Source organism: Pseudomonas haemolytica (genome assembly GCF_009659625.1).
Taxonomy (GTDB): Bacteria; Pseudomonadota; Gammaproteobacteria; order Pseudomonadales; family Pseudomonadaceae; genus Aquipseudomonas; species Aquipseudomonas haemolytica.
Window position 1 is genome coordinate 344,605 of sequence record NZ_VOIW01000005.1, and the last position, 55,449, is coordinate 400,053.

Consider the following 55,449-nt stretch of genomic DNA (forward strand, 5'->3'; position numbering starts at 1 on the left):
TTGACCACGATCGACAGGCGACGGCGCACGAAGTCGAACGGCAATTCATCGACCTTGCTGTAGGCAAATGGCACCTGGAACTTGGGGTTCTGTTCCGAGAACTGCACCACGGCCTGGTCCATCAGGTTCTTCATGCCGCTCTGGTGAAAGCTGTTGAGCCAGGCCAGGGACAGCACCGCATCATCGCGCTGGCCGAAGGCGTTGACGTGATGCTCGAGGATGATCTTGTCCTGGGTCAGGGTGCCGGTCTTGTCGGTGCACAGCACGTCCATCGAGCCGAAGTTCTGGATCGCGTTGAGGCGCTTGACCACCACTTTGCGCTTGGCCATGGCCGTGGCGCCCTTGGCCAGGTTGGCGCTGACGATCATCGGCAGCATCTCCGGGGTGAGGCCCACAGCCACCGCCAGGGCAAACAGGAAGGCATCGCCCCAGTCACCTTTGGAGAAGCCATTGAGGAAGAACACGATGGGCACCATCACCAGCATGAAGCGGATCAGCAACCAACTGACGCTGTTCACCCCACGGTCGAAGGCGGTTTGCACCCGCGAGCCGACAATCGCTTTGGCCAGGGAGCCAAAGTACGTGCGCGGCCCGGTGGCGACCACCACGGCCTTGGCACGACCACTGACCACGTTGGTGCCCATGAAGCAGATATTCGGCAGGTCGAGCAGGTTGCCTTGGTCGGCGGCCAGGGCCGAGGCGGATTTTTGCGTGACATCGCCCAGGGTGTCGTACTTCTCCACCGGCAAGGCTTCGCCGGTCAGCACGGCCTGGCTGATAAACAAGTCACGTGACTCGATCAGGCGGATGTCGGCGGGAATCATGTCACCGGCCGACAGTTGCACGATGTCGCCGGCCACCAGCTCGCGCATCGGCACTTCGCGCAGGGTGGGCTGGGCGCCGACCTGTTCGCGGCGCAGCACGGTGGCGGTGGTGCGTACCATGGCCTTGAGGGCTTCGGCGGATTTCGCCGAGCGGTGTTCCTGCCAGAACCGCAGCAGGCTACTGAGCAGGACCATGGTCATGATGATGATGACTTTGGTCAGGTCGACTTCCTCACCGGCCTGCAGCGGCAACCAATAGTCGGTGACAAAGCTGATCCCGCCGAGGGTCAGCAGCACGTAGATGAAGGGGTTGTTCAGTGCCTGCAGGAACTGGACGATGGCGTGTGGCGGCTTGTCATGGGCGACTTCGTTATAGCCTTCCCGTTGCAGACGCGCCGAGGCGTCCAGTTCGGTCAGGCCATCCTGGGTGGCGCGCACATTGGCGAGGGTGGCCGCGAGGCCGTTCTGGGCTTCACGGGCGGCGCGCATCGACAGTTTGGTGTCGGCAGCGGTGCCATTTTTCTTGTGCAGAGGCGTGTTTTTTACGGCGCTCATTGTCTGTACTCCTGTCGCCAATTCTCGACAAAACATACCCGGTACTTACCTGCATACAGGCGAGCGAAAGCATGCCGAGCCGCGGACTTCGCGATCGGTTTAAATAAAGTGTTCAAGTAACTTTTACAGTGCCCGCTAACAGCGCGTTAATTAACGTGCGCGCAGCGGGCTACTACTGGACGTGTTCATAAAGAACTCCAGGGTATTAATAAGAAAGTTGCTGTTTCCAGCCAGGTCAGGCGGCGCGAGCGCTCACGTAAAGACCGAGCATCAAGCTAGCTTGCGCCAGGCTGGAAACCTTGGGTCTCTGCGGGTCTTGAGGGTCGGCGTGATCCCAGTGCTGCACCAGTTGGCCGCTGTCAGGGCAAATACGCCAGTGCGCCAGCGGTGGTGCCGGGCGCACTTGGGGGGAGGGTGCAACAAAGGCCGAGCGAGTGGGCGAAAAGCCCACGGGCGCGCGGCACAGCTTGGCGCGCAAGGCTGCGGCCAGTGTCGGTACATCGGGCAAAGCAATGAATGGGAAGGTCATAACACACCTCGGGACCGGACAGCGACCGGTGAGGCAGTTACGGTGGAGCATCGAGCTCTAGCGCAGCTTACCGGACCTGGAAGGCGAGTCCTGTCATATTCTGGGTTTGGCGCCCGATGCCCGCTGATACGGCGCTCGGACAGCGACTAGATACTGTGTCCATTGGCTTCTTTTGTGAGGTTTAAAAAAGGCCCCAGTTGCGGGCACGGGCAATCTACTCAGGCGGTAACAGAATGTCAACGCATGATTAATTAAATTAACCCGTGTTCAGAGTTCATTCAGATAAGAGGCACTCGGAAGTTGCTGGATATATAACTTCATATACCCTGGGCGGCGAGTATTGCCAGGTAGATCAATACCAAACCGCAGGCCGCATAACTGACACGCTGCCACAGCGGTGATGCGTTCTTGCGCAGCAGGTTCACCAGCGCGGCGATCAGAAAACACGAGAGCACCGACGCCAGCATGAAACCGGCAAAAAACATCAGGGTCTGCCCGTGGCTGGGCGTGGCGCCGACGATGCCGGACAAGGCACTCCCCAGGGCGCCCCAGTACACGATGTTCTTCGGATTGGCCAAGGAGATCGCGGCGCCGACGGCCAACGCATTTTGCCGGGAACTGGCCGGTGCGTCGTCGGTTGCGGGCAACTGCCAGGCATCGATCAGGCTGCGGATGCCCAGCCACGCCAGGTACAGCGCACAGACGATCGTCAATGGCACCCGCACGGCGTCATGCTGGATCAGCAGCGCGATACCGGTGAGGCCAATCACTGCCCAGACGGCGTCGCCCACCAGCGAGCCGAACTGCACCAGCAGCGCCGGTGTGAAACCGTGGAGTAAGCCACGACGCAGCGTTTCTGCCAGCACCGCGCCGGGGGAGAGGCAAAACACAAAACCGAATACCAGTGCGTAGAAAAAGATCGTCAGCATGCCTGCGTCCTTTCAGGAAAGTGCAAAAGCATACGTCAGCGCGGGGTTAGGAAACCATGCAGATTTGAATGGCCCACAGGGTGACCCACATTTCTTTCAGGTTCGACTTGAAAACCGGTCGGTTTCAAGGCTATACGCTCGAGTTCAACCTTCAATTCATCCGAGCTGAGGCTTGCAAAGGGCAGCGCAAAAAACGCCTCGCATCGAGCGGCGATAATGTCGAGGGTGGCTTTGAATGCAGCGTCTACCTGGGCTTCATCACCGCGCATGTGCGAAGGGTCTTGCAGCCCCCAATGCGCCTTCACCGCCAAGCCGAAATACACGGGGCATGCTTCCCCAGCCGCGTTGTCGCACACGGTGATGACTATATCCGGAGGGCTACCTTCAAAGGCGTCATTGCCCTTGCTGTACAAGCGTTCGATGCTGATACCCGCCGCCTGCAGCGTGCTCAGGCTGCGGGGCAAGACCTGGCCTTTAGGGAAGCTGCCCGAGCTGATTGCCTCAAAGCCAGCCGGCGCCAAATGATTGAACATCGCCTCCGACAGGATGCTACGGCAACTGTTGGCGGTACACATGAACAGTACTTTCATTGCCGTCTCCTTTAGACGCTCAGGCGCAGGGCAAGAGCGGCGAGGGTGATCAACAGCACCGGTAAGGTCAGTACGATGCCGACCTTGAAGTAGTAACCCCAGGTGATGGTGATGCCTTTGCGTGCCAGGATATGCAGCCATAGCAAAGTCGCCAGGCTGCCGATAGGAGTGATTTTCGGGCCCAGGTCGCTGCCGATCACGTTGGCGTAGATCATTGCGTCCTTGACCACGCCCACGGCATGGCTGGACTCGATGGACAATGCACCGATCAACACCGTCGGCAGGTTATTCATCGCCGATGAGAGCAGCGCCGTTAGTACGCCAGTGCCCATGGCGGCGCCCCACACACCGTAGGTGGCGAAGGTGTCGAGCCAGGTCGCGAGGTAGTCGGTCAGGCCAGCGTTTCGCAGGCCGTATACCACCAGGTACATGCCCAGTGAAAAGATCACGATCTGCCAGGGCGCTTCCTTGAGGACTTTGCGCGTGGAAATCTTGTGGCCTTTGGCGGCAATCACCAGCAGCAACACGGCACATGCTGCGGAAATCGCACTGATGGGAATGCCCAGCGGCTCCAAGGCAAAACAGCCCACCAGCAAAATGCCGAGTACCCACCAGCCGGCGCGAAAGGTCGCACGGTCATGGATGGCGCTGGCGGGGTCGTCAAGGTCGGCCGGGTCGTAGGTCTGTGGAATATCCCGGCGGAAAAACCACAGCAGCACCGCCAGTGTCGCGGCGACGCTGACCAGGTTCACCGGCACCATCACGGCGGCATATTCGTTGAAGCCGATCTTGAAATAGTCCGCCGAGACGATGTTGACCAGGTTCGACACCACCAGCGGCAGGCTCGCCGTATCGGCGATAAACCCGGCGCCCATGACGAATGCCAGGGTCGCCGCCGGAGAAAAGCGCAAGGCCAGCAGCATCGACATCACGATGGGGGTCAGAATCAGCGCCGCGCCGTCGTTGGCAAACAGCGCCGATACCAGGGCACCGAGCAGCACCATATAGGCAAACAACCGCCGGCCGCGGCCACGCCCCCAACGCGCCACATGCAGGGCGGCCCAGGCGAAGAACCCGGCCTCGTCGAGTAGCAGGCTGATGATGATCAGCGCGACAAAGGTGCCGGTGGCGTTCCAGATGATGTGCCAGACCACCGGAATGTCCGCCAGGCTGATCACCCCGCAGCCCAGGGCCAGGATCGCACCCAGGCTGGCACTCCAACCCACGCCCAGGCCCTTGGGCTGCCAGATGACCAGCACAATGGTGATTAAGAAAATCGCACTTGCGACAAGCATGAATAAACGCTCCGATGGCTCAGCAGCAGGTGCTGGTCCGTTGTGGTCTGTCGCCCATTGCATCCAGACGCAGCGCGTCGTTCTGCAACCATGGCTGGTTGGCTTGCAGGGTGGTGTCCAGCACCTGTTTGACCCAGGTGGGCAGGGCCGGATTGATGCGGTAGTAGATCCATTGCCCTTGGCGACGGTCCAGCAGCAGCCCGCAACTGCGCAATTGCGCCAGGTGGCGGGAGACTTTTGGCTGGCTGTCGTCCAGAGCATGGATCAGTTCACACACGCAAAGTTCGCCTTCGCGCAAGATCAACAGGGTCAGCCGTGCGCGGGTGGCATCGGCCAGGCATTTGAACAAGGAGGGAGGGCAGAGAAGATCCGACATGGCCAAGGCCTATATATATGTTTATCCGAATATACGTATTTCCATATATTTCAGTCAAACCTTGTTTCATTTGATATGGATCAAATGCCCTGGAAACAGCCACAACTGTTTGAAATTAAACTGAAACACAAATGTCCTAAAGTGCCCGCCCATTGCTGAAGAAGGAAGAACCTGCGTGACCCGTGCCACTCGCAACCTGCGCAAGACCCTGGATTCCGTCGCGGAAAATAACGAAACCGCGGCGTTCGACCTGATGCGTGCCGTCGAAAAACTCAGCGATGAAGTGCTGCGTCAACGCCTGCTCAACACCATCCACCGGCTGAACCAGGATGCCTACGAACTGCGCGAAGCGCGGGATTCGGTGGAGCAGGTCTCGGTAAAGCTCGCCTGAGCAAGATCGTTCAAGACAAGCGCTTTATGGTGCTGGCATGCTTGTCGACTGTCTGTCGATGAGCCGTTTCCATGCCCACTGCATTACCTCATTACGCCTTCACACGCGGCGCCATCGCCGTCATTCCCTTGTCCCTGGCCTGCGCGCCCTGGGGATTGCTCGCCGGGTCCATGGCCATCGACGCGCAATTTACCCCGCTGCAAGCCCAAGGCTTGTCCGCCATTGTGTTTGCCGGTGCGGCGCAGTTGGTGGCAATCGGCATGGTCAAGAGCGGCGCCAGCCTGATTTCCATTGTGCTGACCACTTTGTTGCTGACCTCCCAGCATCTGCTGTATGGCATGCACATGCGGCCCACGTTGTCTTCGCTCAATACCCGCTGGCGCATGAGCCTGGGTTTTCTGCTGACCGATGAGTTCTTCGCGCTGGTCAACCACTATGACCGCGAGACCTTCAATCGTTGGTATGCCCTGGGCGTCGGCCTGACGTTTTATATCATCTGGAACCTCTTCACTCTGGCTGGCATTGTGCTGGGCAAAAGCATTCCCGGGCTGGACCAGTTGGGGCTGGAGTTCTCGATTGCCGCGACCTTTATCGCCTTGATCACGCCAGTGGTACGCGATGTGCCCACGGTGGTGTGCGTCGCCGTTTCGCTGCTGTGCTCGGTATGGTTGAGTTACCTGCACTGGGAATCGGCGGTGGTGGTTTCGGGGGTGTTGGGGATGAGCGCAGGGTTTGCCTGCAAGCGCCTGGGAGTGGGGCAGCGATGATCTACTTGATGATTGTGGCCATGGGCCTGGTGGTGTTTTTCAACCGCTATGTGTTTCTCGAACCGCGCCTGCCGGTGCGGCTCAATCGCGGCGCCCGTGAGTTCCTGGGTTTCGCCGTGCCGGGCATGCTCACGGCGATCTGCGGGCCGATTATTTTTCTGGCTGACCATCAGCTCAACCTGAGCCCGACCAACCCTTACTTGCTGGCCGGTATCTGCGCCGTGGCGTTGATGTTCTGGACGCGCAGCGTGTTGATCACCGTGTTGCTGAGCATGGCGCTGTTCTATCTGTTTCGTTGGTGGCTCTGACACCCAGGCAAAAAAAAGCCCGCGGGAGGGCGGGCAGAAGGGACGCTTCTTGAAAATGAGCTTGGCCACTATAGGCGGCAAGTTTGCCCTTCACAGTGAAACAAAGTTCATGGGCGCGTCAGTTGGCGCCAGCACAATGGTAGAGTCACGGTTTTTCCAAGGAAGCAATGGCATGCACAAGGTGGTAATTGGCGCATTGGTACTGGCAGCACTGGCCGGTTGCGCGGGCTCGAAGATGAAAGAGGCACGCGCCGGCAGCCCCTACAAAACTTTGGCATCGGACAAGACCACCCTGGTGGTTGCCCAATGCATCCAGTTCGGCTGGCAGGATGAAAGCGTGTTTGGCGTTGACGCCGGCGGTTTCAAGGAGCCCACCGAGGCTGGTGGTTTCACGGTCTACACCACGGGTGGCGACTACTTTGCCGATGTACAAAGCACTGGGGCGGGTTCTACCGTCAAGTACTATGCAGCCGAAGACAATATGCCAGCCAAACGCCGCTTGGCTGCCCTCGCCACTTGTCTGTAATACGTTGCCTTAGTCATATTCCGAAACGCCTGGCAGGACAGCCGCCGGGCATTGTCTTATGATTCACTCGCTCGCTCGACGCGATGGCTCTTTACCGGTACACGGATGTCGAGGCTTAAACGTCGGGCGAGCACCTCTTTGTTTCGCCTCAGCGTGGCATGAAACCCAGTTGCCAGCGGCGCGGAATCATCAGTGTCACCAGCCCCAGTAATCCCGCCAATGCACCACTGACCCACAGTGCGCGCAAGCCCATCTGCTGCTCCAGCAGTGCCCCGATCACCGCGCCGATAAACATTCCGGCCCAGGGAATCAATTGCACGCGCCAGCCATTGCGGCGTTCGCCCAATAGCCAGCGCCCCAGCCCGCGACCAAAGCGTGATAGCGCGCCGGTGACGTAGGTGAGCCCCACTGGCAAACCGTTCACTTCCTCGACGGCCGCGTTGAGCATGCCCATGGCGATAATCGCCGCCAGCAAAGCGGGCAAGGTCTCTGTCGATGGCCACAGCGCCGCGCCGCAGAGCAAGGCACCGATGCACAGCAACAGTGGCAACGCGTGGCGCTTGCTGAAACGGCTGACCACCACGCCCAATGCGTTGCCGACCACAAAGGTGGCGACCAGCAGCACCAGGCGCCCGGTGAGCCCGAGGTCGCCGGCGCTGATGGCCACCGCCAGGCGCGTGGTGTTACCACTCATGAACGAGACAAAATCGCCGCTGGCCATAAAGCCGATGGCATCGGTCATGCCCGCCAGCACTGACAGGCAAGCCACCAGCATCATGCCCACCCGTCCACGCCAGCGCTGTCGATGGGCGAGCGTGACATTGGTGTAAGGCTTGCGGGACGAAGGCAGCATGGGGCCGGTTTCCTCGATGAGATTATCCGGCCACTACCGTAGGACGCTTTGCGTGGGCGCGCAATGACCTCAGGCATGCTCCAGTTGCCAGCCAGTGCTGTACCACGTCAAAAGATGAGTCGGCTCGAGCGCCTGTAGAAACGCCTCGTCGTGGGAAACCGCCAGCATTGCGCCGCTGAAGCCTTTCAATGCCTGTTCAAAGGCGAGCACCGATTCCAGGTCCAGGTGATTGGTGGGTTCATCCAACAGCAGTAACTGCGCGGGTATCTTCCGCCAAAGGGCAACGGCCATCGCCGCTTTCAGACGCTCGCCGCCGCTGAGTTGCCCCATCGGTTGTGTGACCCGCAAGGCGTCCAGTTGCAGCAAGGCCAGGCGCGTACGCAGTTCGGCTTCGGCCAGCGGGGTGTCGAGCCGGTTGAGTTGCACGATGATGCTATGCCGGTCGTCCAGCAGCGCCAGGTGCTGATCGAGATAGGCGCCGGGCACCGCCACCGTGCACCCGCCACTCACGGCCTGCCATTGACCTGCGAGCAACTTGAGCAAGGTGGACTTACCGCAGCCGTTGGGCCCGCGCACGGCGACACGCGCAGGCCCCGCCAGGTTGATCGTCAGATAGCTTGCGGGCGCCAGCGGATCGAGCCAGGGCAGTTGCGCACGCTCCAGGGCCAGTACTTGCCGGCCATTGGGTACTGCCGAGGCTGGCAAGGCGAGCAGGGTGGGCGTCTCATCCACCACGCGCTCGTAGGCCTGGCGCACCTTTGCATCGAGTTGGTGTTTGTGCTCGTGATGCGCACTGCGCACCGTGCTGACGATCTCCGTAGCGGCGCCTTTCCAGCGCGCTTTGGTAAAGCGGTCGACGTTGGCAGTCTCGGCGTGTTTGCGCGAGCGTGCGGCGTTGCGCTGCAGGCTGTCATGGTGTTTTTGCAGGCGCCGACGCTCACGGCTACGTGTCTGGCGCGCATGTTCCCAGGCCGCGATGGCGGCCTGCTGTTGCGTCTCCCGTTGCTGGCGATAGGCGTCGTAGTTGCCGCCGTAGACCTCTACGCCAAGAGGCGACAATTCGATGATGCGCCCCATGGCATTGAGTAACTGCCGATCATGGCTGACCATCACCAGGCCGCCGCGCCAATCGCCCAGCACACGTAGCAGCCAAGCGCGCCCGGCACTGTCGAGGTGGTTGCTGGGTTCGTCCAGAATCAGCAACTGCGGCGCCGCCAGCAACGCACCGATCACTGCGACCCTGGCCAATTGGCCGCCGCTGAGTTGATCGGCCTGCGTGCTGGCGTTGACAGTTGGCAAACCCGCCGCATCCAGTGCCAGGCGCAAGCGCTCGGCCAGGTCCCAGCGATCGCCGATCAGCTCCATATCACAGACCTGCGCTTCACCTCGAGCCATACGCTCGAGCGCGGCCAAGGCGGGGGCGGTTGCGGTGATATGGGCAACCGTTTCTCCCGCTTGGACCCTCAACGCCTGGGGCACATAGGCGACGTTGGCGGGTGTTTTCAAGGTGCCGGAGGAGGGCAGCAGTAGTCCGGCCATCAATTTCGCCAGGATACTTTTGCCACGCCCATTGCGCCCGACAATGCCGGTGGGGGTGTGATCAATGGACAGGTTCAGGTCCTCCAGCAAGGTTTCGCCATTGGCGAACTGGAAAGACACGTGTTGCAGGGAAACAAGCGCGGGCAGCCGGTTGACGTCAGTCATCAGCACCTCCAAAAAAATGTCGAACAGGCCAACAAGCGCGCCAGGCGGCTCGTTGCAGATACATTTTGGAAGGCTTAGTTGTTCACGTCGGCGGTCATCCCGTGAGTCAGAAGGGACGCAGAGGCTAACCCACCTTGGCTTTATGCGGCAAGTCTTCGGCCAATTTTTCCAGGAACATCGCCAGGGCCACTTCCTCGGCCTTCAGGCCTTTGCGCACCCGCGGCTTGGGCAGCTTCGACAACTCACCGAGGCTGAAATGCTCAAGCACCGCAGGGTGGATATAGCACTTGCGACACACAGCCGGCGTATTGCCCAACTGCCGGGAGACGTCCTTGACCATCGCCACCACATGCCGCTTGGCGTCAGACTCCGGCTGCCACGCCAACTCACGCAATACCGCCAACGCCATTGCAGTGCCGGCCCAGGTGCGGTAGTCCTTGGCGGTAAAGTCTTCGCCGGTCAGCTCGTGCAGGTAGGCGTTGACGTCGTGGGAACTGACGGTATGCCGCTCGCCATCTTCATCCAGGTACTGGAACAGGTTCTGCCCAGGCAGCTCCATGCAGCGCTTGACCACCCTGGCCAGGCGTCGATCCTTGACGCTGATTTGATGCTCGACCCCGCTCTTCCCACGGAACTGGAACTGGATTTCGCTGCCCTTGATGTCCACATGTCGATTGCGCAGGGTGGTCAGACCGTAGGATTTATTCTCGCGGGCGTACTGGGTATTGCCGACGCGGATCAGGGTGGCGTCGAGTAACATCACCACGGTCGCCAGCACCTTTTCGCGAGTAAACCCCGGCTCGGCGATTTGCGCTTCCAGCTGTTTGCGCAATTTGGGCAAGGCAGTGCCGAAGGCCTGCAACCGCGAGTACTTGTCGCTGTCACGTACTTCGCGCCAGCGTGAGTGGTAGCGGTATTGCTTGCGGCCACGGGCATCGCGGCCGGTGGCTTGCAGATGGCCGCGAGGGTCGGCGCAGATCCACACATCGGTGTAGGCGGGCGGCACCGCCAGGGCGTTCAGGCGTTTGATTTCATCGGCATCGGTGATGCGTTCACCTTTTGCATCCAGGTACTGGAACTTGCCCCGCAGCTTTTTGCGGCGGATGCCAGGCTGGGTATCGTCAACGTAATGCAGGTCGCGGGGCAGGTCGGCGGGCAGCGAAGAGTCAGGCATGGTGCGGGTTCCTAGGCAACAAATCAGGCCGGTATGTCTGATTGACCGCAGCCTCTGGCGGTCGTGCCAATTGGTTACGCCAGCACCGCCACCGCCTTGATTTGCGCCCACAACGCTTGGCCCGGATGCACGTGCAACTGGTCCCGGGAGAAACGTGTGATGCGTGCCAGCAATGGCGTGCCGCCTGCGTCCAGGCGCACCAGCACATGGGCACTGTTGTCCGCGGCAATGTCCTGGGTGACGATCACCGGCAGCCGATTGAGGATGCTGCTGTGTTCCTCCGCCTGCTGGCTGAGGCTTACATCCCGTGCCTGGACCTTGACCCGCAGCTGTTTGCCCACCGCCAGCGGCGCATGGGCCACGCGGATCTGCAACGGGCAGTCGGGTAGTTGCAAGGTCAGCAACTGATAGTGCGCGTCATAGGCAATCACGCTGCCGGTGATGACCACGCCGGCATCGTCGCCGAGGGCCAGTGGCAGGTCGAGGCGCGCCAGAGTTTCGCCGATGGGCCCGCTGGCCAGCGCCTTGCCGTCGCTGAGCAAGACGATATGGTCGGCCAGGCGCGCGACCTCATCCTGGGCATGGCTGACGTACAGCACCGGGATATCCAGTTCGTCGTGCAGCCGTTCCAGGTAAGGCAGGATCTCGCTTTTACGTTTGCTGTCCAGGGCCGCCAGCGGTTCATCCATCAACAGCAACCTGGGGCTGGTGAGCAGTGCACGGGCGATGCCGATGCGTTGGCGTTCGCCACCGGACAGGTGTTGCGGGTGACGCTCAAGCAGGTGGCCGATGCCCAGCAGCTCGGTGGCCTGGGCCATGTCCACACGCCGTTGCTGACGTGGAATGCGCTTGAGGCCGAACTCCAGATTGGCACGCACCGACAGATGGGGAAACAGGCTGGCCTCCTGGAACACATAACCCAAGGCGCGTTTATGCGCTGGCACAAACAGCCCTTTCTGGCTGTCTTGCCAGACCTCATCGTTGATTTGCACAAAACCCTCTTCGGCGCGCTCCAAACCGGCGATACAACGCAGGCAGGTGGTCTTGCCGGAGCCGGAATGCCCGTAGAGAGCGGTCACGCCACGGCCGGGCAATTGCAGGTCTACATCCAGCGCGAAGGCGGCGTACTTCAGGTGCAGGCGTACATCCATCATCGCGATCAGCTCCAGCCCATCTTGGTTTTACGGCTGGAATACAGTGCCAGCAACACGAGGAACGCGAACACCACCATGGAGCCGGCCAGCCAATGGGCCTGGGCATATTCCATGGCTTCGACGTGGTCATAGATCTGCACTGAGACCACACGGGTCTTGTCCGGGATATTGCCGCCGATCATCAGCACCACGCCGAACTCGCCGACGGTATGGGCAAAGCCAAGAATCGACGCGGTGATAAACCCCGGGCGCGCCAGGGGCAGGATCACCGTGAAAAACGTGTCCCAAGGGTTGGCGCGCAAAGTCGCGGCCACCTCCAGCGGGCGTGTGCCGATGGCGCAGAAGGCATTCTGCAACGGCTGCACCACGAACGGCATGGAGTAGATCACCGAGCCGATCACCAGCCCGGCGAAACTGAAGGTCAGGGTGCCCAGGCCCAGCCACTGGGTGAACTGGCCGAAGTAACCGTTGGGCCCCATGGTCAACAGCAAGTAGAAACCTATGACCGTTGGCGGCAGCACCAACGGTAATGCGACCACTGCACCAATGGGGCCGCGCCACCACGAGGTGGTGCGCGACAGCCACAGGGCAATCGGAGTGCCGATGATCAACAGGATCACGGTGGTCAGTGACGCCAGCTTGATGGTCAACCAGATCGCGGAAAAATCAGCACTCGATAGGGGCATTTACAACTCGTAACCGTAGGATTTGATAACCGCAGCAGCTTTCGGCCCTTTCAGGTAGTCAACCAGGGCCTTGGCGGCGGCGCTGTCTTTGCCCTTATTGAGGATCACGGCGTCCTGTTTGATCGGGTCATGCATCGATGCTGGAACAATCCACGCCGAACCGCTGGTGACTTTGCCGTCTTTATAGATCTGCGACAAGGCAACAAAGCCCAACTCGGCATTGCCGGTGGACACGAACTGATAGGCCTGGGTGATGTTCTGCCCCTCGACGAGCTTGTCCTTGACCTGCTCGGTCAAACCTTCCTTGGCCAGCACTTGGGTGGCGGCCAGGCCGTAGGGCGCGGCTTTGGGGTTGGCGATAGACAGGTGCTTGAACTGGTTTTGCTTCAGCACGTCACCGTTGGCGTCCACGTAGCCTTCCTTCGCTGACCACAGCGCCAGGGTGCCGACCGCATAGGTAAAGCGCGAACCCTTGACGGTAGCGCCTTCGGCTTCGAGCTTTTGCGGGGTGGTGTCGTCTGCGCTGAGGAACACTTCGAACGGCGCACCGTTCTTGATCTGGGTGTAGAACTGCCCGGTTGCGCCATACGCTGCAACCAGCTTGTGGCCGGTGTCTTTTTCGAAGTCGGCGGCAATCGCCTGGATCGGTGCGGTGAAGTTGGCGGCTACAGCCACCTGCACTTCATCAGCCTGGGCCGAACCCAAGGCGAAGACGGCAAGCAGGGGGGCCAGGCGTGAAGCGCGAATCATCATGAAGAAACTCCTTGGGTGTGTACGGCTTGTTATAGGTGGAAGGCTCAACCGCTATGTATAGGAATATATAGCGGTTGGCCATTGCCGGTACAGTGCAAAGTTGTCCCTGACGTCAGTTGCGCGTCAGCCTGTCCAATGCCTGCTCGGCCAATTCGCGGGTCAGCGCATAAGTGGACGAGTCTTTGCCCAGGCCCAGAGCCTGGCCAGCCCACAGGTTGCTGAAGCCTGCTTCATCCTTGGCCTTGAGCGGTATCAATGCACCACCGGCTGTGGGGAACGCCGGGGCGGCCAGGTTGATCGCGCCGAGCTCAAGCATCACGCGGTTGACGATGCCCCGGGCCGGGCGCCCGGTGAACAGGTTGGTCAGTGCGGTTTCGCTCGCCTGGGCATGGCGCAGCGCGTGGTGATGGGCGGCGGTCACGCTGGCTTCGGGAGTGAACAGGTACGCCGTGCCAATCTGCACCGCCGAGGCGCCCAGGGCCATGGCCGCGACGATACCGCGCGCATCGCCGATGCCGCCTGCGGCAATCACCGGCACGCTGACCGCATCGACAATCTGCGGCACCAGGGCCATCAAACCGATCTGGCTGTTGAGGTCGTCGCTGAGAAACAGGCCTCGGTGCCCACCGGCTTCAATGCCCATGGCGATAATCGCGTCGCAGCCGTGCTCTTCCAGCCAGAGCGCTTCCTCGACAGTGGTGGCCGATGACAGCACCTTGGCGCCGGTGGCTTTTACCCGGTCCAGCAAGGATTTTTCCGGCAGGCCGAAGTGAAAGCTCACGACCTCCGGACGAAATTCTTCAACCACTTGGCAAGCTGCGTCGTTGAACGGTGCGCGATTCGACACAGGCGTCGGCGCGTCAAAATCGGCACCCAGTTCACGGTAGTAGGGTTGCAGCAAATCCTTCCAGCGGCGGTCCCGTTCTTCATCGGCTTCGGGCGGCTGATGACAGAAGAAGTTCACATTCAGGGGCCGTGTACTGGCCTGGCGGATTAAAGACAAGGCATCGCGCAGTTGCTCGATACTCAACGCGGCGGCAGGCATTGAGCCGAGTGCGCCGGCCTGATGGGCGGCGATGACCATGGCGGTGGTCGTCGCGCCGGCCATCGGGGCCTGGATGATCGGCACATCAATGCCCAACAGGTCGAGAATACGGGTGTCTGGCCAGGTGCTCATGGGGTGCGTCTCCAGCGTTAGTAAGGCATTTCGCTGTTTTAGCAGGGCCCTTGGCAGCCGGCCAGTCTGTTTTATTCACTGGACGAAAGCGGTGTTTTGTGGGGCTCGGGTTTCAACGCGGTGTTTCGCGCTCCAGCAACTGACGCTTGCGCTCGACCCCCCAACGGTAACCCGACAGCTCGCCATTGCTGCGCACCACGCGATGGCAGGGAATCGCCACCGCCAGGTGATTGGCTCCACAGGCCTGGGCCACGGCGCGAAAGGATTTGGGTGCACCGATACGCTCGGCTATCTGCGCATAGCTGGCGGTGCTGCCCACCGGGATTTCGCGCAATGCCTGCCACACTCGCTCTTGAAAGGCCGTGCCGCGCAGGTCTAAGGGCAAATCCAGGCCCAGGGCGGGAGCTTCGACACACCCTACAACTTGGGCGACCAACTGCTCGAAACCCTGGTCCGCGCCAACCAGTTCGGCCTTGGGGAACTGATCTTGCAGGTCGCGCACCAGTGTGTCCGGATCATCCCCGAGCAAGATTGCACACACGCCAGTTTGGCTCTGCGCCACCAGGATCGCTCCCAGCGAACATTGGCCCACAGCAAATCGAATGGTGTTATTGGCGCCGCCGCCTTTGTAATCACGGGGCTTCATGCCGAGCAATTGATCAGCGGCTTCATAGAAGCGGCTGTTGGAGTTGAAGCCGGCGTCATACAGCGTGTCGGTCACCGAATGCTGGCCCTTGAGGCCATCGCGGACTTTGCGCGAACGCAGGGCACTGGCGTAACCCTTGGGCGTCAGGCCGGTGCTGGCTTTGAACACGCGATGGAAGTGGAATGGACTCAACCCCGCCTGGCGGGCTAGCGCTTGCAGGCTCGGTGGCGTTTCGGCCAGTTCGATCTGCCGGCAGGCGTCGGCGACTAACTGCGCATGCTGGGCAGCCAGTTGGGTCTGGTCGCCGGCCGCACGTTTGCTGGGACGATAACCTGCGGCCTCCGCTTGCGCCGGGGTGTCGAAGAATTCGATATTTTCCGGGCGCGGTAAACGCGAGGCGCTGCTGGGCCGGCAATACACGCCAGTGGTTTTCACGCCATAGACAAACAGCGCGTCTGCCTTGGCATCGCGGGTGATGATGGCGGCCCAGCGCGGATCGTGTTCATTGTTCATGGCCTGCACTCTTGACGGTTCACGGGCAGATTAACCGCGCCGGTCACGTACAACACTCCGAAGCTTGCGGTCAAATTAGCCAGCCGTGCGAAAGGTCAGATTGATGCGTTGCGGGCCCATGACGGGATGCACGCCGTCCTTGATCGGCATCACCCCATGAAAACGCAGGCGATCAACGCCGCCCCAGACCACCACATCGCCATGGAACAGCGAGACCTTTTGCGTTTTGTCACTGCGCTCATGGCCACCGAACAGGAAAACCGCCGGCAGGCCCAGGGACACCGAGACCACGGGCGCGCTGTAGCAGCGCTCGTTCTTGTCCTGGTGCAGGGACATCTTTGCCCCCGGCACATAACGGTTGATCAGGCAGGCGTCGGGCGAAAAGCCGCTGAAGCCGGCCTCGGTTGCCGCCGCCACGGCCAGTTGGCGCAACGTGTCGGGCATGGCCGGCCAGGGTTGCTGGTTGCGTGGGTCGAGAGGGCTGTAGCGATAGCCGCGGCTGTCGGTGGTCCAGCCCAACTCGCCGCAACTGCTGAGCGCTGCCGACATGGTGAAGCCACCGGGCGTGACCATCTGCCGAAACGGTGATTGGGCCAGGATACGCCGCAACTCGGGCAGCAAGCGCTCAATCCAGGGCAGGGCGTAGCCCCTTAGCACGTAGGACTCTTCACCAATCTGCTCGCGCCCGGCCGGCTGTTGCAGGGCATCCTCGGCGAACAGATCGGCGGTAGGCCCTGACATGGCTTACAGCGCCTTGCTCACGTTGATGTCGGTGATTTCGTCACTGGCATCATGAATTTTCGCCAACGCTTGCTTGGCTTCTTCGACGCTGTTGGTTTCCAGCTGGGCAAATTCAAAGCGGCGTTCGCCGTTGAGTTTGTACTTGATGACGTATTTGGTCGTAGGGGTCACTGCTTTTTTCCTGTCAGGTGTTCGGGTCAGCTCAGCTTGGTGCTGGTGCGACGAACGATGCGGATCTTGTGGGACAGCGCCGGCTTGCGCGTCACGCTGATAGCGCGACGGGTCACCACATCCAGGGTGATGTTCCAGAACCCGGTGCTGGGTGCGGTGATCTTGGCCGGGAATTGATCGAATGCGCCACCGTGGTAGGTATGGCGGCCGCCATTTTTGAAGCTGCGAAAGTTCGCATCGCTCATCAGGCGAATGTTGCAGGTTTGCGAGCACTCGATGACAACAATGTCGCCCTCGTTGAGGTGCTCACGCTGGTGGATGAATTTCATGGGGGTGTCTCCAGAAGGGCTTTTTCTGAAAAATCAGAACGATACGTAGGTTAATATGGAGTTTATCAGCCCCAGCGCGTTTATTATCGGGCCGTCGTCGACGACTTCGACAATTTAAAACAGTTATTTACCGTGTTATCAGAGATAAATCCTACGTTGGTGGGAGAAAATTACCATCCCCGCTGTCGTAGGGTCTTTATCGGAGGTTTTAGTATGAAGTGGAGTGTGTTGGTGCTGGCCTTGGCAATAGGTGGGTGTGCTTCGGTTGCAGATATCAAGCAGACCCCGCCAACATTGGTGGTCATCTCAGGGAAGAAGCCGCAGGAATATGCGGCGTGTGTTGTGCGCAAATTGGAGGCAACCCGTCGGCCGCCGCAGATCGAGCCCCATAAAGACGGTTTTCAGGTGATTGTGCCGCAGAAATTCTCGGCAGACCCGTCGGCGATCTTCGAAATCGAAGACCGCTCCAGCGGTAGTAGCATCAAGCTCTATGAGAGCATGTCCAATGTGCCGATCCGGCCCGGTGACGTGAAGAAAGCCGGGGAAGACTGCATTTCCGGCTGAGCCCAGGTTCGTCCCACGCACTGCCCCGATAAAAAAGCCCCCATCCTGGATGGATGGGGGCTTTTTTGGTTGTGTGTTCGTGCTGAACGGGCAGGGCATCCGTTAAACTGTCGGGCATTCACTGCAAAGATGCCGCTCAAACCTAGGGTTCGAGCGGCATTTGTCCTTTCTGGAAAGCCCGTTATGAAACGAGAACACGTCAAAGCCCGTCATGCTGAAGGTCAGATTTCGGCGACCCATGTCATCCAGAACCCCGCGGATCTGGGCGAATGGATCGTTTTTTTCAAGAAAAGCGGTGGGCGCAGTTACTTCCTGGTCGATGATCAGGATGAGGTCGAATCATTCCCGCGCCTGGATGACCTGATAGAGATCCTGCGGGGCCTGGGCATCAAGTTTGCCGAAGTACACCTGTAGCGCCACGGCTTACTTGCACACCACCACCACGCTGCGACCTTTGAAGTTGCCCACATCCTGGCCCAGGGTCTTGTCGCTTTCCTTGAGGGCAGGCGTGCCATTGGTACCGACGATGCGGTAACCGGTGCCCGCGCAGGAGGCATCGGCTTTTTCGTAGCAACTGGCCCATGAATTGGCCTCGCCCGAACAGTCGATGGTCAAGCCCTGCTCGCCATTTTTCAGGAAGGTGTCGGAGGTAGTGGTGCAGCCAGCCAGCGCCAGTACGGCAGTCAGTGCCATGAGTTTGTTCATGTTAGGGTCGTCGTCAAGGGTATTGGAGGGGCACGCTGACACTGTCGTGGGGCGTTTGTTGAAGATTATAGCGAACTGCCATCTAGGTACAGGCAAACACAAAAAAGCCCCTTGTATCGGGGCTTCATGCGCAGGGCCATGTGCCTTACTTGCCCTTGGGCCGTTTGCTCGACGCATGGCCCGCTTCATCTACAAAAACCTCGGCTACCGCGATCGCCAATTGCTCGGTTGGGAATGTCCCGGCGACGCTGTCGCCGTGGAAGTTGATCAGGTGCCAGCCGTCTGCTCGTTGCGTGATCAGGTAGCCGTTTACGCCTTTTGGTTCTGACATCTATTAACAATCTCGTGGTCTGGTTCAAGCCGTCAATGATAGCGCCAAATGGTACTGGGGCGTGCAAGTTGTTGCAGGTTAGTGCCGGACTCGGAAAAGCGTGCTAAAACGGTTTGGACCCTTTTAAACAAGGTATCAAGCTTTGTATCGGTTGGCCGTCGGTGCCGCCCTTTGTAGGATCAGCGGAACTTACGCCGACATTTTTTCTCTATGTTGCTATCGCAACGCCAGCAGGACCCATTGTAAGGTGACTGCGGCCTGATTAGACTGCGCCGAATTCCGTACGCACAGCCCTTTGTAAGGACTCATATGATCAAGAAATGCTTGTTCCCAGCAGCCGGTTACGGCACTCGCTTCTTGCCAGCGACCAAAGCCATGCCCAAAGAGATGCTGCCGGTGGTGAACAAGCCACTGATCCAGTACGGCGTCGAAGAGGCCCTGGATGCCGGCTTGAACGAGATCTCCATCGTGACCGGTCGTGGTAAGCGCGCGCTGGAAGACCACTTCGACATCAGCTACGAGCTGGAAAACCAGATCAAGGGCACCGACAAGGAAAAGTACCTGGTCGGCATCCGTAAATTGCTCGACGAGTGCTCGTTCTCCTACACCCGTCAGACCCAGATGAAAGGCCTCGGTCATGCCATCCTCACCGGGCGCCCGCTGATCGGTGACGAGCCGTTCGCTGTAGTCCTGGCCGATGACTTGTGTGTGAATCTGGAAGGCGACGGCGTACTGACCCAGATGGTCAAGCTTTACCAGAAATACCGCTGCACCATCGTTGCAGTCATGGAAGTCAACCCAACCGAAACCAATAAGTACGGTGTCATCGCCGGTGACGATATTGGCGACGGCCTGATCCGCGTACGCGACATGGTCGAGAAGCCAGCGCCGGAAGACGCGCCGTCGAACCTGGCGATCATCGGTCGCTACATCCTGACCCCGGACATCTTCAAGCTGATCGAAGAAACCGAGCCAGGCAAGGGCGGTGAAATCCAGATCACCGACGCCCTGTTGAAGCAGGCCAAAGACGGTTGCGTGATTGCCTACAAGTTCAAAGGCCAGCGTTTTGACTGTGGTGGCGCCGAAGGCTACATCGAGGCAACCAACTTCTGCTACGAGCACTTCTACAAGACTGGCAAGGCTTACTGATTCACGCTTGCCTGCCTGTTTCAAGAGAAAGCCACCTCCGGGTGGCTTTTTCGTTTTTCAGCCCCATGTAAGTCGGTATGCTGGCGTCCTGCCGAGGAGAATGAAATGGCCTACGATTTTGACCTGTATGTAATTGGCGCCGGTTCCGGCGGCGTTCGCGCGGCGCGCTTTGCCGCGGGCTTTGGTGCCAAGGTGGCCGTGGCGGAGAGCCGCTATCTGGGCGGCACCTGTGTGAACGTCGGCTGCGTGCCGAAGAAGCTGTTGGTGTACGGCGCGCATTTTGCCGAGGATTTCGAACAGGCCAGCGGTTTCGGCTGGTCCTTGGGTAAGGCGAACTTTGATTGGGCGACCCTGATTGCCAACAAGGACCGCGAGATCAATCGCCTCAATGGCATCTATCGCAACCTGCTGGTCAACAGCGGCGTAACCCTGCATGAGGGGCATGCACGTCTGGTTGACGCGCATCAGGTAGAGATCAACGGTGAGCGTTTTACCGCCAGGCACATCCTGATCGCCACGGGTGGCTGGCCGCAGATTCCTGAAATTCCAGGACGTGAGCACGCCATTGGTTCCAATGAGGCGTTCTTCCTGAAAGAGCTGCCTAAACGTGTACTGGTGGTGGGTGGTGGTTACATTGCAGTTGAGTTTGCCGGCATCTTCCACGGCCTGGGTGCGCAGACTTCCCTGCTATATCGCGGCGATTTGTTCTTGCGCGGGTTTGATGGCTCGGTGCGCAAACATTTACAGGAAGAACTGACCAAGCGCGGCCTGGACCTGCAGTTCAATGCCGACATCGAGCGTATCGACAAGCAGGCCGATGGCAGCCTCAAGGCAACCTTGAAGGATGGTCGCGTGCTGGAAGCCGACTGCGTGTTCTATGCCACTGGCCGGCGCCCGATGCTGGATAACCTGGGCCTGGAAAACACTGGCGTCGAACTGGATGAGCGCGGTTTTGTCGCGGTAGATGATCTTTACCAGACCGCCGAGCCCTCAATCCTGGCGATTGGCGATGTGATTGGTCGTGTGCAACTGACGCCGGTTGCCCTGGCTGAAGGCGTGGCCGTGGCGCGGCGCCTGTTCAAACCCGAGCAATACCGTGCGGTGGATTACACCAACATCGCGACGGCGGTATTCAGCCTGCCGAATATCGGCACGGTTGGCTTGACGGAAGAAGAGGCGCGCAAGAAAGGGCACAACGTGCAGATTTTTGAAAGCCGTTTCCGGCCGATGAAGCTGACCCTGACCGACTGTCAGGAAAAGACCCTGATGAAGCTGGTGGTTGATGCCGACACTGACAAAGTGCTGGGTTGCCATATGGTCGGCCCAGACGCCGGTGAAATCGTGCAAGGCCTGGCGATCGCGCTCAAGGCGGGCGCGACCAAGCAGCATTTCGACGAGACTATTGGCGTGCATCCTACGGCGGCGGAAGAATTCGTCACCATGCGCACGCCTGTGGCCGACTGATCAGGCCTGCTCCGTTGCCTCTGGCGCCGTTGCAACGACGGCTGCCAGGCGCAACGCTTCGATACTGCTCTGGGCCTTGGCCAGTTCCAGTTCAAGCGCCTTGTTGTGCTGCTGGTGTTCAAGTAATGCCTCCTGACGTGACTGGCTGTCCTGGACGGCCACCCGCAGGCGCTCCTGGAGCAAGGTGCGCTCACTGTCGATCCGACTGAACTGTTCGTTCAGCTTGAGTTGTGCGGCCTGATCCTTGCGGACCTGTTCTTGCAGCGCATTCAGTTCCTTGGCCGTGACTCGCTGCTCAATCAACAGGCGTTCATTATCCCGATGCAGCTGGGTGATCTCATCCTGGCGTACCAATGCGCTTTGCTGGGCCTGGCGCAGCTCAGCCTGCACCTGTTGCAGCTGGCCTTCATGGCGTCGCTGTTCCTGCTCACGCTGCTCCTTGATTGCATTGCGGTAATGCTCAAGGGCATCGCGGGCGTGCAAGTGCTTTTCTTCCAGGGAGCGAATCTGCTCGTCCTTGTCGCTGATCCTCAGCTCGTAATCGCTGCACGCCTGGCTTAGCCCGGCGTTACGGGTTTGCTCAGTCTGCAGGCTGGTGCTGGCGGTTTGCAGGGCGGCACTTTCATCTGCGAGGGCGGCGGCCTGGATATCAAATTGCTGCTTGAGTTGGTGGTGCGCCTCTTCAAGGGCTTCAACCTGGGCGAGCAGGGCGGCTTTGTGTTGCTCGAACTGCGCCAGTGCCAGATCAATGGGCTCCTGGGCTTTCTCTTTCAGGCGCTGGGCCAGGCGTGCGACCAGTTCGCCAAGCTCGTCATCAATCGGCGCTTGAGTGATCGTCAACCGGGTTTCGCTCTCGTCCAGCTCCTTTAAGTAGCGATGAATCGTGGTTTTCGAGCCGGTATTGCCCATTTCGATGCGCACGGCATCGATGCTGGGGTTTTCGCCACGAGCGAGGATCGCCAGGCGTGCCGTTTGGACTACTGCTTTGTTTATGCCGCCGCGAGCCATGGGGTCTCCGTCGATTTAGTACTGTGGTACATGGTATGTATATACGTACTATATCACGGATAAAAAATCGTTGAAATTCATGATTTAACAGATGGGATATTGGCGTATTATCCCGTGTCATAGCGGTTTTCAGCGCCAATCCAACTATCAGCGGTACGAAAAGCCCCCATGAGCGACCTGGATCGATATCTCAACGCCGCCACCCGCGACAACACGCGCCGCAGCTACCGTGCGGCCATCGAGCACTTCGAAGTGAGTTGGGGAGGGTTCCTGCCTGCGACCAGCGACAGCGTTGCGCGTTACCTGGTGGCACATGCCGGGGTGTTGGCAGTGAACACGTTGAAGCTACGGCTCTCGGCCCTGGCGCAGTGGCATACCAGCCAAGGGTTTGCCGACCCGACCAAGGCGCCGGTGGTGCGCAAGGTGCTCAAGGGCATTCGTGCCGTACACCCGGTACGTGAAAAGCAAGCCGAACCCTTGCAGCTCAAGCAATTGGAACAGGTGATCAGCGCTCTTGAGGTTGAAGCAAAACACGCCATCGAGCACCAGGACCAGCCCCGATTGCTGCGCGCCAAGCGCGACACTGCGCTGATCCTGCTGGGCTTCTGGCGAGGGTTTCGCAGTGATGAACTTTGCCGATTAAGTATCGAGCATGTCCAAGCCGTGCCCGGGGCGGGCATCAGCCTGTATTTGCCGAGTAGCAAAAGTGACCGGGACAACCTCGGCAAGACCTACCAGACGCCGGCACTGCTGCGCCTGTGCCCGGTGCAGGCCTACAGCGAATGGCTCAGCGCCTCGGCCCTGGTGCGCGGCCCGGTCTTCCGCGGGATCGACCGCTGGGGCAACCTGGGCGAGGAGGGGTTGCACCCCAATAGCGTGATTCCGTTATTGCGCCAGGCCCTTGAGCGCGCAGGCATCCCCGCCGAGCTATACACCAGCCATTCCCTGCGTCGAGGTTTCGCCACCTGGGCTCATCGCAGTGGCTGGGATTTGAAGTCGCTGATGAGTTACGTCGGCTGGAGCGACATGAAATCCGCCATGCGCTATGTTGAAGCAACGCCGTTTCTCGGCATGACCCTGGCGACCCAACCGCTGATTTGAGATTTCTTCTATTAATACAGTCACCTGATAGGGAAAACCAATCGTCAGCATCAGGTTTGCCAATGAGCCATCGACCGAGAGAGCCGGTAGGATTCACCCCATCAACTTCTTAACCCCTGACGGAGAGTCAACGATGCCTATCATCAACAGCCAAGTAAAACCGTTTAAAGCGACCGCTTTCAAAAACGGCAGCTTCGTCGATGTGTCCGACGCTGACCTGAAAGGCAAGTGGTCGGTCGTGTTTTTCTACCCAGCCGACTTCACCTTCGTTTGCCCAACCGAACTGGAAGACCTGGCTGACAACTACGCCGAATTCCAGAAACTGGGCGTCGAAATCTACAGCGTTTCCACCGACACCCATTTCGCCCACGCTGCCTGGCACAACACTTCGCCAGCCATCGGCAAAATCCAGTACACCATGATTGGCGACCCAACCCTGACCATCTCCCGCAACTTCGACGTGCTGATCGAAGAAGCTGGCCTGGCAGACCGCGGTACTTTCGTGATCAACCCAGAAGGTCAGATCAAGATCGTTGAACTGAACGACGGTGGTGTTGGCCGTGACGCTTCCGAGCTGCTGCGCAAGATCAAGGCCGCTCAGTACGTCGCTGCCCACCCAGGCGAAGTGTGCCCAGCCAAGTGGAAAGAAGGCGAGGCCACCCTGGCTCCGTCCCTGGACCTGGTCGGCAAGATCTAAGTCTGTGAAGACCTATCAAGGGCGGGAATCCGCACTTAAGTAAGCTGCATCCGCCCTCAAAACGCCCGGGCGAGATTCGCTCGGGCGTTTTTTTGTCTGCAATAAACCGAATGAATAGGAAATCGCCCGTATGTTGGACGCCAATCTTAAAGCTCAGTTGAAGTCATACCTGGAACGGGTCACCCAGCCGATCGAGATCGTCGCCTCCCTCGACGACGGCGCGAAATCCCAGGAAATGCTCGCCCTTTTGCAGGACGTAACCAGCCTCACCACGCTGATTACCCTGAAAACCGATGGCGATGATGCGCGCAGGCCATCGTTCTCCATCAACCGCCCGGGTGCCGATATCAGCTTGCGTTTCGCCGGCATCCCTATGGGCCATGAATTCACTTCGTTGGTGTTGGCCCTGCTGCAAGTCGGTGGCCACCCCTCGAAGGCCAGTGTCGAAGTGATTGAACAGATTCGCGCCCTCAAAGGCGAGTTCAGCTTCGAGACGTATTTTTCGCTGTCATGCCAGAACTGCCCGGACGTGGTCCAGGCGCTGAACCTGATGGCTGTGCTGAACCCGAACATCCGCCACGTCGCCATCGACGGCGCTCTGTTCCAGGCCGAAGTCGACGAGCGCCAGGTCATGGCCGTGCCGAGTGTCTACTTGAACGGCGTGAACTTCGGCCAGGGCCGCATGGGCCTGGAAGAAATCCTCGCCAAGCTCGACACCAGCGGTAGCGAGAAAGCTGCCGAAAAAATCAGTGCCAAAGAGGCGTTCGACGTATTGGTTGTCGGCGGCGGCCCAGCCGGTTCTTCGGCTGCCATCTACGCAGCCCGTAAAGGTATCCGTACCGGTGTGGCGGCTGAACGTTTTGGTGGCCAGGTGCTTGATACCATGTCCATCGAGAACTTTATCTCGGTACAGGAAACCGAAGGGCCGAAACTGGCCAGCGCGCTGGAAGCGCATGTGCGCCAGTACGACGTGGACATCATGAACCTGCAGCGCGCCAGTAGCCTGATCCCGGCGAAAAACCCCGGTGAATTGCACGAGATTCGCTTCGAAAGCGGTGCGACCCTCAAGTCCAAGACCGTGATCCTGGCCACTGGCGCCCGCTGGAGAGAGATGGGCGTACCCGGTGAGCAGGAATACAAGGCCAAGGGCGTGTGCTTCTGCCCGCACTGCGATGGCCCGTTGTTCAAGGGCAAGCGTGTGGCGGTGATCGGCGGCGGTAACTCCGGCGTGGAAGCGGCCATCGACCTGGCCGGCATCGTCAGTCACGTCACCTTGCTCGAGTTCGACAGCAAGTTGCGCGCCGATGCGGTATTGCAGCGCAAGCTCTACAGCCTGCCGAACGTGGATGTGATTACCAGCGCGCTGACCAGCGAAGTCAAAGGTGATGGCCAGAAAGTCACCGGCCTTGCTTACAAAGACCGCGACAGTGGCGAGTTCAAGACCATCGAGCTGGAAGGTATCTTTGTTCAGATCGGTTTGCTGCCCAACACCGATTGGCTCAAAGGCACGGTAGAGTTGGCCCCGCGCGGCGAGATTATCGTCGATGCCCGTGGCGAGACCTCATTGCCAGGCGTGTTTGCTGCCGGTGACGTCACTACTGTGCCGTATAAGCAGATTGTGATTGCGGTGGGTGAGGGCGCAAAAGCCTCGCTGAGTGCCTTTGATCACCTGATTCGTACTTCGGCTCCGGCATAACCTGGCCGCTGGAAACCCAAAAGCCCCGTGAATGATCATGGGGCTTTTTTCGTTCTTGCTGTGCGCTTACATCGGTGCTGGCTGGATGATCTCGACCCAGTAAGCATCCGGATCCTTGATGAAGGCCAGGCTCTTCATGCGGCCATCCGTCAGGCGCTTCTGGAAATCACAGCCCAAGGCTTCGAAACGCTCGCACGCAGCGACAATATCCGGCACCGAGATGCAGATATGACCAAAGCCACGCGGGTCGGTGTTGCCATTGTGGTAGGCAAAGTCGGCATCGTTTTCGGTGCCATGGTTGTGGGTCAGTTCCAGAATGCCCGGGATCGACTTCATCCACTGGGTGCGCTCGGCGGCGTCGGCCGGGATCTGGGCCTTGTCCACCAGGGCCAGGAAGTACAGGCTGAATTCGGCTTCCGGGAAGTCGCGTTTTTCAACCAGGGAGAAGCCCAGGACGCGGGTGTAGAAATCCAGCGACTTGGTGATGTCCTTGACCCGCAGCATGGTGTGGTTGAACACGAAGTTCGAGGTTGCGGTGTCAGGTTGGGCAGTGACGCCCGGGAAGGTGTTCAGTTCGTGCAGGCTCATGGGCCCTCCAGAAAAAATGGGGCAAAGCGGTCCCTTGGCGTGCGGCAGCCTCCTTGCAGCCGAGCCATGATACGCAAGGCCCGCCGCCTGCGCCAAATGAAAAAGCGCACAAGGCCCTTGCGAGCGTCAGGGGCTGGGCTGCAAACTTTGGCGCTTGAGCCTTGGGTATTTTTCGCAATGATCGAGTTTCGTAAACCGCTGTTGAGCGCCGTGTGTGTGTTGTTGTCCAGCCCGTTCGTGCTGGCCGCCGAGCCTGAGGTCCACTGGCCGAGCGGCTGGCAGGTCGAGGAGATCGTGCCTGACGGCGAAACGCCCGCAAAACCGCAAGCGGTGTCGCGCCAGCGAGCGATCAAAAATGATGAAAATGGCGCAACCTTGATGGTGATGGAGTTAACCGGCACACCGATTGAAGCTGGACATAAAGTTAATCTTCCCGGCGTACTGCTGGAAATGCGCAAATCCATCCAGAAAGACTTTGCCCAAGGCGGTTATCAAAGTGTGTGCAGCAAGATGCACCCCACCACATTGAGCCGTCTTGACGCACTGGAAACTACATGTGTGATTACCGAGAATGGGCGGCATGTGCTGTCGCAAACATTAGTGGGGGCGGTGGATGTCGATAAAGCCTATGTATTTTCATACGCAGGCCAGGCGCAAGCTTACGAGGCGAGCAAGGATGAAGTCAGCTCGGTGCGCAACAGCCTGAAATTATAAGCGGATTAAGTTGAGCGAATCTGAACAAAATGAACTATTAGTTAAGTTCGCTTGCGAACCTGCAAACAAAAAGAGCCCCGCGATTGCGGGGCTCTTTTTGTTTGCGTGTAGATCAGCCGCGCAGCCAGGAGTCTACAGTGGCGGCGCCATACTCTTCTTTCCAGGCTTTCAGGCCGCGGTGGTTGCCGCCTTTGGTTTCGATCAGTTCGCCGGTGTGCGGGTTGTGGTAAACCTTGACCACACGTGCACGCCGCTGTTTAGGTGCTGCAGCGATCGGGGCGCCCGCTTTATGTGGCTTCGGATCTAGAATGGAGATGACGTCGCGAAGGCTCTTGCCGTAGCTGTCCATCAGCTTCTTGAGTTTTTCTTCGAATTCGATTTCTTTCTTCAGGCCTGCGTCGTTCTTCAAGGATTCCAGCTGGGCAAGCTGCTCTTGAAGGGCTTTTTCTGCTGCACGAAATTCGGCGAGTCTGGACAAAATCTTTACTCCAATAGTGTAGTTGCTGATATCAACTGCAGACAAAGCTATGAGCCAAGAGCGTGAAGGCTACTCAACAAAAATACCGCTCTGCGAGTTCTGCACAGGCAGGAAAAATTGTAGTAGTTAATGCATCTCGAGTAAATCATGTCTTCTGCCGGGAGTGCAATCTCTCATCCAAAGCAGTCGCGGCTATTCAACGGCTGCCCAGTGATTTAATGAATTCATCGCAGGGTAACGGTCGGCCGAACAGATAGCCTTGCAAGAAATCCACGCCTTGGGCTACGAGGTATTCACACTGTTCGGCTGTTTCTACACCTTCTGCAACAATGCCAAGGTCCAGTTTGGCCGACAATTCTATGATGCTGTCAAGAATATGCCGTGACAACGCATCAACACCGATCATGGCGACAAAGCTTTGATCAATCTTCAAGTAGTCGACATTGAAGTTGCGCAAGTAACCCAGGCTGGAGTGGCCGGTACCGAAGTCATCAATCGCGATCATCACGCCCAGTTGATGCAGCGCGTCGAACAGGCTTCGGGTGGTCTCGGTGGGCTCGATCAGCTCGCGCTCAGTCAACTCCAGCACCAGAGTGACATGGCCTGGCGGGAAGGCGGCGAGGAATTCCCGGCAATCGGTCACCAGTTCGAGGTCCTGGCAGTGGCGTGCGGTGATATTCACGCCGATATGAAAGCCAGGGCTGAAGCGCTCGGTATGGGGCGCCAGTTGCGCGGCGGTCTGGCGCAGCAGGGCTCGGGTCATCGGCACAATCAAGCCAGAGTCTTCGGCCAGGGGAATAAACAGATCTGGCCGCACCAGGCCTTCTTTTGGATGTTTCCAGCGCATCAGCACTTCACAGCCGGCCCATTGGCGGGTGTCGCCACGCACTACAGGTTGAAAATACGGGATGAATTCGTTGGCACTCAACGCACGTTGCAACTCCTGGGTGGGCGCCGATGAGCGCTTTTGCAGCCAATGAGCCAGGACGCCGGCCAGCACACCAAAGAACACCACCAGGCTGAAGAGTGCTGGATAACGGGCCTGCATATACCGCCAGGTTTCACCCTCTGGCATGCCGGCGTCGACGCTGTAGTGATAACGCCCGGACGCCAGGTGATGATGGGCCACGGCAAATACTGGCACGGCGTTGTCATGCACTTTGCCGTTGGCATCCAGCCAGTTAGGCCCCACTTGCAGTATCAGATGGGCGTAACGACTGATCAGGCGCAAGGCATTGGTCAGGTGGTAGCTGTCAACCGAGGCAAACGCGCCTTGGTCTCCCTCTACCAGGCGATACACCAGCAGTGCGGTATCCGGCGTGACGGGGTTGCCGTTCATCAACCACAGCGACCCGTCCACATAGTCATCCGGGTTGACCGGTGACTGGTAGTTACCACCAAACAGCGAACTGCAATAAATGTTTTTCTGCCAGGACAGCGTAGTGGCGCGCACGAAAGGGCGGCGCGTGACCTGTTCGCGCAGCGCCAACTGCACCGCGTTATCACAGGGCTGGCCAGCCAGCGGCAGCAAGGCCCGGGCGGCGAGGGCAGTGTTGTCGAGCATCAAGTCAAACTGGCGCACCGCTTCCTGAGCTGTCTGCGCAGTGCTTTGTTCAAGGGTGCGCAGGGCTTGCCAATACAGAATCACAACCCCCAGTAAGACGGGCAGCATGCCGCTGATTGCACTGATGAAATAGCGTGCAACTCGGCTTCGTGGGCCTTTGGAGGTCAGGGGCATGGGCGCAGTCAATCGCAAAAAAGAGTGGGGTATGCCGATGATAGATGGCATTGCACGGGGGCGCTCACTTGTTTGAAGCGGATTGACCTAGCCGTTCGGTCAGTTGTGGCGGGCATTTCAACTTGGCAACATAAACTTCGTTGCAAGAAGTAAGAGACTCAGGCGCACTCATCCTACAGCCTCTTTCACAGCCACTGAGCCCAATTTTGGCGGGACGGTTAAGTCTCGTCTTTCGATCAGTGAATGCTGGCTTGTAATTTTTTAATGATCTAACGAGGAAATATCAGCAATGAACAAAATCGCACTGGCCGTTGTATTTCTGGCGGCTACCGGCGTTGTCGCGCTACCCGCTTTTGCGGTAGACGGCACAATTACCGTGAGCGGCGAAATCAGCGGCACAACCTGCAGCATCAGCGGCGGCTCGGGCTCGACGCCTGGGGCCAGCCCGGACTTTGCGGTTCCACTGAGCAAGGTCCAGGTCAGCGCGCTCAAGTCAGCAGGCCAGACGGCCGGCGCAAAGCCCTTCTTCATCCAAGTGGGCGCTTGCCCGAAGGATACTGTCGTAGCCGTGTTGTATGAGAGCAGCAGCCCTGCAATCAACCCGGCTACCGGTAACTTGATCAACCGGGCACCGGCGACGCCGAAACCGGCCTCCTTCGTTGAAGTACAGATTGTGGACGGCGCCACCAACAAACCGATGGACCTTCGCCTGGGCCTGAATTCGAGCTCCGCCACCGTTCCCGCCAGCGGTGCGGTGACGTTGCCGTTTGCCGCCCAATACATCGCGACGGGAACCGCCACTCCAGGCCCGGTGAGTACGCAAGTGCTGTATTCCGTGACGTTCCCCTGATCGAGGCCAAGTGCCTGGCTGTTCGCTGGGCGCAGGACAACGCCTCGAAGGATAGGCCCATGCTCGCCCGAACAATGCTTTTGCCCCCCCTGCTAAGTGCGATGTTGAGCGGTATCGGGTTGTCATCCGCTGCCGTCGCCGGGGTTGTGATCGACGGCACGCGGCACATCTATCCGCAACAGCGCCGTGAAATCACGCTACGCCTGACCAATGATGACCCGCGTGTTCCGCGGCTGGTCCAGGTGTGGTTGGACCAGGGCACCCCGGCGCAAGATCCGTCGCACAGCGATGTGCCTTTCAGCCTGGCACCGCCGGTGTTTCGCCTGGACCCAGGTAAAAGCCAGGTGGTGCGGTTGGTCTATACCCAGGACCCACTGCCGACCGATCGGGAGTCGTTGTTCTGGCTTAACGCCCTGGAGATTCCTCCCAAGGTCGATGCGGCGCCATACGGCTCGCAAGAGCACCAGTCGAATCACCTGCAGTTCGCCTTTCGTATCCGCACCAAGGTGTTCTTTCGCCCGGCCCAATTGCCGGGCACGGCGGACGAGGCACCTACCCAATTACGCTGGACCCTGCACCGGAGTGCCCAGGGGCCTTTACTGGAAGTGCATAACCCCTCGGCCTACCACGTGACGTTCAATGAGGTGGCGCTGGCCATGGGCCCGCAACCCGATGCGCGGCTGTTGCCGGCGGAAGCGGGCATGGTGCCCCCCGGTGGCAACTTGAAGCTGCCCGTGCGCGACATCGTGCAAGCGATCCCGGCGGACGCCCAGGTACATTTCAAATACATCAACGATTACGGCGCATTTTCCGTGCCGCAGCGTGCTCCCCTGAAGTACTGACCATGTTTGCCTTACTGCAATTATCGCTTCATCGCTTCACTGCCAGGCGGGCTTCCCATTCCAGGTTTGCATTACTGCTAGGCCTGCTCGGTTCGCTATTGATCTCGGCTGAGGCCGCCCCTTTGCTGTTTGACCTGGAAGCCTTTGCCAGCGGCCTATCCACGTCCGCGGATATTTCGCGGTTCAATGTCAGCAATGTGTTGGCGCCTGGCATCTATCGTGTCGATGTCATGCTCAATGGGCAATCGATGGGGCGCCGCGAAATCAACTTCGTCGCCCGAGATCAACAGGACGATGCACAGCCTTGCTTGAACACGGCAGAGCTTGCCCGGCTCGGGGTCGCACTGCCTACCGTCGAACACGACGCCGATACCACTTGCCGCGAGATCACCCAATGGATCCCCTTGGCCAGCAGCCACATGGAGATCGAGTCCCTGACGCTGAACGTCAGCATCCCGCAGGTCTATATCACGCGCTCCGTACGCGGCTATGTTGATCCTGCCCAGTGGGACAACGGCATTGACGCCGCGCTGCTCAATTACAACCTCAGTGCCGCGGCGGCAACGTCAGGGTCAGGGGAAGACCGCAGTTACCTGGGCCTTAATGGTGGCTTCAATCTGGGCAACTGGCGACTGCGTCATCAAGGAGGGTTAGCCTGGACATCCCGGCAAGGCGTGTCGGCGTATCAACACACTGCCACCTACCTGCAGCGCCCCCTTGCCGACTGGCGCTCACAATTGACTATCGGCGACAGTTTCAGCAGCGGCCAGATCCTTGATGGCGTGCGTGTGCGCGGCATTACCCTGGCAACCGATGACCGCATGCTTGCCCAGTCGCAGCAGGGCTATGCGCCGCAGGTGCGCGGTATCGCCGACAGCAACGCCACGGTGACGGTGCGCCAGAACGGCTACACCATCTATGAAACCACCGTGGCCCCAGGGCCGTTTGTCATCGACGACCTGTACCCCACCGGCTACGGGGGCGATCTCAACGTCAGCGTCATCGAAGTGGGTGGGCGACGCACCACCTTCATCGTGCCCTACTCAGTAGCGCCGTACCTGCTGCGTGACGGCGCCAGCCACTACCGCGCGACCTTGGGGCAAGTCCAGCAACGTGGGGTGAGTAGCGCCAGCCCTGGAGTATTTCAAGGCACGCTCCAGCTTGGCCTTACCGATCGCCTCACAAGCTACGGTGGCGCCACCTTTTCCCAGGGCTACGCGCAGGGCAAGGCCGGCCTGGCAATGAGCACTCCCATGGGCGCGTTTGCCCTGGACAGCACCCATTCGCGCACACAGATGCAGGGCTTGGGCGTGGTGGACGGACAAAGCTGGGGCTTGGCCTATAACAAGAACGTGCCGTTTTCGGGAACGCATTTTGCGTTGGGCGCCTATCGTTTTTCTACCGCTGGCTACCTGAGCCTGCCTGACGCGCTGAACGTGCGGGAACTGGGGCACCGGGGCGGAAACATTGACCATTACGCCCGGCAGAAAAGCCGCGTTGACCTGACGATCAGTCAGCAGTTGGGAAAAGGGACGTTAAGCGTGTACGGCAGTTCCATTGACTACTGGGCCGGTCAACAAGGGCGCCAGACCTCATTCACCGTCAGTTATGGGTCCAGCTGGAGAAAGCTCAACTGGAACCTATCGGCGCAGCGCTCCAGAGTCAGTGAAACCCACCAGTTGAGTGAACGCGAACGCAGTGACGAAATCTTCTTCGGCCGCTCAATGCACATGGGGCGTTTGGATAATCGCCTGGTGCTGACCCTGTCCGTGCCGTTGGGCGAAGGCGTGCGAGCACCGAACCTGAGCAGTTCAATGTCCCGAGAAACCGGTGAGTCACGCGGCAGCCAGCAACAAGTCGGCATCAATGGCTTGCTGGGCGACTCAGCCCAAACCCACTACGGCCTGGTTGGCAGTCGGGGCACGGGCAGTCAGGACGGTGCAAGCTTGAATGCCTACGCCGGTTATCGCGACAGCGCCGCCAACCTGCGCGCCGGCTATGGCCAGAGCCGCGACAGTTCGCAAGTGTCCATGAGTGCCGACGGAGGGCTTATTGCCCATCGGCGTGGTGTCACATTCTCGCAAAACCTCGGTGAGGCCTCGGGCCTGGTGTATGCGCCTGATGCCCAAGGCGCGCAGCTTGGTGGTTCCGGGGCTCGTATCGACAAACATGGGTATGGGGTGCTGCCTTCCCTCAGGGCCTACCAGCGCAATGAAGTGGATATCGATCCGGAAGGCATGCCCATGGACGTGGAACTCAAAGAGTCAAACCAGTCCGTGGTGCCGACGCTGGGTGCGGTGTCGCTGATCAGGTTTGAGACCGTCAGCGGCCGGGCAGTGGTGATCAAGGCTACTCATCTGGACGGCAGGCCGCTGCCGTTTGCCGCCCAGGTATTCGACGAGCACGGCAGCGAGGTCGGGGTGGTCGGGCAGGCCGGCAAGGCGTTTGTCCGCGGGGTGGCCGACCAGGGGCGGCTGACCGTCCAGTGGGCGCAAACGCCAGCTGACCGTTGTTATATCCATTACCGCCTGCCACCCCGGGAGCCTGGCCAACGTCAGGAGGCTGCGGACCAATTAGTCAGCCAGTGCACGGCCGACACACCGGCGCACGAGGAGAACAGTTGATGAAACGAACGCACGCCCTGCGCCGGGCGCTCCTTGTTGTCTTGACCTGTTCTGCCATTCTGGTCGTAGAGCGTGTTCAGGCCAAGGCCACCTGTACACCCGCAGCACCCACGGTGCTTTCGGTGCCGCGTATAACGGTACCCACCAATCCGGTGGTCGGCCAGGTGTTGGGCAGCCCGGACGGTTATCCCATCGAGGTGACACATGGGCTGAGTTGCACTTACGACCCCCATGTCATTATTGAGTACTGGTCGTCCATCGGCATCTCCAGGGATATTCCTTGGTCCGGTCACTATTTCGGTCATTCCGGGCTTGCCATGCCGGTCTATCTCACTGGCGTGCCGGGCGTCGGTTTTGCGTTTATGGCCGAAGATCGTGACAGCGGGCCGATGAAGATCGTGACCACCGGCGTGACGGTGTTGCACGGGCCGGTGTACCCCGGGCTGCCCACATGGGGGGCACGCGGTCGGGTGTTTTTTGTGGTGATCGGAGCGGTTTCGGGAGGCACCGTCATACCTCGTACCTTCTCAGGCCTGAACCTGTACACCAATGCCACCTTCCATGCCATCAACTTCGGCAGCATTGAAATAGGCCCGCCGAGCAAGCCCACCTGCACCGTGTCGACACCCTCGGTGGCTATACCGCTTGGCACCGTGGAGAGCCGGGCGTTCACCGGCATCAACAGCGTGGCGGGCAATGCCACAGGCACTATCACTTTGCAATGCGCCGGGGGCAGCGGAGGGCGCCTGGATGTCCTGGTGGCCTTGACCGACCAGACCCAACCGAGCAATCGCAGTGACCGGTTGACACTCACAGCCACCTCGAAGGCCAGGGGCGTGGCCCTGCAGCTGCTTTTCGGTGACCGAGTGATCAGCTACGGCCCCGATTCCGCGACGGTCGGCGCGCCCCATCAATGGTTGGCAGGCAGTACCGACAATGGCACTTTCCAGATTCCGTTGACGGCTCGTTTTATACAGACGAGCAAGAGTATCCATCCCGGCCCGGCCAATGGCCTGGCGACGTTTACACTGACCTATCGGTGAGCCACATGAGAGCCAGCGGCGTGTTGAGGGCGGTGCTCAGCCTGATCGTGGCGGTTCAGGTATTGCCGGCCAACGGGGAAATTGTCATTGATCGAACCCGTATCATCTACGCGGCCGCCGCTTCGGGGGTGACGGTCAACCTGCGCAACGAGGCGGACGGCCCGCGCCTGGTGCAGGTATGGATCGATGAAGGCGACCCGCAGGCCCCACCGGAGTTGAGCGATGTGCCATTTACGGTAACTCCACCCATCCTCAAATTGGAGGCAGGCAAGGCCAAGGCGCTGCGGGTGGTTTACCACGCCGCGCAACGGCCAGCGATGACGCCTTCCCAGGAGTCGGTTTACTGGCTGAATGTCTTGGGTATCCGGCCCAGTGCTGAAACGAACAATCATCTGCAATTTGCTTTTCGCACGCGCATCAAACTGTTCCTGCGACCCGACGGCCTGCCGGGACGTGTGGAAGACGCCGTGCAAGCGCTACAGTGGCGGCTGGATAACGACAAGCCGGTACTGCTGGTGCGCAACCCTGGCGCCTATCATGTGACGCTGTCCAGCATCGTACTGCTCCATGAGGGCAGCGAATATCGCAGCGAAGACCCACCGATGCTTTTGCCACAGACTGCGGTGGCCATTGCAATGCCCGGCAGGGAAACCCCGTGGCAAGGCCCTGCCACGTTGCGCTTCACCACCTTGGATGACCATGGCACCACGCGTGAGCATGGTGTGGCCTTAAGCCCAATGCGATGAAGGCCAGGGTGGCGGGCGGTGCGCTCGTCCCGCCAGGTCGCTACCTGTGCAACAAACCCCTTGCGCAGGGCAGGGCAATGGGGATTTGATAAGAGTACGGACAAACCTGGTTACGCTGTGTAGAATCGGTTTACGCATACAAGAATATGGACTTGCGCTCACGCAAGCCTCGGCCGTCAGAGACTGATGACACCATGAAGCTACTCGGCTCCCCCCTCATCTTTGGTGACTTCCTCGCCCGCAGCGTGCGGGGTCTTTCCTGTGCGCCACCCTCCGGCCTCATCCTTGCTCGCAACTAAACAATTGCTACCAACAAGAATGATGAGGCACCGAACATGACCGACCAATACGAAAACCCAATGGGCCTGATGGGCTTTGAATTTATCGAATTCGCATCGCCGACCCCAGGCACCCTGGAGCCGATCTTCGAGATCATGGGCTTCACCAAGGTGGCGACCCACCGTTCCAAGAATGTGCACCTGTATCGCCAGGGCGAGATCAACCTGATCCTCAACAACGAACCGGGCAGCCTGGCTGCCTACTTCGCGGCCGAACACGGCCCGTCGGTGTGCGGCATGGGCTTTCGCGTCAAGGATTCGCAGCAGGCCTACAACCGTGCCCTGGAACTGGGTGCCCAGCCGATACACATCGAAACCGGCCCGATGGAGCTGAACCTGCCGGCGATCAAAGGTATTGGCGGTTCGCCGTTGTACCTGATCGACCGTTTCGGCGAAGGCAGCTCGATCTATGACATCGACTTTGTCTACCTCGAAGGTGTCGACCGCAACCCGGTAGGTGCCGGCCTCAAGGTTATCGACCATCTGACCCACAACGTCTATCGCGGCCGCATGATCTACTGGGCCAACTTCTACGAAAAACTGTTCAACTTCCGTGAAGCGCGTTACTTCGATATCAAGGGCGAATACACCGGCCTGACTTCCAAGGCCATGAGCGCGCCGGACGGCAAGATCCGTATCCCGTTGAACGAAGAATCATCCAAGGGCGCCGGGCAGATCGAAGAGTTCCTGATGCAGTTCAACGGCGAGGGCATCCAGCACGTGGCATTCCTTACCGACGACTTGATCAAGACCTGGGACGCGCTGAAGAAGATCGGTATGCGCTTCATGACCGCGCCGCCGGACACTTACTACGAAATGCTTGAAGGCCGCCTGCCGAACCACGGTGAACCGGTGGATCAACTGCAATCGCGTGGCATCCTGCTGGATGGTTCGTCGGTTGCAGGCGACAAGCGACTGCTGTTGCAGATCTTCTCGGAAACCCTGATGGGCCCGGTGTTCTTCGAGTTCATCCAGCGCAAGGGTGACGATGGATTTGGCGAGGGCAACTTCAAGGCGCTGTTCGAGTCGATCGAGCGAGACCAGGTGCGTCGTGGTGTCTTGACCGCCGAGTGATTCACTGGATAACGAAAAAGCCCGGTTTTTACCGGGCTTTTTTGTGCGTTTTACATCGTGTCGTAATTAGCGTTCGGCTCACTTGGAACAGTTGTTTCGCCAGATATCACTTAGGGAGTTGGACGCAGGAAAAGTCCTGCGCCTCAATCATTAAGAGGCCTACATTATGACTGTGAATTTTCCCGCCACTCAACCACAGATCGGCGCATCGGTATCATCGAACCATGCAGGCCCAATCCGTAATATCCGCTCAACCGCTGAAGGGGATCCAATCGATCAGGCGCGCCAACGCTTTCTCGACGAGGGTGAAGAACAGTTCGGCAGTGGTGAATTAAGCCCCAAGGGGCATGAGCTGGTGAAGGCGGTGGTGAACCCTGGTAAACCGGGGGCGCCTGGCGTACAGGTGTCTACCTTTGCTGTCGATGGTGTTCAATCCAAAGACATGCTGGTCATCAAGCGAGTGCCGCCCACGGCCGACGGGCCCAATTTTCTCGTGTATATGCCGGAAGAAAAAGTATTGTCGTTTCATGAGTTCAACACCGCGCAAGAGATAACTGAATGGGTAAAGGATGTGGCCAAAGACCCGGCCGAACGAGCACGCTTTGCAGATCACTTTTCCAATCCCGACGCGCCTAAACAGATGGCGCGGGTGAGTGATAAATTGGGCGCGTTTGCCGATGGCGACATCAATGCCGTGGTGGGAAGTTTCGGTTACGAAAAGGGCGATATTTTCGCGCGTTTGGACAAAGGTGCCAGCGTCCCGCCCGCACCCGTCAATGGGTTGGTTCGCACGCAACTTTTCAAGTTGGAGCCTGATGGTAGGGCGACCTATATCGGGTATCGGGAGGATGGGCAGAAAGTGCTGTATAGCTATGACGCTTATGGAAACATGCACGGCAGCAGCGGCAAGGATTGGTACTTCGTTCAAAACGGGCTGAACGAAAACAAGCCGCTTGAACCGATGACGCTCCATCAATACACCCGCAAAGTCACCAGCGTTTCCCTGGCCAATGTGGGCGCCAACGATATGCGCGGGCTTCTGGACGAATTCCTGAAACAACTCCGGAACCCGGGACACGGCCTGGGGACGGCGCTGAAAGCGCTGGGCGTTCCTGACGATATAGCCAACTCCATCGAAGAGGTCCTCAAAAACCCGGTCACAGGAACGCTGCTTGAACTGAACCACGATAATCGGCTTGGCAAGCTGTTTGGTATTGATAAGGAGACGATGGATAACTACATCACAACGATAGGCGGTGCAGCCCAGAGCAGTATTCCCATCTATGGCACATGGAGGGATAGATTGAACACCGTGGCCGACACCATTGAGCATGCGGCCGGCGCGCCCGAAGAGCCGACGACCGAGGTGAGGGTCTGAATCAGCCCACGCTGTAGCAAAGAGGGGTATGGATGCCCCCGCCACCGACATCCATCCCGGCCTGCCACTCAGGCCCGTCGCTGACGCACCAGATGCTTGAATCCCTCATACACCAGCACCATCACGGCCAGCCAGATTGGAATGTAAGTCAACCATTGGCCGCCCTTGATCCCTTCTCCCAGCAATAGCGCTACCGCCAGCAACAACACCGGTTCCACGTAGCTGAGCAGCCCGAACAGGCTGAAGGCGAGCAAGCGGCTGGCGATAATGTAGCTCACCAGCGCCGATGCGCTGATCAACCCCAGCATCGGAATCAGTGCGTACAGCTTGGGGTATACATCGAGCACGGCAAAACCCTGCTCGCCGCTCTGCACAAACCACCACGCCACCGGCAGCATCAGTGCCATGTCCAGCCACAAACCGCCCAGATGATCGGTGGTCAGGTACTTACGGACCACGAAATAGACCGGGTAGCCGATGATCACCACCAGCGTCGCCCAGGAAAAACCACCGGCCTGATACAACTCGTTAAGAACCCCGAGGACGGCGAAAAACACCGCGATCTGTTGCAGGCGCGACAACCGCTCGCCATACACCAGGCGCCCCGTCAGCACCATGGTCAGCGGCAACAGGAAATACCCCACCGACACATCCAGGCTGCGCCCGTTCAGCGGGGCCCACATGAACAGCCACAACTGCACGCCAAGCAAGGCAGAAGACACCAGCACACCGCCGATCAGGCGTGGCTTGGACGCGAGCATGCGCAGCAATTCCCACACACGACGCCATTCTCCGCTGACGATCATGAACACTGTCATACAGGGCACGGTCAGCAGCATGCGCCAACCAAAAATCTCCAGGCCGCTCAGAGGGGTGAGCAACGACGTGAAGTAATACATCACGGCAAACAACACCGAGGCCAATACCGATAACACAACACCTTTAGACACGCTGTCCTCGCGAAAACCGACTGATACACAAAGAGGGAAACTTCAGCAGGGGATTATGGTGCTTTTAGCGCAAAAGTTTTTCGGTTTCGTCGCATCATGTGGCGAGGGAGCTTGCTTGCTCGCTCGCCACTAAGTGCGTGCCACGCGGCCCGAGACGAAATGACCGACATCATTGAATCCCGGCGTGGACGAATGCCCCGGTGTGACCAACGAATCAATAAAGGCCTCATCCTCTGGCGTAATCCTCACCGCCAGGGCGCCCGTATACGCATCCCACTGCGCCTCGGTACGCGGCCCGACAATCGCCGAACTCACCGCCGCGTTGTTCAGCACCCAGGCAATCGCGAATTCCACGATCCCAACGCCGCGCCCCTGGGTGTATTGCTGGATCTGCTGGGCGATACGCAGCGACTCCATCCGCCATTCGGTTTCCAGGATGCGCTTGTCCTGGCGCGCGGCGCGGCTGCCAGGCTCGGGTGTGACATCAGGCGCGTACTTGCCGCTGAGCACCCCACGGGCCAGCGGGCTATAAGGCACTACGCCCAACCCATAGGCCGCCGCTGCAGTGATCTGCTCCGTCTCGGCCTGACGGTTGACGATGTTGTACAGCGGCTGGCTGATGATCGGTTTATCCACCCCCAGACGCTCGGCCACGCGAATCACCTCAGCAATGCGCCAGCCCCGGTAGTTGGACAGGCCCCAGTAGCGGATCTTGCCTTGGCGGATCAGGTCACCGATGGCCGACACCGTCACTTCCAACGGGGTGTCGTGGTCTTCACGGTGCAGGTAGTAGATGTCCAGATAATCGGTATCCAGGCGCGCAAGGCTGGCCTCCAGCGCATTGAAGACGCGCTTGCGGCTCAAACCACTGCGGTTGGGCAAGCCATCGGCAGGGCCGAAGCCGACTTTGCTGGCCAGTACCCAATCCTGGCGATTGCGCGCAATGGCTTCGCCGACGATCTCTTCGGAGCGCCCGGCAGTGTAGACGTCAGCCGTGTCGATAAAATTGATGCCCTGATCCCAGGCCTTGTCGATGATCCGCAGCGAGTCTTCGGTGCTGGTCTGTTCGCCAAACATCATGGTGCCAAGGGTCAGTGCGCTGACCCTCAACCCGGACTGGCCCAATGTGCGGTAAATCATGCAAAGCTCCTCATGGCAGGTAAACATGAGTGATGCAATACCAGACCCGACCGCTCTGGAACAAGCCCGCGGCGCATTTATTCATGCGCGCAGCAAAGTCTGGCAGCGTTGTTGTAGAAAACGATGCAACACTTTCACGCGCTCCGACACTTGCAGGCGGTGAGGGCACATCAAGTTGAACGGGGTTGGCTCGCCTTGCCAGTCGGGCAACAGGGCCACCAGCCGGCCGGCCTGGAGATCACGTGCGATGTCCAGGTTGGCTTTATAGGCGATGCCGTGGCCCGTCAAAGCCCAACGCCGCACAATTTCGCCGTCATCGCTGAGGTAGTCACCGCTGACTTCGACTTCCTGGAGCAGTGCGCCTTGGCGAAAATACCAGGTGTTATTCGCCTGCCCCCGACGCATGTAACGCAACGTGCTGTGTCGTGCCAAGTCTGCTGGCGTACGTGGCGTGCCATGGCGCGCCAGGTATTCGGGGCTGGCGCAAGGAATGCGCCGGTGGTCGGGCACCACCGGCAGCGCCACCAGGCTCGAATCCCTCGGTACGCCAAACCGCAAGGCAATGTCGACGGTGTCGCGAAACAAATCGGCATTGGTGTCGTTGAGCAACAGTTGCAGGCGGATATTCGGGTGTTCGAGCTTGAACTCGTCCAGCCAGCCCAGCAGCATATTGCGGCCAAAATCCGAGGGCGCCGCCAACTGCAATAGGCCGCTGAGGCTTTGGCCGTGTTGCTTGATGGCGTGTTCGCCTTCCGACAAGGCTTCCAGTGCCACCCGCACGCTGTCCAGATATCGCCGGCCTTCTTCGGTCAGGCGCATGCTCCGCGTGGAGCGGGCGAGCAAGCGCATGCCTAGCCGGGTTTCAAGGCGCTTGAGCGCAATACTGGCCGCCGCCGGGGTCAGGCCAAGCCCACGGGCGGCGGCCGTCAAGCTGCCGGTGTCGGCGCTGCGCACGAAGACTTCAAGGTCGAGGATCGAACTCATTAATAAAAATCCTTTAAAGATCTTGTCGTTTTACCGGGATTTTTCGCTGATTGCCAAGCTGGGAAGATGAACACTCACTTTCTCACCCAGGTAGTTAGCCCATGACATCTTCCCTCAACGGTAAAACCGTCATCGTGATTGGCGGCAGCAGCGGTATAGGCGCCGCCGTAGCCCTGGCCGCCATCGCTCGTGGTGCGCAGGTGGTGCTGGCCGGGCGTCGCTTGATGCCCGGTATCGACAACGGCGTACGCAGCGAACCAGTGGACGTCACTGACAGCGCCTCCCTGCAGAGATTGTTCGAAACGGTGGGGCACTTTGACCATCTGGTCTACACCTCGGGCCCTTCGGTGCGGGCCAAGACCTTGATCGAAACCGACCTGGACGAAGCCCAGGACAACTTCAACGTGAAACTTTGGGGGGCGCTACGTGCGATTCAACAAGCGCTGCCGTTTCTGCATGAACACGGCAGTATCATCCTGACCTCGGGCCAGCTGGGGCGCAAATTGGCTGCGGGGCAGTTCATCAAGACCGTCATCAATGCAGCGACCGAAGCGCTGGGCAAGCAACTGGCCAAAGAGCTGGCACCGCGTCGGGTCAATGTCATCAGCCCCGGCGTGATTGATACACCGGCCTATGCAGGGCTTTGCGAGGAGCAGCGTTTGGCGATGTTTGCCAAGGCTGGTGGAGCCTTGCCGGTTGGCCGGGTAGGGCAGGCTGAAGAAGTGGCGGTGGGTTATGTATTGGCCATGGAAAATGGCTTTATGACCGGCGCTGTGATCGATATCGACGGCGGTGGTCAGCTGTAGACACTGGGCAAAATGTGGGAGCGGGCTTGCTCCCACACGTGTTGTTATACCTTCAAGGTACGCGTCATACGCAAAGCCAACACACTACCAGCAACAATCACCGCCGCCAGCAGATACAGCGCCACATCCGTAGACCCGGTGGCATCCTTCACAAACCCCACGATATACGGGCTGAGAAAGCCCGCCATCTGCCCCATGGAGTTGATCAACGCCAACCCTCCCGCCGCGGCGCCCGCGCTGAGCATCGCGGTTGGCACCGGCCAGAACATCGGCAAGCCGGTGAGGGCGCCCATGGTGGCGATGGTCAAGCCGAGAATGGCAATGGCCGGTGTGGTAGCGAAATTCACCGCGATCACCAGGCCGACTGCCCCCATCAACATCGGCACCACCAGGTGCCAGCGACGCTCCTTGCGCATGTCAGCGGAGCGCCCCACCAGCAACATGAACACCGCCGCCAGCAGATACGGGATCGCGCTGAGCCAACCAATCACCAGGTTATCGCTGAAACCCAGGTTCTTGATGATCGACGGCAGCCAGAAATTGATCGCATATACGCCACTCTGGATGCAGAAGTAGATCAGCCCGAATGCCCAGATCGCCGGGTTCTTGAACACTTCGGCCAGGGAGTCGGTGGTGGTTCGGGGCTTGTTCGCCAGGTCCGTGGCCTGGTCGGCTTCCAGCACCGCACGCTCATGGGGCTTGAGCCACGTGGCGTTGGCGAAGCTGTCACTGAGCAGGAAGTAGGCGAGGGCGCCGAGGATCACGGTCGGGATGCCTTGCAGCAGGAACATCCACTGCCAGCCCGCCAAACCACCTTGACCGGCGGCAAAGTGATTGAGGATCCAGCCGGAAAACGGGCTGCCGAGCAAGCCGGACACCGGGATTGCCGACATGAACAGTGCCATGATCCGACCACGTCGGAAGGTCGGGAACCACTGCGAGAGATACAGCACCACACCGGGGAAGAAGCCGGCTTCCGCAGCACCGGTAAACAGGCGCAACGTGTAGAAATGCGTGGGCGTGGTCACAAACAGCAGGCACGTGGACAGCGTGCCCCACACAATCATCATCAATGCGATCCAGCGCCGTGGGCCGAACCTGGTCAGCGCCAGGTTGCTCGGCACGCCACACAGCACGTAGCCGATAAAGAAGATCCCGGCACCCAGGCCGTACACGGTTTCGCTGAACTTCAACGCATCGAGCATCTGCAACTTGGCAAAGCCAACGTTCACCCGGTCCAGATAGTTGAACAGGTAGCAGATAAAGATGAAGGGGATCAGGCGCAGGGTGATGCGCTTATAGATGGCGTTTTTATCGTCATCGCTAGCCAGTGCGGCAGTGGCGCTCTGTGACATAGGAATCTCTCTTTATTATGATTTTTCGCGGTGCGAGGGTAACGTTGACCGCCCCAACAGTCTCGGTGACGTGATGGGCGACTGTCTTTGTGCTGGCGCACAGTGAAGCAGGCTTTGCGCTGTGCCGGTGAACAACCCGTTTTTTAGGAAATTAGCCCCATGTTCGAGCTTGATCATGACTTGGCGCAGGAGATTGTCGATCGCACCATGGCAATCCTGCCCTATAACGTCAACGTCATGGACAGCCAGGGCCTGATCCTCGGCAGCGGCGAGCCGGAGCGTATCAATACCCGCCACGAAGGTGCGCAACTGGTCTTGGCCAACGGCCGTGTGGTGGAAATCGACGGGCAGACCGCCAAGCACCTCAAGGGCGTGCAACCGGGCATTAACCTGCCGCTGCTGCATGATCAACGCCTGATCGGCGTGCTCGGTATCACTGGCGAACCGGATGGGCTGCGCACCTATGCCGAACTGGTGCGCATGACCGCTGAAATGCTGGTCAGCCACCGCCACCAGCAAGCCGAGCAACAATGGCGACGCCAGCGCTGCGATGACCTGCTGGCCTTGCTGCTGGCTGAGGGTGGCGACTCACCGCGCCTGGTGGACGAAGCCCAGCAACTGGGGCTCAAGCCGCAGCTGGCGCGCACGCCGTATCTGTTCGAGCTGGGTGCGGGCCAATCAGCGGAGGCCCTGAGCGCCTGGCTCACCAGCCGTTACCCGGACAGTTGGTGTGTCAGCTGCGCGCAGTTTTCCCTGCTGTGGTGCCGACCCGCTGTGGTGCAGGTCGACAACCCTCGCTTGCTGGAAAAGCTCGACGGCCTGGGCTGGAACATTCTGCGCGTTGCCGTCGGCGGGCAAGCGGAGGGCTTGGCCGGGCTACGCCGGTGTTATCGCCGGGTGGGTGATCTACTCGCTTATGGTCGCGATATCCTCCCGCAATCGCGGCTGTTGACCCTCAACCGCTATCGGCTGCCGGTCATGCTCTGGCGCCACCGCAACGACGACGCGCTGGACGAATTGCTCAACCCATTGCGCAAGGTGCTGGCCAAAGACAGCAACGGGCAACTGTTGGCCACCTTGCGCAGTTGGTGCGAACACGACGGGCAAAGCCAGGCCTGTGCCGATGCGTTGGGCATTCATCGCAATAGCTTGCGTTACCGCATGGAACGGATTGCCGAACTCAGCGGCGTTGACCCGCTGACCCTCGACGGCATGCTGGCCTTGTACCTGGGTGTGCAGTTGTTGCCCCAGGCTTTGTAGCAATGAACAACAAACCTCACCCACACTTGTGCATCGGACCGGCGTCATTACCCAAGCCAACTGGCAGCATGGGCGTTATAAAAACCGGAGAAACCCCATGAAAATCATCATCGCCCCCGACTCGTTCAAGGATAGCCTGAGTGCCGCAGGTGTCGCCCAGGCGATTGCCGCGGGGTTGGCGCAGGTCTGGCCGGATGCACACTTGGTTCAGTGCCCGGTGGCCGATGGCGGGGAGGGGACGGTGGATGCGGTGCTCGCCGCGTGTAATGGCGAGCTGCGCCGGCAAACTGTCCGAGGGCCATTGGGCGGCACCGTTGAGGCGCGCTGGGGTTGGTTGGCTGACAGCCATACCGCGATCATTGAGATGGCCGAGGCCAGCGGCTTGCAACTGGTCGCGCCGGGGCAACGTGACGCGTGTTCCAGTACGACCTACGGCACCGGCGAATTGATCCGCGCCGCGCTGGATGCTGGGGCGCAGCGCATCATCCTGGCGATTGGCGGCAGTGCCACCAACGACGGCGGGGCGGGTGCGATGCAGGCCCTTGGCGTGCAACTTCTCGATGGCGAAAGTCAGCCACTGCCCCCTGGCGGCCTGGCGTTGGCGCGCCTGTCGCGTATCAGCCTTGAAACGCTCGACCCGCGCCTGGCACAGGTGCGCTTTGAAATTGCCGCCGACGTCGACAATCCGCTGTGTGGCCCCCACGGCGCCTCAGCGATTTTCGGCCCGCAAAAAGGCGCGAGCCCCGAGCAAGTGGCACAACTGGACGCCGCCCTCGGCCACTTCGCTGACCACTGCGCCCAGGTGTTGCCCAACGATGTGCGCGACCAACCCGGCAGCGGCGCCGCCGGTGGCCTTGGCTTTGCCGCCAAGGCATTTCTCGGTGCGCAATTTCGCCCGGGGGTGGAGGTGGTCGCCGAACTGGTCGGCCTCGATGAGGCGGTGCGCGGTGCCGACCTGGTGATCACCGGCGAAGGCCGCTTCGACGCCCAGACCCTGCGCGGCAAAACCCCGTTTGGCGTGGCGCGCATCGCCCAGCGGCATGGCGTACCGGTCATTGTGATCGCGGGCACATTGGGCGACGGTTACGAGCAGATGTACGCCCACGGGGTGGACGCAGCATTTGCCTTGCCATCGGGGCCGATGAGCCTGGAGCAGGCCTGCCGCGAGGCACCGCGGCTGTTGCGCGAGCGGGCTGCGGATATCGCGCGGGTGTGGCGTCTTGCATCTAATCGCTAACCCCACGCGCCAACCGCTCCACCCACTGCTCCTGAAACCTCAGCAGCGCCGCACCGGGCTGCTGCAACTGCACAAACTCCAGCATCGGGTCGTCTACCGCCGTGCGCACGCCGCTCAATTCCTCCAGGGTCGCCAACCCGCAAAACGGCACATAGGCTTCGCTGTAGCCACCTTCGTGCACCAGCACCAGGCGCCCCTGACACAAGCGTTCGGCAGCCAGGCACAGGGTGCGGGTCATCAGCCGGAACGACTCACTGTGCAGTAGCATGCGCGCCAGCGGGTCGACGGCGTTGGCGTCATAACCGCAGGCGACGATGATCAGCTCTGGTTCGAAACGCTCAAGGGCTGGCACTACGATGCGTTCCATCGCCTGCAAATAGGTAGCGTGACCACTGCCCGGCGGCAGGGGAATGTTGATGTTCGCGCCCAGGCCGGCACCGCGGCCTCGGTCCTGCTCGCCGCTGTAGCCGGGCGGGTAGCATGCATCCTGGTGCAGTGACACCGTCAACACATCAGCGCGCTCCTCGAAGATCGATTGCGTGCCATTACCGTGGTGCACATCCCAGTCGATCACGGCGACTTTGCCGAGCCCGTTATGGGCCTTGGCCGCTTCGATGGCGATGGCAATGTTGGCGAGAAAGCAGAAGCCCATGGCGCTGTCTGCCAGGCAGTGGTGCCCCGGTGGCCGGGACAGCGAATAGGCATTGTGCGCCTGGCCCTTGAGCACGGCGTCCACGGCGGCGAGGGTCAGGCCGGCGGAGAGTCGGGCGATCTCGTAGCTGCCCGGCCCAATCGGCGCCTGAGGGCCAAGCTCGCCGCCGCCGGCATCGCTCAGGGCCTTGAAGCGTTGCAGGTAGGCGCTGGTGTGGACTCGCAGCAAGTCCTCTTCTGTGGCTGACGGTGCGCTGCGCAGGTGCAGGTGGCGGCTTAACCCGGACACGTCCAACAAGCTCTTCAAACGGCGCTTGGTCTCGGGTGATTCGGCATGCCCGCTGCCGGCCGGCGGCTGTACCCAGCCGCCCACGGGCAAGGTCAGCGCGTGGGCGCCGGCGCTGTGCCAAAGGCTCATTTCATCGAAAAAAAATGCGGTGGTTCGGTTCATACCGGCTCCAGTTCAGCAGGGTAATTGGGACGGCTGGCGAGGATCATCACCAGGGACAGCAGCGTAATAACGGCAGCGCCAAGCAGCAGCAGGGTGAACCCACCGCTGGCCTCGATCAGGCGGCCGGCAATGGCGGGGCCGATAGCCAGGCCGCCGCCGATCACCAGGTTCGAAGCGTTCATCAGCTTGCCGCTGTGATCGAGGTCGGCCAGGCAGGCCAGGACCAGCGGCAGGATGAAGGTCCAGGTGAACTTGAACAGCAGCGCTGCCAGTGCAAACCGCAGCAGAGCGGGCTGGCCGAGTAAAAGCAGGACAGCGGCAGCCATCAGCGCATAGCCCACAAATAACAGCACTCCACGTGGCAGGCGCGCGCCGATCAACGAGGCACTTGCGGCACCGGCAATCCCCATTGCCGTGGCGATGGCGAGTACTTCGCCGCTGTGCTGCGCAGAGATCCCGACACTGGCGCCCAAGGCACCGATAAAGGTCCAGACGCCACCGAGGCTGATGTAAAAGGCCAGCACCGCGCCGATTCCCAGCGCGGCTTTCCAGCGTGAACGGGGCAATGGAGAGCCGTCGCTTGCCTGTGTCGCAGAGCTGCCGACGGGAAACGCCCGGGCCAGGGGCAACAGCAAGGTCATCAACCCCGCCAGGAGCAGGTAACAGGCATTCAACCCAAACCGTTCGAACAACCCAGGCAACACGACAAGGCCGAGGGCGCCGACGATCAGTTGGCCCATTACCCACAACCCATACACCCGACTGGGGTTGGCGGTAGTGGCGGCACTGGCCAGGCAGAGGATCATCAATGAACCGCCGGCCAAGGCGCTGGCAAAGCGCAGCATCAGTAAAACCGCGTAGGTGTCGGCGAGCATCGACAACAGGTTGGCCGCGATAAACAGCAGCGCAGCGACCAGGGCCGCAACTCGCCAGTCAACGCGTTTGAGCCACCACCAGGCGGGCAACGTGGCCAGGCTCATCGCGCCCAGCTCGACGGAAAACAAATCGCCAATGCGCGCCGGGCTCAGTTGCCACTGGCTGGCCAACTGCGCGGCCACGGCGGGAGCGGTCATCAGGATGGTCGGGGTGATCGCGGCAAACAACACGATCGCCGCCAGCCGTGCCTTTGCCGCATAAGATTGAGTGAGCATCTTCAAGCTCCAGGAGTGGGGGTCAGAACACGTGGACCAGACGCAACAACGCCTCGGTCCCGGCATAGCCATTGGAGGCCGCGACGTTCTGCGAAAGGCTGACCATCAATTGGTTCTGCGGGTCGAGCCAGTGCCCGAGTTCGAAGCCGACCTGGGTGTAGCGCTTGTGGGTGTCGTCAATGCGGCGATTATTGATGCGCAGCGCACCGCCGTCGGCCTGGATCAGGCGCAGTGCCCCGTACGTGGCGGCGCTGAAGTCATAAGAGGCAAAGGCTTGCAGGCGATACAGCGGAGCTTGCTTGAGTTCACTGCCAAAGTAGTCGCCATTGCTGGCATAGAGCTGGGCTTCGAGGTTGGCTTCGAGCACCCATTTTTCGCCGATGCCCTGGGTATAGTTGTAAACAAAGGTGGCACCCCAGCGATTGGCACCGGGGGACACATCCGGCTTTTGACTGTGGTATTCGCCCACCGGTACGGTGATCAGGCTTAGCAGGCCACTGTAGGTGCGCGAGGCCGGATCATTGATGAAAAACACCGTGCCGCCTACCTGTGGGTCGCCCATGCCACGTTCGCGGCTACGTTGTTCGGCGCCGGGCAAGCGCGCGGTGATGTCGGCAAAGGGCAAGATGAATTGCGGCGTACACAAAGTGCCGCAGGCATCGGTGAAATACACCTGGCGGTAGGCCACAGCGTTGACCTTCAGATCGGCCTTGCCGGTGCTGTCAGCCGGGCCATGAAAATCCCCGGCACGGGTGGCGGGCAGGTAAAGCACACCCAGGCTGGTGCCCGGTGGGGCGCCAAAAAAGTCCCGGGCGTTGAGGTCGGCAGCCTGGCTGTCGAGGCTGAGCAGGGTGCCGCCGAGCAGCACCGTCAGTTTACATAGGCGTGTGCGAGTCATAGTGAGGCGTCTCTTGTAATAGGCAGCCAAAAACTGGGCAACAGCAGCCCGTGACCGTGAAAACGATCGGGGCAGAACCGCGAGATCAGGGGCGGGATCAGTCGGGCGGGGCGTGTACCAGGTGCGCTATGCGCGCCTTGTCCTTGACCCCGAGCTTGGTGTAGATGGCGCGAAGATGATGGCGCACGGTATTGGGCGAGAGGCCAAGGTCGCGGGCCACCTCTTTATAGGTTTTGCCCTCGCCAAACCCTTGGGCCACGTCGTTCTCCCGTGGGCTGAGCTGGGGCAGGGTGCGGTTGATGCGCGCCGCCAACAGCCATTGGTCGCCCACTGCCGAGGCCTGGATCTGGATGTGTTTGCCCTCATGGCCGCGCTCATCGAGGGGCACCGGCAGGGTGGGGCCGTTCCAGCGTGGCCATTCACTGAGCAGCAAATCGATAAAGCCGCGCTCGGCGCATTGCAAGACGCCTCGCGGGTCACACACCGCCAGGGCCAGACTGCGCGGGCTGGTGAGGGTTTCACGCATGGCCACCAAGGTGCGAATCTGGTTCGCCGAGACCGCCGCCACCAGGTGCAGCATCAGGTTGTTGAGTAACAGGCAGTCATGGGCGCTGAACCGGGGCGCACCGGGTTTGCGGTACAGCGTCAGGTGGTCGCTGAGGTGGGTTTGCGGGTCGATATGGATCACGCACAACAATTCGCCCAAGCCGTGGCGTTGCCCCAGCCAATTCAAGGCGCTGCCGTTGTCGGGGTCGCGCATGTCGACGATCACCGCCTGGCCTGGCGTTGCATGTACACGGCCGACGGTCACGTCCAGATGGCGGATCGACTGCCAGTCCGCTAGATAGCCAGGCGGCAAATGGTAGAGGCAACTGCTGTGCTCTTGCGGCAGGCCCTCGATCACCGCGGAGCGTCCCCACCAGGCGCTGTCGAATGCGAGCAACTGGCTGAGGCGCGCCAGGGCAGGGTGTTGAAAATGTTCGATTTCCTGGTGCTGGGCAAGGCGTTGCAGATCCAGGGTCAACGTGCTGAAGGCTTGCAACAGGCCCGGGGGATCAAGGTGGCTCATGGGTATTCCTCTGTGGGACTTTTTTGTTGTTTTCGTCACAGGGTGAAGGCCGGAACCTTGGGTTGAGGTGGCAGGGCCTGGGTTGAGTATCAACGCAGCCCGGCCTGATCGCCATCGTTCAGATGCAGGATGGCGCCGGTTCAATTGTGGGAAAACGCCGGGCTCGTCAGGCTGGCGACTTTGCCTCTACACTGGCCGGCCACTTGTCTTTCATAGGATGAAACGCAATGCACACACCTGAACCCCATATCGTGATCCAGCGCTTTACCGAGGCCCACCTCGAGGGCGTCGCCGCGCTCTACAACGAACCGGCCGTCTGCCGTCAGGTGCTGCAAATGCCTTTCCAGTCAGTTGAAGCCTGGCGCAAACGCTTGGTCATGGATAACGAGCGGCGCCTGCAACTGGTGGCGGTGCATGGAGGAGAGGTAATTGGTCAACTGGGACTGGAGCAGTACCTGCGCGTACGCCAGAGCCACGTCGGTTCGTTCGGCATGGGCGTGGCGACCGCCTGGCAAGGCAAGGGCGTAGGCTCGCGGCTGTTGACGGCCGCGCTGGATGTGGCCGACAACTGGATGAACCTGCACCGTGTAGAACTGACGGTCTACGCCGACAACGAAGCCGCACATAACCTGTATCGCAAGTTCGGCTTCGAAGTGGAAGGGCGGTTGCGCGATTACGCCCTGCGCGATGGTGTGTTCGTCGACACCTTGAGCATGGCGCGCCTGCGCAAGTCAGTTTAATCCGCTAGAGCAAACGCCACCGCAGCCTGCGCATGCAGCGCGGTGGTGTCCAGCAAGGGCAGCTCGCTGTGTTCGGGCTGGATCAGCAGGCAGATTTCCGTGCAGCCCAGGATGATCGCCTGGGCGCCGCGTGCGGCGAGCGTCTGGATCACCCGCTGGTATACCTGGCGAGAGGCGTCGCTGATGAGCCCCACGCACAACTCCTCATAGATGATTCGGTGCACATCCCTGCGCTCGTCCGCGTCAGGCACCAGCACGGTCAGGCCCTGGGCGGCGAGGCGGGATTTAAGGAAGTCCTGTTCCATGGTGAACGCGGTACCGAGCAAGCCCACCGTCAAGGTGCCCGCCTCAAGGGCCGCGGCTGCCGTAGCATCCGCAATATGCAGGAAGGGAATCGAAACTGCCGCCTCAATCCGCGGCGCCACAAGGTGCATGGTGTTGGTACACAGCACCACGCACTCGGCGCCACCCGCCTGCAAACGGCGCGCGGCGTCTTCCAGGATCAGCGCGGCATCGTCCCAGCGCCCGGCATGCTGGGCCTGTTCCACCGGGCCGAAATCCACGCTGTACAGCAAGACTTGCGCCGAGCGCAGCGGACCGAGCTGGTCGCGCACGCGCTGGTTGATGAGGCGGTAATACTCGGCGCTGGACTCCCAGCTCATGCCGCCGATAAGGCCGATGGTGCGCATGCGATGCTCCGGAAAAGGGAATGTCGCTTCACCTTACCCATCGAAGCTTGATTAGTCATACGCAGTTGCCAGCCAAATCACCGGAGCAGTTCAAACAACGTTGATTACCCGCTCCGGCTTCGCGTTCTGTTGAGACAGCTTCAGATATTTCCCACACCCTGGACTGTTAATTTTCGAATACCGTCAGGCGCTTAAAAAACTGACTCAAGAGCATCAACATGCCACCTGCCCATCGCGAAGGCGATCCTGGAACCCGCCACAACGGTGATTTACCGCCGACACCGCTCATCATTCCCGAGATCCGGCTTCCTTTCGCCAGTTCGCCCCCGCGCTGCGACAGTGAGCGGTTGCGCGCCCATGCGCTCGCTTGGGCACAGCGCTATGGCTTGATCGGCCGCCGCGGTGCGCATCGGTTGAGCACCACCACGCTGCTCGACCTGGGAATGGCGTTGTGTGGCAGGGCACCCACGCCCCGAGCCGAGATTCTGGTGTGCTGGTATCTCTGGGCGCTCACGCTTGATGACCGCATCGATGATGGTCCCTGGGCGGAAAACGGTGCGTTGGACCGTTTCATCACCGCCGTGCAGGCTTTGACAGAGAACGCCGAGGCTGACCCGTCAGGTGAAACCGGCCGATTTGATGACCCTATGCTCGTCGTGCTGGCCGATGATCTGTGGCCCCAGACCCAGTGTTGGGGCGACGACCGTTGGCGGCATAGGCTCGTGGGGCATCTGATCCAACATTTGCGCGCACAGGCGACGCTGGTACGGCTGCGGGAAACCGGCGCGGCACTCACGCTGGACGAGTATCTGCCGTTGCGTCGGGATTCGTTCGGCGCACTGTTCTTCTTTGATCTGATTGATGGGGCCGAAACCCTTGACCCGTACGCGCATCCGGCGAACACCCAATGGTGGAATACGCTGCGTGAACACGGCGCCGATATCATCGCCTGGACCAACGATATCCATTCGATTGCCAAAGATGTGGTGTGTGGTGAGCGCTTCAACCTGGTGTCGATCCTGGCAGACACCGCTGGCACAGACTGGCCTGGCGCAATTGAATCCGCCCACCAGATGGTCAACACGGCGGTTGCGCAGTTCACTGCGGTCGCTGCCCAGCAAGCTGATCATCGGCCATGCGCAGCACCTGACCCGGACCGGCTGCGTCAGGTTGTCCGTGCGGCTGGCGACTGGCATCGCAGCGTTTCTCGCTATCACCTGCATGCCGCCGACTCTGCGGCTCAGGGCGACCGGCAAGTGGACCTCGCACTTACCCCGCCGACCCTGAAGTCCCGGCAGTTTGAAATCGACCCTTACCCCTTGTATGAGCGTTTACGTACCACACTGCCGATCGTGTATGACGAGCCCACTGATGTGTGGCTGGTCAGCCGGCATGTGGATGTAAAGGCGGCATTGACCCATCCCGGGGCGAGCAACAATAACTACACCTGGCAGATTGGACCGCTGCTGGGGCACACGATTGTCACCATGGACGGGTGCGAACATGCACAGCACCGCGCGTTGCTCAGCCCTGCGTTTCGCAGCAAGGCGCTCGTAGCCCTTGAAGCATCGATCATTTCAGTGACCACAGACCTGCTGGCGCAGATGCGCGGCCGACCTCAGGTAGACCTCATTGCCGATTTCACCGCTGCCCTGCCGGTGCGGGTGATGGCTCGTGCGCTGGGTCTCCCGGCTGAGACCTGCGAGGAAGTGGAGCAGCTAAAGCGTTGGTGTGCCATCGGCTTCGCTTACATGGGCAACTATCGACAGGATCCGGCACTGTTGACCGGTGGGTTATCCAATCGAGACAGTTTCTACGATTTCATTCAGCCACACATCGACGCTCGCCGGGCCGAGCCCGCAGACGATTTGATCTCGCTGCTCCTGGCGGCAAGCATTGACGGTCAACCGTTGTCCGAGACGTTCGTGAGATCCTACTGCGCGATCCTGATGACTGCAGGCAGCGAGACCAGTCACGGCGCCCTGGCGAACCTCATTGCCAACCTGTTGAACGAGGCTGGCGTCAAAGAGGCGGTGATGGCTGATCCAGAGCTGATGGACGCTGCGCTCGCCGAAACCCTGCGACGCAATCCGCCATTGCAACTCGTCCTGCGGGAGGCCCGTGAACCGCTGCTACTGCCGTCAGGGACGATTCCCGCTGGCGCGACCCTGGCCTGTCTGATCGGTTCGGCCAACCGTGATCCGGACCAGTTCAGCGACCCGGACACCTTCAATATGTCGCGCACCGACCAGGCGACCAGCCATTTCGCCTTCGGCGCAGGGCGTCACTTCTGCCTGGGATCGATGCTGGCACGCATGGAGATCACCATTGGCGCGCGCATGCTGCTACAGACCTTTCCAAACGTGCGCTGGGCACCTGGATTCACGCCCACCGAACGTGGGTTCCTCAACCGCTGCCCTGATCGACTGGAGGTCGTACTGTGACCACTACTGACACTGCCCAAGCGTCGGGCTACACCAGCAGCTATCTCGCCGACCAGCACGCAGGCCAATTGGAACGCTTGCGCACTCTTGAGCGGGCCTTCGACCCGTTGAGCCACGCGGTTTTTGATCAGCTGGAGCTTGCCGGCAAGCCTGCCATCCTCGATCTTGGCGCCGGTGCCGGATCGCTCGCCGCCTGGCTGGGCAAGCGATACCCCGATGCGACTGTCACCGCCACCGACATCGACACACGATTCCTGACCAATATCCCCGGTATTCGGGTGATGACCCATAACGTCGCTACCGATGATTTTCCGGCTGCCTCCTTTGACGTGGTGCACGCTCGAGCACTGCTGTGCCACCTCACCGAACGTGAGGACATATTGACGCGAGCCGCCACCTGGGTCCGTCCGGGTGGCTGGCTGGTGATCGAGGACGTCAGCCTGCAACCGAGCTTGAACACCGCGAACCCGTTGTTCCGAAAAATCGCCCAGGCCGGAATCACTCTCCTGGAGCGGTCCATTGGTTCCGACATGCTCTGGGCCGATACGCTCCCCGGCCGCTTGCGTGATCGGGGGTTCTCCAATGTGGGGCATCGCACCCTCGAAGGCCGAATCGGCGACAACAGCCCAGCCGACATCTTCTGGGCTGCGACCACCGCACAGGCAGGGCCAGCGCTGCTCAAACTCGGGTTGCTGACCCAGGACGACCTGGATGCCATGGCCAGCCTGCGTGCCGACCCAGCGTTCACGGCCGCAGCCTTGACATTAGTCAGTGCGTGGGGACAAGTCCTCTAACTTGGGCAGAAAGACGCAGCGTCACATTGGCAGCCCGACAAACACTCTGAGCGGGGAGGGCGCGCGTCATTCACCGATGGGAATACCAAATGAGCAATGATGTAGTGTTAGTTGACGTACACGATGTGCAGATCGGTGTCTGTGATAAACGCGATGCACACCTGGGCGCGGGGCAGCTCCATCGTGCATTTTCGGTGCACTTGATCGACAGCCACGGGCGTCATCTGCTTCAGCGGCGTGCCGCAGGTAAAATGCTTTGGCCAGGTTTCTGGTCGAATGCGTGCTGCAGTCATCCGGCACCTGGCGAAACTATCCTGGATGCCGCGTCTCGTCGCTTGCGCGAAGAACTGGGCGTGCAGGCCTCCTGCCGCTTTCTGTATAGCTTTGAGTACCATGCCAGCTATGGTTCGATCGGGGCAGAACACGAACTCTGTCATGTGTTGGTTGCCCAGTCTGATGCTGAGGTATCACTGGCGGCTGAAGAAGTCAGCGAGATCCAATGGCAGACTCGGGCCGAGGTATCAGCCCAGCTTTCAGAATTGCAAGCGCACTTCACGCCCTGGTTTCGGATGGAGTGGCAGCACCTTCTTTCGCAGTACCCTTCGTTCGATACACCTGCATTACGGGCCTAGGGGGCGTTTAGTCATACACCAGGCGGCCGCATCTGCCATGATCACGCTTCGCAACCTGGCTCACCCAAGGAACTCCACA

58 protein-coding genes (1 of these 58 only partly in view) are annotated in these 55,449 nt (G+C 60.1%); 26 read left to right on the plus strand and 32 right to left on the minus strand.

Annotated elements, in window-relative coordinates; genetic code table 11:
• From mgtA to FRT59_RS18215, 6 genes are all read right to left on the minus strand, one after another.
• Window positions 1-1,379 carry the 5' portion of a magnesium-translocating P-type ATPase gene (gene mgtA / locus FRT59_RS18190; protein ID WP_153871916.1) on the minus strand. The gene continues 1,336 nt to the left of window position 1, outside the view, so only the first 1,379 of its 2,715 coding nucleotides appear in the window; its start codon is at window positions 1,377-1,379; its stop codon lies beyond the left edge, outside the window.
• Between the two features lie 235 nt (window positions 1,380-1,614).
• Complete coding sequence (locus FRT59_RS18195; RefSeq protein WP_034119669.1) at window positions 1,615-1,908, minus strand: hypothetical protein; 294 nt, start codon at window positions 1,906-1,908, stop codon at window positions 1,615-1,617.
• A gap of 317 nt (window positions 1,909-2,225) precedes the next feature.
• Window positions 2,226-2,837, minus strand: coding sequence for a LysE family transporter (locus tag FRT59_RS18200; RefSeq protein WP_153871917.1), 612 nt, complete (start codon window positions 2,835-2,837; stop codon window positions 2,226-2,228).
• Between the two features lie 35 nt (window positions 2,838-2,872).
• Window positions 2,873-3,427 (minus strand): arsenate reductase ArsC, encoded by a 555-nt coding sequence (locus FRT59_RS18205; protein WP_153871918.1) that lies wholly within the window; start codon window positions 3,425-3,427, stop codon window positions 2,873-2,875.
• Between the two features lie 11 nt (window positions 3,428-3,438).
• Complete coding sequence (locus tag FRT59_RS18210) at window positions 3,439-4,722, minus strand: arsenic transporter (protein ID WP_153871919.1); 1,284 nt, start codon at window positions 4,720-4,722, stop codon at window positions 3,439-3,441.
• 19 nt (window positions 4,723-4,741) lie between these two features.
• Window positions 4,742-5,098 (minus strand): metalloregulator ArsR/SmtB family transcription factor, encoded by a 357-nt coding sequence (locus tag FRT59_RS18215; RefSeq protein ID WP_153871920.1) that lies wholly within the window; start codon window positions 5,096-5,098, stop codon window positions 4,742-4,744.
• A 175-nt stretch (window positions 5,099-5,273) separates the two neighbouring features.
• Here FRT59_RS18215 and FRT59_RS18220 point away from each other — a divergent pair, with 175 nt between their 5' ends.
• The 4 genes from FRT59_RS18220 to FRT59_RS18235 all read left to right on the plus strand — a co-directional run bounded on the left by FRT59_RS18220 (window position 5,274) and on the right by FRT59_RS18235 (window position 7,090).
• On the plus strand, window positions 5,274-5,489 hold the full coding sequence (locus FRT59_RS18220; RefSeq protein WP_034119665.1) for a hypothetical protein: 216 nt from the start codon (window positions 5,274-5,276) through the stop codon (window positions 5,487-5,489).
• Between the two features lie 71 nt (window positions 5,490-5,560).
• Window positions 5,561-6,256, plus strand: coding sequence for an AzlC family ABC transporter permease (locus tag FRT59_RS18225; RefSeq protein ID WP_034119663.1), 696 nt, complete (start codon window positions 5,561-5,563; stop codon window positions 6,254-6,256).
• Window positions 6,253-6,564, plus strand: coding sequence for an AzlD domain-containing protein (locus FRT59_RS18230; RefSeq protein WP_153871921.1), 312 nt, complete (start codon window positions 6,253-6,255; stop codon window positions 6,562-6,564). The genes FRT59_RS18225 and FRT59_RS18230 overlap by 4 nt, the downstream gene beginning before the upstream one ends.
• Window positions 6,565-6,736: 172 nt before the next feature.
• Window positions 6,737-7,090 (plus strand): hypothetical protein, encoded by a 354-nt coding sequence (locus tag FRT59_RS18235; RefSeq protein ID WP_153871922.1) that lies wholly within the window; start codon window positions 6,737-6,739, stop codon window positions 7,088-7,090.
• A 148-nt stretch (window positions 7,091-7,238) separates the two neighbouring features.
• Here FRT59_RS18235 and FRT59_RS18240 read toward each other — a convergent pair whose 3' ends face one another.
• The 11 genes from FRT59_RS18240 to FRT59_RS18290 form a co-directional block, all read right to left on the minus strand.
• A complete protein-coding gene (locus tag FRT59_RS18240; protein WP_153839668.1) occupies window positions 7,239-7,943 on the minus strand; it encodes a YoaK family protein in 705 nt (234 codons plus the stop codon).
• A gap of 69 nt (window positions 7,944-8,012) precedes the next feature.
• On the minus strand, window positions 8,013-9,647 hold the full coding sequence (locus tag FRT59_RS18245; protein WP_153871923.1) for an ABC-F family ATP-binding cassette domain-containing protein: 1,635 nt from the start codon (window positions 9,645-9,647) through the stop codon (window positions 8,013-8,015).
• A gap of 124 nt (window positions 9,648-9,771) precedes the next feature.
• On the minus strand, window positions 9,772-10,821 hold the full coding sequence (locus tag FRT59_RS18250; RefSeq protein WP_034119658.1) for a DNA topoisomerase IB: 1,050 nt from the start codon (window positions 10,819-10,821) through the stop codon (window positions 9,772-9,774).
• 74 nt (window positions 10,822-10,895) lie between these two features.
• Window positions 10,896-11,975, minus strand: a complete 1,080-nt coding sequence (gene modC / locus FRT59_RS18255; RefSeq protein ID WP_153871924.1) for a molybdenum ABC transporter ATP-binding protein — start codon at window positions 11,973-11,975, stop codon at window positions 10,896-10,898.
• A 5-nt stretch (window positions 11,976-11,980) separates the two neighbouring features.
• Entirely contained in the window at window positions 11,981-12,661 is a 681-nt protein-coding gene (gene modB / locus FRT59_RS18260) for a molybdate ABC transporter permease subunit (RefSeq protein WP_153871925.1), read from the minus strand.
• Window positions 12,662-13,414, minus strand: a complete 753-nt coding sequence (modA, locus tag FRT59_RS18265) for a molybdate ABC transporter substrate-binding protein (protein WP_153871926.1) — start codon at window positions 13,412-13,414, stop codon at window positions 12,662-12,664. It lies immediately after the preceding gene.
• 112 nt (window positions 13,415-13,526) lie between these two features.
• Window positions 13,527-14,591 carry an NAD(P)H-dependent flavin oxidoreductase gene (locus FRT59_RS18270; RefSeq protein ID WP_153871927.1) on the minus strand — a complete coding sequence of 355 codons (1,065 nt, stop codon included), beginning with the start codon at window positions 14,589-14,591 and terminating at the stop codon, window positions 13,527-13,529.
• Window positions 14,592-14,703: 112 nt separating this feature from the next.
• A complete protein-coding gene (gene ada / locus FRT59_RS18275) occupies window positions 14,704-15,750 on the minus strand; it encodes a bifunctional DNA-binding transcriptional regulator/O6-methylguanine-DNA methyltransferase Ada (protein ID WP_153871928.1) in 1,047 nt (348 codons plus the stop codon).
• A gap of 75 nt (window positions 15,751-15,825) precedes the next feature.
• The gene (gene alkB, locus FRT59_RS18280; RefSeq protein ID WP_034119652.1) at window positions 15,826-16,491 is read right to left on the minus strand and encodes a DNA oxidative demethylase AlkB; all 666 of its coding nucleotides are present in this window, start codon (window positions 16,489-16,491) and stop codon (window positions 15,826-15,828) included.
• A gap of 3 nt (window positions 16,492-16,494) precedes the next feature.
• Window positions 16,495-16,662 carry a hypothetical protein gene (locus FRT59_RS18285; protein WP_198809740.1) on the minus strand — a complete coding sequence of 56 codons (168 nt, stop codon included), beginning with the start codon at window positions 16,660-16,662 and terminating at the stop codon, window positions 16,495-16,497.
• Window positions 16,663-16,688: 26 nt separating this feature from the next.
• The gene (locus FRT59_RS18290) at window positions 16,689-16,991 is read right to left on the minus strand and encodes a DUF1883 domain-containing protein (protein WP_034119651.1); all 303 of its coding nucleotides are present in this window, start codon (window positions 16,989-16,991) and stop codon (window positions 16,689-16,691) included.
• A 213-nt stretch (window positions 16,992-17,204) separates the two neighbouring features.
• On the opposite strand from FRT59_RS18290, the gene FRT59_RS18295 reads away from it, so the two are divergent.
• Together FRT59_RS18295 and FRT59_RS18300 are read left to right on the plus strand one after the other, a co-directional pair.
• Window positions 17,205-17,555, plus strand: a complete 351-nt coding sequence (locus FRT59_RS18295) for a hypothetical protein (RefSeq protein ID WP_034119649.1) — start codon at window positions 17,205-17,207, stop codon at window positions 17,553-17,555.
• Between the two features lie 183 nt (window positions 17,556-17,738).
• On the plus strand, window positions 17,739-17,969 hold the full coding sequence (locus FRT59_RS18300; protein WP_153871929.1) for a hypothetical protein: 231 nt from the start codon (window positions 17,739-17,741) through the stop codon (window positions 17,967-17,969).
• Window positions 17,970-17,978: 9 nt separating this feature from the next.
• Here FRT59_RS18300 and FRT59_RS18305 read toward each other — a convergent pair whose 3' ends face one another.
• Window positions 17,979-18,260 carry a hypothetical protein gene (locus tag FRT59_RS18305; protein ID WP_153839674.1) on the minus strand — a complete coding sequence of 94 codons (282 nt, stop codon included), beginning with the start codon at window positions 18,258-18,260 and terminating at the stop codon, window positions 17,979-17,981.
• 145 nt (window positions 18,261-18,405) lie between these two features.
• Window positions 18,406-18,591: a hypothetical protein gene (locus FRT59_RS18310; protein WP_034119646.1), complete on the minus strand. Its 186-nt coding sequence runs from the start codon at window positions 18,589-18,591 to the stop codon at window positions 18,406-18,408.
• A 309-nt stretch (window positions 18,592-18,900) separates the two neighbouring features.
• On the opposite strand from FRT59_RS18310, the gene galU reads away from it, so the two are divergent.
• Both galU and gorA read left to right on the plus strand, forming a co-directional pair.
• A complete protein-coding gene (gene galU, locus FRT59_RS18315) occupies window positions 18,901-19,740 on the plus strand; it encodes a UTP--glucose-1-phosphate uridylyltransferase GalU (RefSeq protein ID WP_003173830.1) in 840 nt (279 codons plus the stop codon).
• Between the two features lie 105 nt (window positions 19,741-19,845).
• On the plus strand, window positions 19,846-21,204 hold the full coding sequence (gorA, locus tag FRT59_RS18320; protein WP_153871930.1) for a glutathione-disulfide reductase: 1,359 nt from the start codon (window positions 19,846-19,848) through the stop codon (window positions 21,202-21,204).
• Here the strand turns inward: gorA and FRT59_RS18325 are convergent, their stop codons facing one another.
• Window positions 21,205-22,212, minus strand: a complete 1,008-nt coding sequence (locus FRT59_RS18325) for a DNA-binding protein (protein WP_153871931.1) — start codon at window positions 22,210-22,212, stop codon at window positions 21,205-21,207.
• Between the two features lie 168 nt (window positions 22,213-22,380).
• Here FRT59_RS18325 and FRT59_RS18330 point away from each other — a divergent pair, with 168 nt between their 5' ends.
• The 3 genes from FRT59_RS18330 to ahpF all read left to right on the plus strand — a co-directional run bounded on the left by FRT59_RS18330 (window position 22,381) and on the right by ahpF (window position 25,706).
• Window positions 22,381-23,313, plus strand: a complete 933-nt coding sequence (locus tag FRT59_RS18330) for a site-specific integrase (RefSeq protein ID WP_153871932.1) — start codon at window positions 22,381-22,383, stop codon at window positions 23,311-23,313.
• Between the two features lie 133 nt (window positions 23,314-23,446).
• Entirely contained in the window at window positions 23,447-24,010 is a 564-nt protein-coding gene (gene ahpC, locus FRT59_RS18335) for an alkyl hydroperoxide reductase subunit C (protein ID WP_034119642.1), read from the plus strand.
• 130 nt (window positions 24,011-24,140) lie between these two features.
• Window positions 24,141-25,706 carry an alkyl hydroperoxide reductase subunit F gene (gene ahpF, locus FRT59_RS18340; RefSeq protein WP_153871933.1) on the plus strand — a complete coding sequence of 522 codons (1,566 nt, stop codon included), beginning with the start codon at window positions 24,141-24,143 and terminating at the stop codon, window positions 25,704-25,706.
• A gap of 66 nt (window positions 25,707-25,772) precedes the next feature.
• Here the strand turns inward: ahpF and gloA are convergent, their stop codons facing one another.
• On the minus strand, window positions 25,773-26,294 hold the full coding sequence (gene gloA / locus FRT59_RS18345) for a lactoylglutathione lyase (RefSeq protein ID WP_034119640.1): 522 nt from the start codon (window positions 26,292-26,294) through the stop codon (window positions 25,773-25,775).
• Between the two features lie 177 nt (window positions 26,295-26,471).
• Between gloA and FRT59_RS18350 the strand changes: the two genes are divergently transcribed.
• Window positions 26,472-27,008, plus strand: coding sequence for a DUF4946 domain-containing protein (locus tag FRT59_RS18350; RefSeq protein WP_153871934.1), 537 nt, complete (start codon window positions 26,472-26,474; stop codon window positions 27,006-27,008).
• Between the two features lie 112 nt (window positions 27,009-27,120).
• Here the strand turns inward: FRT59_RS18350 and FRT59_RS18355 are convergent, their stop codons facing one another.
• Complete coding sequence (locus FRT59_RS18355; protein WP_153871935.1) at window positions 27,121-27,486, minus strand: histone-like nucleoid-structuring protein, MvaT/MvaU family; 366 nt, start codon at window positions 27,484-27,486, stop codon at window positions 27,121-27,123.
• 196 nt (window positions 27,487-27,682) lie between these two features.
• The gene (locus tag FRT59_RS18360; protein WP_153871936.1) at window positions 27,683-29,224 is read right to left on the minus strand and encodes an EAL domain-containing protein; all 1,542 of its coding nucleotides are present in this window, start codon (window positions 29,222-29,224) and stop codon (window positions 27,683-27,685) included.
• A gap of 289 nt (window positions 29,225-29,513) precedes the next feature.
• Here FRT59_RS18360 and FRT59_RS18365 point away from each other — a divergent pair, with 289 nt between their 5' ends.
• The 7 genes from FRT59_RS18365 to FRT59_RS18395 all read left to right on the plus strand — a co-directional run bounded on the left by FRT59_RS18365 (window position 29,514) and on the right by FRT59_RS18395 (window position 38,119).
• A complete protein-coding gene (locus tag FRT59_RS18365) occupies window positions 29,514-30,074 on the plus strand; it encodes a fimbrial protein (protein WP_153871937.1) in 561 nt (186 codons plus the stop codon).
• Between the two features lie 59 nt (window positions 30,075-30,133).
• The gene (locus FRT59_RS18370; protein WP_153871938.1) at window positions 30,134-30,916 is read left to right on the plus strand and encodes a fimbrial biogenesis chaperone; all 783 of its coding nucleotides are present in this window, start codon (window positions 30,134-30,136) and stop codon (window positions 30,914-30,916) included.
• Between the two features lie 122 nt (window positions 30,917-31,038).
• Window positions 31,039-33,540 (plus strand): fimbria/pilus outer membrane usher protein, encoded by a 2,502-nt coding sequence (locus FRT59_RS18375; protein WP_233094229.1) that lies wholly within the window; start codon window positions 31,039-31,041, stop codon window positions 33,538-33,540.
• Between the two features lie 122 nt (window positions 33,541-33,662).
• A complete protein-coding gene (locus FRT59_RS18380; protein WP_167524293.1) occupies window positions 33,663-34,583 on the plus strand; it encodes a fimbrial protein in 921 nt (306 codons plus the stop codon).
• Window positions 34,584-34,588: 5 nt separating this feature from the next.
• Window positions 34,589-35,329, plus strand: coding sequence for a fimbrial biogenesis chaperone (locus FRT59_RS18385; protein WP_153871941.1), 741 nt, complete (start codon window positions 34,589-34,591; stop codon window positions 35,327-35,329).
• Between the two features lie 335 nt (window positions 35,330-35,664).
• A complete protein-coding gene (gene hppD, locus FRT59_RS18390; RefSeq protein WP_034119633.1) occupies window positions 35,665-36,741 on the plus strand; it encodes a 4-hydroxyphenylpyruvate dioxygenase in 1,077 nt (358 codons plus the stop codon).
• A gap of 166 nt (window positions 36,742-36,907) precedes the next feature.
• On the plus strand, window positions 36,908-38,119 hold the full coding sequence (locus tag FRT59_RS18395) for a dermonecrotic toxin domain-containing protein (RefSeq protein ID WP_153871942.1): 1,212 nt from the start codon (window positions 36,908-36,910) through the stop codon (window positions 38,117-38,119).
• A gap of 68 nt (window positions 38,120-38,187) precedes the next feature.
• Here the strand turns inward: FRT59_RS18395 and rarD are convergent, their stop codons facing one another.
• From rarD to FRT59_RS18410, 3 genes are all read right to left on the minus strand, one after another.
• Window positions 38,188-39,069, minus strand: coding sequence for an EamA family transporter RarD (gene rarD, locus FRT59_RS18400; protein WP_162524978.1), 882 nt, complete (start codon window positions 39,067-39,069; stop codon window positions 38,188-38,190).
• Window positions 39,070-39,198: 129 nt separating this feature from the next.
• Window positions 39,199-40,209, minus strand: a complete 1,011-nt coding sequence (locus FRT59_RS18405; RefSeq protein ID WP_153839681.1) for an aldo/keto reductase — start codon at window positions 40,207-40,209, stop codon at window positions 39,199-39,201.
• 81 nt (window positions 40,210-40,290) lie between these two features.
• A complete protein-coding gene (locus FRT59_RS18410; protein WP_153871943.1) occupies window positions 40,291-41,193 on the minus strand; it encodes a LysR family transcriptional regulator in 903 nt (300 codons plus the stop codon).
• Between the two features lie 101 nt (window positions 41,194-41,294).
• Here FRT59_RS18410 and FRT59_RS18415 point away from each other — a divergent pair, with 101 nt between their 5' ends.
• Window positions 41,295-41,999 carry an SDR family oxidoreductase gene (locus FRT59_RS18415; RefSeq protein WP_153871944.1) on the plus strand — a complete coding sequence of 235 codons (705 nt, stop codon included), beginning with the start codon at window positions 41,295-41,297 and terminating at the stop codon, window positions 41,997-41,999.
• A 44-nt stretch (window positions 42,000-42,043) separates the two neighbouring features.
• Here the strand turns inward: FRT59_RS18415 and FRT59_RS18420 are convergent, their stop codons facing one another.
• The gene (locus tag FRT59_RS18420; protein WP_153871945.1) at window positions 42,044-43,354 is read right to left on the minus strand and encodes an MFS transporter; all 1,311 of its coding nucleotides are present in this window, start codon (window positions 43,352-43,354) and stop codon (window positions 42,044-42,046) included.
• Window positions 43,355-43,513: 159 nt separating this feature from the next.
• On the opposite strand from FRT59_RS18420, the gene FRT59_RS18425 reads away from it, so the two are divergent.
• Window positions 43,514-44,614: a sugar diacid recognition domain-containing protein gene (locus FRT59_RS18425; RefSeq protein WP_153871946.1), complete on the plus strand. Its 1,101-nt coding sequence runs from the start codon at window positions 43,514-43,516 to the stop codon at window positions 44,612-44,614.
• Between the two features lie 97 nt (window positions 44,615-44,711).
• Complete coding sequence (locus tag FRT59_RS18430; protein ID WP_153871947.1) at window positions 44,712-45,851, plus strand: glycerate kinase; 1,140 nt, start codon at window positions 44,712-44,714, stop codon at window positions 45,849-45,851.
• Here the strand turns inward: FRT59_RS18430 and FRT59_RS18435 are convergent.
• The 4 genes from FRT59_RS18435 to FRT59_RS18450 form a co-directional block, all read right to left on the minus strand.
• Window positions 45,841-46,953: a class II histone deacetylase gene (locus FRT59_RS18435; protein ID WP_153871948.1), complete on the minus strand. Its 1,113-nt coding sequence runs from the start codon at window positions 46,951-46,953 to the stop codon at window positions 45,841-45,843. The genes FRT59_RS18430 and FRT59_RS18435 overlap by 11 nt on opposite strands.
• On the minus strand, window positions 46,950-48,104 hold the full coding sequence (locus FRT59_RS18440) for an MFS transporter (protein ID WP_153871949.1): 1,155 nt from the start codon (window positions 48,102-48,104) through the stop codon (window positions 46,950-46,952). The genes FRT59_RS18435 and FRT59_RS18440 overlap by 4 nt, the downstream gene beginning before the upstream one ends.
• 22 nt (window positions 48,105-48,126) lie before the next feature.
• Window positions 48,127-49,002: a transporter gene (locus FRT59_RS18445; RefSeq protein ID WP_153871950.1), complete on the minus strand. Its 876-nt coding sequence runs from the start codon at window positions 49,000-49,002 to the stop codon at window positions 48,127-48,129.
• Between the two features lie 97 nt (window positions 49,003-49,099).
• Window positions 49,100-50,071, minus strand: coding sequence for a helix-turn-helix transcriptional regulator (locus FRT59_RS18450; RefSeq protein ID WP_153871951.1), 972 nt, complete (start codon window positions 50,069-50,071; stop codon window positions 49,100-49,102).
• A gap of 227 nt (window positions 50,072-50,298) precedes the next feature.
• Here FRT59_RS18450 and FRT59_RS18455 point away from each other — a divergent pair, with 227 nt between their 5' ends.
• Entirely contained in the window at window positions 50,299-50,811 is a 513-nt protein-coding gene (locus tag FRT59_RS18455) for a GNAT family N-acetyltransferase (protein ID WP_153871952.1), read from the plus strand.
• On the opposite strand, the gene FRT59_RS18460 is transcribed toward FRT59_RS18455, so the two are convergent.
• Complete coding sequence (locus FRT59_RS18460; RefSeq protein ID WP_153871953.1) at window positions 50,808-51,500, minus strand: aspartate/glutamate racemase family protein; 693 nt, start codon at window positions 51,498-51,500, stop codon at window positions 50,808-50,810. The genes FRT59_RS18455 and FRT59_RS18460 overlap by 4 nt on opposite strands.
• A 218-nt stretch (window positions 51,501-51,718) precedes the next feature.
• Here FRT59_RS18460 and FRT59_RS18465 point away from each other — a divergent pair, with 218 nt between their 5' ends.
• The 3 genes from FRT59_RS18465 to idi all read left to right on the plus strand — a co-directional run bounded on the left by FRT59_RS18465 (window position 51,719) and on the right by idi (window position 55,370).
• Entirely contained in the window at window positions 51,719-53,944 is a 2,226-nt protein-coding gene (locus tag FRT59_RS18465; RefSeq protein WP_153871954.1) for a cytochrome P450, read from the plus strand.
• Window positions 53,941-54,738: a class I SAM-dependent methyltransferase gene (locus FRT59_RS18470; protein ID WP_198809739.1), complete on the plus strand. Its 798-nt coding sequence runs from the start codon at window positions 53,941-53,943 to the stop codon at window positions 54,736-54,738. The genes FRT59_RS18465 and FRT59_RS18470 overlap by 4 nt, the downstream gene beginning before the upstream one ends.
• Window positions 54,739-54,827: 89 nt before the next feature.
• Window positions 54,828-55,370 carry an isopentenyl-diphosphate Delta-isomerase gene (idi, locus tag FRT59_RS18475; RefSeq protein WP_080752978.1) on the plus strand — a complete coding sequence of 181 codons (543 nt, stop codon included), beginning with the start codon at window positions 54,828-54,830 and terminating at the stop codon, window positions 55,368-55,370.
• The last annotated feature ends 79 nt before the right edge of the window (window positions 55,371-55,449 follow it).

Excerpts from the sequence above, each read along its gene's own strand:
- FRT59_RS18295 (WP_034119649.1), top strand. The coding sequence starts at position 17,205 with ATGAAGTGGAGTGTGTTGGTGCTGGCCTTGGCAATAGGTGGGTGTGCT.
- FRT59_RS18230 (WP_153871921.1), top strand. The coding sequence starts at position 6,253 with ATGATCTACTTGATGATTGTGGCCATGGGCCTGGTGGTGTTTTTCAAC.
- FRT59_RS18450 (WP_153871951.1), bottom strand. The coding sequence starts at position 50,071 with ATGAGCCACCTTGATCCCCCGGGCCTGTTGCAAGCCTTCAGCACGTTG.
- gorA (WP_153871930.1), top strand. The coding sequence starts at position 19,846 with ATGGCCTACGATTTTGACCTGTATGTAATTGGCGCCGGTTCCGGCGGC.
- FRT59_RS18440 (WP_153871949.1), bottom strand. The coding sequence starts at position 48,104 with ATGCTCACTCAATCTTATGCGGCAAAGGCACGGCTGGCGGCGATCGTG.
- FRT59_RS18240 (WP_153839668.1), bottom strand. The coding sequence starts at position 7,943 with ATGCTGCCTTCGTCCCGCAAGCCTTACACCAATGTCACGCTCGCCCAT.
- FRT59_RS18350 (WP_153871934.1), top strand. The coding sequence starts at position 26,472 with ATGATCGAGTTTCGTAAACCGCTGTTGAGCGCCGTGTGTGTGTTGTTG.
- FRT59_RS18430 (WP_153871947.1), top strand. The coding sequence starts at position 44,712 with ATGAAAATCATCATCGCCCCCGACTCGTTCAAGGATAGCCTGAGTGCC.
- FRT59_RS18290 (WP_034119651.1), bottom strand. The coding sequence starts at position 16,991 with ATGAAATTCATCCACCAGCGTGAGCACCTCAACGAGGGCGACATTGTT.
- FRT59_RS18370 (WP_153871938.1), top strand. The coding sequence starts at position 30,134 with ATGCTCGCCCGAACAATGCTTTTGCCCCCCCTGCTAAGTGCGATGTTG.
- hppD (WP_034119633.1), top strand. The coding sequence starts at position 35,665 with ATGACCGACCAATACGAAAACCCAATGGGCCTGATGGGCTTTGAATTT.
- FRT59_RS18385 (WP_153871941.1), top strand. The coding sequence starts at position 34,589 with ATGAGAGCCAGCGGCGTGTTGAGGGCGGTGCTCAGCCTGATCGTGGCG.
- idi (WP_080752978.1), top strand. The coding sequence starts at position 54,828 with ATGAGCAATGATGTAGTGTTAGTTGACGTACACGATGTGCAGATCGGT.
- FRT59_RS18215 (WP_153871920.1), bottom strand. The coding sequence starts at position 5,098 with ATGTCGGATCTTCTCTGCCCTCCCTCCTTGTTCAAATGCCTGGCCGAT.
- FRT59_RS18210 (WP_153871919.1), bottom strand. The coding sequence starts at position 4,722 with ATGCTTGTCGCAAGTGCGATTTTCTTAATCACCATTGTGCTGGTCATC.
- FRT59_RS18425 (WP_153871946.1), top strand. The coding sequence starts at position 43,514 with ATGTTCGAGCTTGATCATGACTTGGCGCAGGAGATTGTCGATCGCACC.
- FRT59_RS18330 (WP_153871932.1), top strand. The coding sequence starts at position 22,381 with ATGAGCGACCTGGATCGATATCTCAACGCCGCCACCCGCGACAACACG.
- modA (WP_153871926.1), bottom strand. The coding sequence starts at position 13,414 with ATGATGATTCGCGCTTCACGCCTGGCCCCCCTGCTTGCCGTCTTCGCC.
- FRT59_RS18195 (WP_034119669.1), bottom strand. The coding sequence starts at position 1,908 with ATGACCTTCCCATTCATTGCTTTGCCCGATGTACCGACACTGGCCGCA.
- FRT59_RS18435 (WP_153871948.1), bottom strand. The coding sequence starts at position 46,953 with ATGAACCGAACCACCGCATTTTTTTTCGATGAAATGAGCCTTTGGCAC.
- FRT59_RS18455 (WP_153871952.1), top strand. The coding sequence starts at position 50,299 with ATGCACACACCTGAACCCCATATCGTGATCCAGCGCTTTACCGAGGCC.
- FRT59_RS18300 (WP_153871929.1), top strand. The coding sequence starts at position 17,739 with ATGAAACGAGAACACGTCAAAGCCCGTCATGCTGAAGGTCAGATTTCG.
- ada (WP_153871928.1), bottom strand. The coding sequence starts at position 15,750 with ATGAACAATGAACACGATCCGCGCTGGGCCGCCATCATCACCCGCGAT.
- modB (WP_153871925.1), bottom strand. The coding sequence starts at position 12,661 with ATGCCCCTATCGAGTGCTGATTTTTCCGCGATCTGGTTGACCATCAAG.
- FRT59_RS18200 (WP_153871917.1), bottom strand. The coding sequence starts at position 2,837 with ATGCTGACGATCTTTTTCTACGCACTGGTATTCGGTTTTGTGTTTTGC.
- FRT59_RS18410 (WP_153871943.1), bottom strand. The coding sequence starts at position 41,193 with ATGAGTTCGATCCTCGACCTTGAAGTCTTCGTGCGCAGCGCCGACACC.
- FRT59_RS18325 (WP_153871931.1), bottom strand. The coding sequence starts at position 22,212 with ATGGCTCGCGGCGGCATAAACAAAGCAGTAGTCCAAACGGCACGCCTG.
- FRT59_RS18420 (WP_153871945.1), bottom strand. The coding sequence starts at position 43,354 with ATGTCACAGAGCGCCACTGCCGCACTGGCTAGCGATGACGATAAAAAC.
- FRT59_RS18465 (WP_153871954.1), top strand. The coding sequence starts at position 51,719 with ATGCCACCTGCCCATCGCGAAGGCGATCCTGGAACCCGCCACAACGGT.
- FRT59_RS18365 (WP_153871937.1), top strand. The coding sequence starts at position 29,514 with ATGAACAAAATCGCACTGGCCGTTGTATTTCTGGCGGCTACCGGCGTT.
- FRT59_RS18250 (WP_034119658.1), bottom strand. The coding sequence starts at position 10,821 with ATGCCTGACTCTTCGCTGCCCGCCGACCTGCCCCGCGACCTGCATTAC.
- FRT59_RS18360 (WP_153871936.1), bottom strand. The coding sequence starts at position 29,224 with ATGCCCCTGACCTCCAAAGGCCCACGAAGCCGAGTTGCACGCTATTTC.
- gloA (WP_034119640.1), bottom strand. The coding sequence starts at position 26,294 with ATGAGCCTGCACGAACTGAACACCTTCCCGGGCGTCACTGCCCAACCT.
- galU (WP_003173830.1), top strand. The coding sequence starts at position 18,901 with ATGATCAAGAAATGCTTGTTCCCAGCAGCCGGTTACGGCACTCGCTTC.
- FRT59_RS18305 (WP_153839674.1), bottom strand. The coding sequence starts at position 18,260 with ATGAACAAACTCATGGCACTGACTGCCGTACTGGCGCTGGCTGGCTGC.
- FRT59_RS18415 (WP_153871944.1), top strand. The coding sequence starts at position 41,295 with ATGACATCTTCCCTCAACGGTAAAACCGTCATCGTGATTGGCGGCAGC.
- FRT59_RS18460 (WP_153871953.1), bottom strand. The coding sequence starts at position 51,500 with ATGCGCACCATCGGCCTTATCGGCGGCATGAGCTGGGAGTCCAGCGCC.
- FRT59_RS18445 (WP_153871950.1), bottom strand. The coding sequence starts at position 49,002 with ATGACTCGCACACGCCTATGTAAACTGACGGTGCTGCTCGGCGGCACC.
- FRT59_RS18395 (WP_153871942.1), top strand. The coding sequence starts at position 36,908 with ATGACTGTGAATTTTCCCGCCACTCAACCACAGATCGGCGCATCGGTA.
- FRT59_RS18270 (WP_153871927.1), bottom strand. The coding sequence starts at position 14,591 with ATGAGCACCTGGCCAGACACCCGTATTCTCGACCTGTTGGGCATTGAT.
- FRT59_RS18205 (WP_153871918.1), bottom strand. The coding sequence starts at position 3,427 with ATGAAAGTACTGTTCATGTGTACCGCCAACAGTTGCCGTAGCATCCTG.
- FRT59_RS18225 (WP_034119663.1), top strand. The coding sequence starts at position 5,561 with ATGCCCACTGCATTACCTCATTACGCCTTCACACGCGGCGCCATCGCC.
- ahpF (WP_153871933.1), top strand. The coding sequence starts at position 24,141 with ATGTTGGACGCCAATCTTAAAGCTCAGTTGAAGTCATACCTGGAACGG.
- FRT59_RS18235 (WP_153871922.1), top strand. The coding sequence starts at position 6,737 with ATGCACAAGGTGGTAATTGGCGCATTGGTACTGGCAGCACTGGCCGGT.
- FRT59_RS18310 (WP_034119646.1), bottom strand. The coding sequence starts at position 18,591 with ATGTCAGAACCAAAAGGCGTAAACGGCTACCTGATCACGCAACGAGCA.
- ahpC (WP_034119642.1), top strand. The coding sequence starts at position 23,447 with ATGCCTATCATCAACAGCCAAGTAAAACCGTTTAAAGCGACCGCTTTC.
- modC (WP_153871924.1), bottom strand. The coding sequence starts at position 11,975 with ATGATGGATGTACGCCTGCACCTGAAGTACGCCGCCTTCGCGCTGGAT.
- FRT59_RS18405 (WP_153839681.1), bottom strand. The coding sequence starts at position 40,209 with ATGATTTACCGCACATTGGGCCAGTCCGGGTTGAGGGTCAGCGCACTG.
- alkB (WP_034119652.1), bottom strand. The coding sequence starts at position 16,491 with ATGTCAGGGCCTACCGCCGATCTGTTCGCCGAGGATGCCCTGCAACAG.
- FRT59_RS18245 (WP_153871923.1), bottom strand. The coding sequence starts at position 9,647 with ATGACTGACGTCAACCGGCTGCCCGCGCTTGTTTCCCTGCAACACGTG.